Source organism: Streptomyces sp. NPDC048521 (genome assembly GCF_043199855.1).
Taxonomy (GTDB): domain Bacteria; phylum Actinomycetota; class Actinomycetes; order Streptomycetales; family Streptomycetaceae; genus Streptomyces.
Genome location: NZ_JBICWR010000003.1, coordinates 601,780 through 657,333 on the forward strand (window position 1 = coordinate 601,780; position 55,554 = coordinate 657,333).

Below are 55,554 nucleotides of genomic sequence, written 5' to 3' on the forward strand. Positions count from 1 at the left end.
CGCGTACCGTCAGAGCGACGGCGATTACCGGAGCAACCCAAAAATAATCCGGCCGAAACATTGTGCGGCGTACCGCAGAGCGTTCCCCTTGTGAATTCTCTGTCGCCGGCCGGAGAACAACGGCAGTCCCCATGCGGAATCCCCCACCCCCACTTGTGGCCCGACTCACCCCAGGGACCTCCCCCTCGAACCCCCTGGAAATCGGGCAGGCCGCAGCATCATGGCACAGGTCGACCCCGCACATGTACGGAACATAAGATTCCGCTCGTGCGCGGAGGCGACATTGCCGGGGAAATGGAAAACCTGCTAGCTTCGCTGGAAAGCTCGCTGCGATCGTTTTTCGATCACGTGGGGAAATCCCCGGGAAGCCCGGGGGAAGTACCGTCCGAAGCGGCCCGGGGGGAGATGGGCCGGAACGATCGCTTCCCGATACGCGAGCACCAGGAAGACCAGGGAACCGAGGGGGGAATTCGTGGTCTCCGCTGTCCTGTTCATCGATTCGATCGTCCTCATGGTCGCCGCCGGCGTCACGCTGTGGTGGATGCTCCATGCCTGGCGCACCCCGGAGACGCTGCAGTCCACGGCGTTCGCCGAGCCCGACGGCAAGCCCGGGCTGTCCTTCTCGCTGCTGGTCCCGGCCCGGCACGAGGAGGCCGTCCTGCGGCACACGGTGGAGCAGATGCTCCGCATCGACCATCCGTCCTACGAGATCCTGGTGATCGTCGGCCACGACGACCCGGGCACCGCCGCCATCGCCCACCAACTGGCCGAGGAGCACCCGGAGAAGGTCCGCACGGTGGTCGACACCCACAAGGTGAAGAACAAGCCGCGCGCCCTCAACACCGCCCTGCCGCACGCCCGCGGCCAGGTGATCGGGGTCTTCGACGCCGAGGACGTCGTCCACCCCGAGCTGCTCAGCCACGTCGACTTCGCCTTCCGGCGCGAGAACGCCGACGTCGTCCAGGGCGGCGTGCAGCTGATCAACTACCAGAGCAGCTGGTACAGCCTGCGCAACTGCCTGGAGTACTTCTTCTGGTTCCGCAGCCGGCTGCACCTGCACGCGCGCAAGGGCTTCATCCCGCTCGGCGGCAACACCGTCTTCGTCCGTTCCGAGCTGCTGCGGCAGACCGGCGGCTGGGACGGCAACTGCCTCGCCGAGGACTGCGACCTGGGCGTACGGCTGTCCAGCGGCGGCGCCAAGGTCGTCGTCGCCTACCACTCCGCGCTCGTCACCCGCGAGGAGACACCCGACTCCCTCAAGGGCCTCTACAAGCAGCGCACCCGCTGGAACCAGGGGTTCCTCCAGGTCCTGCGCAAGGGCGAGTGGCGCCGGCTGCCCGGCGTCGGCCAGCGGCTGCTCGCCCGCTACACGCTGAGCACCCCGTTCGTGCAGGCCGCGACCGGCGTGATGATCCCGCTCGGCCTGCTCGCCGCGGTGATCGGCGGCGTACCGCTGCCCTTCTCCCTGTTCGCCTGGCTGCCCATGATCCCGATGGCCGCCATGGTGGTCTTCGAGGCCGTGGCGCTGCACGACTTCGGCCGCGAGTACGGCTTCCGCATCGGGTTCATGCACTACGTCAAACTCATCGCCGGCGGGCCGGTGTACGCGGTGATCCTCGCGGCCGCCGCGCTGCGTGCCGTGTGGCGCGAGTACACCGGGCGCCACGACTGGGAGCTGACCTCCCACGTCGGCGCCCACCTCCCCGTCCAGCAACCGCAGCCCCAGGAGGCCCGGTGACGGCGTTGCCCGCCCATGTGTCGATCGTCGTCCCCACCTTCGACGAAGCCGACAACATCCACGCGTTGCTCACCCGCATCGCCGCCGCCGTCCCCGACGGCGTCCGGGCCGAGGTCGTCTTCGCCGACGACTCCACCGACCACACCTGCGCGGTGATCGAGGAGGAGGCGGCGCACTGCCCCTTCCCGGTGGTGCTGCACCACCGGCCCGAGCCGGCCGGCGGCCTGGGCGGTGCGGTGGTGGAGGGCATCGCCCGCGCCACGGCCCCCTGGATCGTCGTCATCGACGCCGACCTCCAGCATCCGCCGGAGCTGATCTTCGAGCTGATCGCGCGGGGCGAGTCGACCCGCGCGGAACTGGTGGTGGCCAGCCGCTACGCCACCGGCGGCGACCGCGGCGGCCTGGCCGGCGGCTACCGCAAGCTGGTCTCCAGCTCCTCGACGCTGCTGACGAAATCCCTCTTCCCGCGTGCGCTGAGCGGACTCACCGACCCGATGAGCGGCTTCTTCGCCATCCGCCGCACGGCGGTGGACCGGGCCGCCGCCGAGGACGAGGGCCTGCAACCGCTCGGCTACAAGATCCTGCTGGAGCTGGCGGTACGGTGCCGCCCGCGCGGCATCGCCGAGGTGCCGTACGCGTTCGGCGAGCGGCACGCGGGCGCGTCCAAGTCCACCGCGAAGGAGGGCCTGCGCTTCCTGCGCCATCTGATCACCCTGCGCACCGCGGACCCGCGCGCCCGCGCCGTCGTCTTCGGGCTGATCGGCCTGTCCGGCTTCGTCCCCAACCTCGCCCTGCTGTGGCTGCTGACCGACGCGGCTCCCGGCCTGCCCTACGCCCCGGCCGAGATCATCGCCAACCAGGCGGGGCTGCTGTGGAACTTCGCCCTGATCGACTCCTTCGTCTACCGCAACCAGCGGCGCCATCACCGGCGCGGGGTACGGCTCCTCACCTTCGCGGCGGTCGGCAACGCCGACCTCGTGGCCCGGATCCCGCTCGCCGCGCTGCTCATCGCGGGCGCCGGGATGACGGCGCTCCCCGCGACCGCCCTCAGCATGGCGATCGTCTTCACGGCCCGCTTCCTCGTCGTCGACCGCTGGCTCTACCGACGCCTGCGCGCCCACCCGGCCCCCACCACCGTGCACCCCACCCCCACCCCGGCCCCGGACCCGATCCCGGACCCACTCGGCTGACACCCCAGCGGGCGGCTGGGGGCCCCTCGCTCAACCACCACCCTGACCCGCCACTCCGCAGCGGTCAGGCGTGGGGGCGGGCAGGGAGTGGGCGGCGGCTTCAGGGGCCGGTCAGCTTCGTCTTCAGGGCTGCTGGGTCGGTCAGCGGCAGGTCGCAGACGAAGCCGCGGCACACGTATGCGGTCGGTGCGCCGCCGGTGAGGGTGCGGTCGGCGAGGAGCGGGAACTCGTCGCTGCCCGGAGTGCCGTAGGCGACGACGGCACCCGGGGCCGTACCCAGGAGTGCCGTGCGGTGCAGGTCGGCGGCCCTCTCGTCGTCCAGGGCCGGCCCGACGACCGCCACCTCCCGCGGCCCGTCGAGCAGCGCCTCCGCGACGGCCAGCCCCCAGCCGATGAACCGCGGCACGCGCGGCCCGAGCGTCCTGACGACGCCCACCGCCCGCTCGGCGGCGGTCCGGTGCGGCTCGGAGCCGGTGTGCGCGGCGTAGCTCAGCAGGGCACCGGCCGCGGCGGTCCAGCCGGAGGGCGTCGCGTTGTCGGTGGGGTCCTGAGGCCGGCGGATGAGCCGTTCGGCGTCGGAGGCGGTGTCGTACAGGGCGCCGGTCTCCGGGTCGGTGAACCGGGCCAGCACATGGTCGAGGAGCAGTCCGGCGAAGTCCAGCCAGACGCCCTCCCCGGTCACGGCGGCGAGCGCGAGGAAGCCTTCGGCGACGTCGGCGTAGTCCTCCAGGACGCCCGCGTTGGCCCCGGCGCGGCCGTCCTTGCTGGTCCGGCCGAGACGGGCGTGTTCGTCCAGGTGCACGCGGACGAGGAGGTCGGCGGCACCGAGGGCGGCCTCGATCAGGTCGGGCCGGTCGAAGTAGGCGCCGGTCTCGGCGAGCGCGGCGATCGCGAGGCCGTTCCACGCGGCGACGACCTTGTCGTCCCGGCCGGGCGCGGGACGCCCGGTCCGCTCGCGCAGCAGCCGGCTCTTGACGGACGCGACCTTCTCGGCATCGAACACGCCTTCGGTCTGCGGCAGTTGGAGGACGGACTGCCCGTGCTCGAAGGTGCCCTCGTCGGTCACCCCGAAGTACTGGGCGGCGAGCCGGCCGTCGTCCTCGCCGAGGACGCCGACGAGCTGCTCGGGCCTCCACACGTAGTACGCGCCCTCGACGTGCCTGCCCGAGCCGTCGTCGCTGTCGGCGTCGAGCGCCGAGGCGAACCCGCCCTCTTCCGTGCGCAGTTCACGCACCAGGAAGTCGGCCGTCTCCAGCGCGACCCGCCGCGCGAGATCCGAACCGGTGGCCCGCCACAGGTGCGCGTAGACGCGGCACAGCAGCGCGTTGTCGTAGAGCATCTTCTCGAAATGGGGCACGGTCCAGTCCCGGTCGACGGAGTAGCGGGCGAAGCCGCCGCCGAGCTGGTCGTAGATGCCGCCCCGGGCCATGCGCTCGCAGGTGTCCTGGGCCATCTGCAGGGCGCCCTCGGCGCCGGTGCGGGCGTGGTGGCGCAGCAGGAACTCCAGGACCATGGACGGCGGGAACTTCGGCGCGCCGCCGAATCCGCCACGCTGCGGGTCGTACTCGCGGGTGAGCCCGAGCAGGGCCTGGGCGAGTTCCTGCTCACCGGGCGGCCGGCCTCCCTGGTGGCTGATCTCCCGCTGGGCGAGATCGCGCACGATCTTCCCGGCGACCTCGCTGACCTCGTCGTGCCGCGTGCTCCAGGCCTGCTGGACGCCCTCCAGCACCTGGCGGAAGGAGGGCATGCCGTGCCGGGGCGCGGGCGGGAAGTAGGTGCCGAAGTAGAACGGCTCGGCGTCCGGGGTGAGGAACACGGTCATCGGCCAGCCGCCGTGCCCGGTCGCCGCCTGTACGGCCTCCATGTAGACGGCGTCGACGTCGGGGCGCTCCTCGCGGTCGACCTTGACGCTGACGAAGTGCTCGTTGAGGTAGTCGGCGGTGGCCTGGTCCTCGAAGGACTCGTGGGCCATGACGTGACACCAGTGGCAGCTGCTGTACCCGACGCTCAGCAGCACGGGTTTGTGGGTCCTGCGGGCCTCTTCGAAGGCCTCGGCCGACCAGGGCCACCAGTCGACGGGGTTGTCGGCGTGCTGGAGCAGATACGGGGACGTCTCATGGGCCAGTCGGTTCACCGTTCCACTCTCCCACGGGCTCCGGCACGGCGTAGAAACGCATCAGCACCGGGCGCGCCTCCTGCGGCGCCTCCTCGCGCGGGTGGCCGTAGCGCTCCAGCAGTGCGTGGTAGTCCCGCATGAAGGCGAGCAGTTCCTCCCTGGTCATCCAGGTGCCGTGGCGCTGGACCTGGGCCCAGCCCTCGGGGCCGCGGTACTCCAGGTGGGCGCGGCGGTACAGGGCGGTGTCGAACTCGATCTTGAGGTGGGCGAGCTGGGCCGCGGCCGCGTACTCCTCGGGGGTCATCGTGGCGGGGTCGGGCGTGGTGTGCCGGAACGGCAGCGCCCGCCACCAGCGCTCGCGGCCGCCGGACTTCTCCGGGACCTCCTCGATGAGCCGCTGCTCGGCGAGTCTGCGCAGGTGGTAGCTGGTGGTGCCGGAGCTTTCGCCGAGTTCGCGGGCGAGGACGGTGGAGTTCGCCTCGCCGTGCCGGCCGAGGTAGTCGAGGATCCGGCGGCGCAGGGGGTTGCCCAGGGACTTGTAGAGAGCGGTGCGCTCAAGGCTGGTCATCTCGGGCAGGCCGTCGGTCATGCCGCCACGGTAACCCTGAGAACCCCTGAGACATCCCTGACGATCGCCGAGATTTCTTTGCAGAATTTTCTCTGCGGTCTACGGTGGAGGAACGGAGCGAGGGAGAGGGGGCGACGATGAGGACATGGACCCTGCGCGCGCTGGGGGCGGCTGCGGTCCTGCTGGTGCCGTGGATGGTGGTCCTGGCGGTCACGCTGCCGGACAGCACCCGGGTGGACAACTGGCGGCTGGCCTGGCTCGGTCTGGACGCCCTCACGGCGGCGGGCTGCGCCACCACGGCCCTGCTGGGCATGCGCGACGACCCCCGGGCCCGCCTCACGGCCTCCGCGACGGCGTCGGTCGCCGTACTGGACGCCTGGTTCGACATAACGACCGCCCAGGCGGGCAGCGCCCTGGTCCAGGCCCTGCTGTGCGCGGTGGCGGAGGGAGCGCTGGCGGTGGCGTGCGTGGCCCTGGCACTGTCCGGTCAACTCGCCCGACCGACTGGCCTCCTGCCCTGCGCACGCACCGAAAGACCCACCCACGCGCAGGAGTTGTCGCCCCCCTTGGCCCACCCTGTTCACCACCTCCCGATCACCGCCCCTCGCGCTCGCGGCCTGCCCGAAGGACACTCGTAGGCAATGGAGTTGCCGCCGGAGGGGGACGGGACATGCGGGACGACCATCGGGCGGAGGCCGAGCGGCTGGTGGCACGGGCCGTCGAGGAGGAGGTACGGCGCTCGGGCGGCCGGATCGACGGACAGCTGCTGCTGTCGCGGGCGCGCGGCGCACTGGACGCGATGGCACATTCGGCCGGCGAGGAGTACGAGGCCTACACACGCGCGCTGGACGAGGCCGAGGCCGGCCGGCTGACCTTCGGCCAGCGCTACGCCCGCGCAGGCGCCGGAACCGCCTTGCTGACGGCGGCCGTCGCCGCGCTCGCCGCCGCCGTGGCCGACCTGTCCCTGGGGACCGGTACCGGCACGGCCGTCGGCGCCGGTGCCGTCGCGGGCGCGGTGGGCGCCGCGGCCACCGTGGTGAAGGTGGCCGGGTCGCATCTGCCGGCCGCTCATCACCACGCGGGCCGGGCCGGCCAGCCCGGCGGGCCGGAGCAGCTGCGGCTGCAATGGCTGACCGCTCTGGAGGTGCGGGGCATTCGCCCGTTCCTCGACCAGCAGCGCATGCTCAGCGCCTCGACCGGCCCGAAGAAGACGGGCGGCCCGGCACTGCGCGGTGCGGACAAGAGCGCGGCCGCCCGCAGGCGCACGGTGCTGGAGCAGTCGTTCGGTCACCTGCCCCAGCCCGACGGTCAGTTCGCCGGGCGGCGGCAGGAGCTGGGGCGGATCAGGCAGTGGGCGCAGGCGGCCCGGGCGGCCACCGAGACCCGGCCGACGGTGGTCGTCCTGCACGGCGAACCCGGCTCGGGCCGCACGACGCTCGCGGTCCGCGCGGCGCACGATCTGCGGGACCACTTCCGGGGCGCGGTGGTCGTGGATCTGCGCGGCGGCAGCCGGGAGGAGGCTCCGCTGACCACCCGGGACGCCCTGCTGCACCTGCTCAACCGGCTGGGCGCGCCCCGCGAGCAGTTGCTGTTCCGGGAGCGCTCCTCCCCCGACCAGCAGGTCAAGCGGCTCGGCGAGCTGTATCACCAGCATCTGACGGGCCTGCCGGTGACGATCGTGCTGGACGACGCCTCGGACCCGGAGCAGGTGCGGGCACTGGTGCCGGAGCGTTCCGACAGCCTGGTCCTGGTCACCGCCCGTGCGGCCCTGGACCTGCCGGCTGACCTCCCGGCCTGGGTGCACCACCTGCCGGTGGAGCCGCTGGACGCGGCCGGCGCCGAGGAGCTGCTGGGCGCGGCCGCCGAGGACGCGTCAGGCCCTTACGACGCCGAATCCGCCGACCGGGTCCGCGCGCTGTGCGGGGGTCTGCCGCTGGCGCTGCGGATCGCGGGCTCCGCGCTCGGACCCCGTTCGCCACGGCAGCTGGCCACGGACCTGGGCGCGTACGGCCCGGTGGAACCGGTGGAGCGCGCGCTGTGGCTGCGCTACACCGATCAGCCGGAGCCCGCCCGCCGACTGCTCAGAAGGCTCGCCCTCGCGGGCCGTGCCTCGCTCGGCGCGGCGGCGGCCGCCGCCCTGCTCGCCACGGACGAGTCCGAGGCCACCCGGCACCTGGTGGCGCTCGCCCGGGCCGGACTGATCGACCACGTGCGCGGCAACCGGTACCGGCTGCACGACCTGGTGCGCGCCTTCGCCCAGGCCCGGCTGGCGGACGAGGAGGACCCGGCTGAGCGCGCGGCGGCGCAGGAACGGCTGATCACGAACTACGCCGAGCTGGCCGACTCGGTGCTGCGCCTGGTGGACGGCAACATGTCGACCCGCTCGCACAAGTTCGGCTCGCACGGCTTCACCTCCCTGGACGAGGCGCTGCGCTGGCTGGACGACGAGTCCAGCTTCATCACGGCGGCCCTGCGCCACGCCGAGGGCGTGAACCAGGCGGCCGTGCTGAACCTGCTCGGCGCGCTGTGCGACTACTGCCTGCTGCGCGGCGACCTGTACCGGCTCGGCGAGATCAGGGAGCTGGCGCAGGCCGTGGACGAGGGGCTGCTGGTGCGCTCGGTGCAGTGGCGCACCGGTATCGCGGCCCGGCAGCTGGGCGAGCTGGACAAGGCGCGCACCACGCTGGCCTCGGTCGTGGACCTGTACCGGGAGGCCCACCACGACGCGGGTGCCGCCCGCGCCCTGACCTCCCTGGGGATCACGCTCCACCACCAGGGCAACCTCACCGAGGCGGCTGCCAAGCTCCAGGAGGCGCTGGAGCTGCAGGCGGCGCCGGAGCTGGCGACGGACCGGGCCTGGACGATGCACGCTCTGGCGGCCGTCCAGCGCGACCGGGCCCTGCTGCCGGAGGCCCTGGACCTGCTCACCCGCTCCCTGGTCCTGCACCACGAGGGCGGCTCGGTGCACGGCGAGGCATGGGCCCACTTCCAGCTCGGTCAGCTGGCCCTGCGCATGGGTGATGTGCCGCGCGCCGAGACGGAGCTGCGGGCCGCCCTGGAGCGGTACGGCCGTACGCACGACGCCCGCGGGGAGGCCTGGGCGCTGACCCAGCTGGCCCGGGCCCGCCTCGTGGACGGTGACGCCTCAGCCGCCGTGGAGGCCCTCAGGCAGGCCGCCGCCCGGCACCGGGAGAACGAGGACGCGCGCGGCGAGGCATGGACGCTGTACTACCTGGGGCAGGCGCTGGAGGAGACCGGAGACCTGGATCAGGCGGTGCGCGACCTGGAGCGGTCCCGCACGATGTTCTCCCGGATGCGGGACGTCTACGGCCTGGCCTGCGCCCGTCACCACTCGGCCCGGGTCACCCGGGACCAGCGGGCCGCGCAGACCGGCTCGCTGCGCAACTCCGGCTTCGCCCGCCAGCTGCTCGTCGACGCCCGCGCCGACTTCCAGCGCATCGGCGTCGCCCACGGCGAGGCGTGGACCTGTCTGGAACTGGCGGTGGTCGACGCGGGCAACGCCCGTACGCAGCAGGCGCTGGCCCTGTGCGACGAGGCGCTCGCGCTGTTCACGTCCTACGGCGACCGGCGCGGCGAGGACTGGGCCCGTTTCCTGCGCTGCACCCTGCTGCCGTTCGCGGCGCCGGGCGGGGTGGAGGTGGGCACGGCGGTCGCCCAGGAGGAACTGGCCGAGCTGTCCCGCGCCACGCATCCGCTGCGCGACGAGAAACTGGCCGACTGTGCCCCGGCGTACGCCCTGCTGCTGGAGCGGGGCGTCCAGCTGGAGGCGGGCTGGCAGGCGTGGCGCCTGCGCATGACTCCCGGCCGCCACGCCCGCGAGGTGATGGGCGTGGTGGTACCGGCGACACAGTGAGCGAAGGGGCGGCGCAACGGCTACTCCCGCCGCAGGGAGCGGGAGTAGCAGGGATTGGCTCAGCGCGAGTCGGCTGCACAACTGGCGGGTCCGGCCGCCGCCGGCCTGCTGGTTGGCTTCGTCTCGGCCGGCGGCGTGTTCGCCGCGCACGCCGCGACCTACCGGTGGGCGCGAGTGGCACAGCGCCGCCGGGCGAGTCCGTGGACGCCCGCCGGGCCAGTCCCGCAGACACCGCCAGGCAGCCGTGCGGACGCCGCCGTGCATCTGCTCGGTGTGGACGCCGCCGGGCCAGTCCCGCAGACACCACCGGGCCGTGCGGACGCCGCCAGGCAGCCGTGCAGACGCCGCCGGGCAGTCGTGCGGACGCCGTTCCGCAAGCCCGCGGACGGCGTTCATGGCGAACCGCCGCAACGGCGACTGACCGCGACGTGCCGGCCCGGCGGTGCCGGACCGGCCGCTCGTGGCGCCTCAGCCCCGCTGCGGCTTCGCCCCGCCGACGGCGCCGGCCTTGCCGCCCTTCCCGGTCTCCTCGTCAGAGGCGTCCGTCTCCTTGAAGTCGACCTTCTGCATGTGCTTGCTCATCGACTTCATCAGGCCCCACACCGCCAGGGCCATCACCGCGAACACGATGAAACCGAGGACGCCGGGGGTGACCTTGTTCTCGTCGACCTCCTTGGCGAGGGGGACGAGGTGCGTCACTGCCACGCTCACGCTTGCGCTCATGTCAGGCATTGTCCCGGATGCCCGCGAAGAGGTCGTCCTCGGGGAGGGAGGTGTCGACGAGGGACTTCGCCAGCTCGTACTCCTCCGTCGGCCAGACCTCCTTCTGGAGCTCCATCGGGACCTTGAACCAGCCGCCGTCGGGGTCGATCTGCGTGGCGTGGGCGATCAGCGCCTTGTCACGGATCTCGAAGAAGTCCGCGCACGGGACGTGCGTGGTCAGGGTCCGCTCCTTGCGCTCGAACTCCTTCCAGCGCTTGAGCCACTCCCCGTACGGCGACTCCAGGCCGCGGTCGAGCATCGCCTGGTGCAGGGCCTCGGTGCGGGGGCGGTTGAAGCCCTGGTTGTAGTAGAGCTTCAGCGGCTGGTAGGCGGCCCCGTACTCGCTCTCGGGGTACTTCTCGGTGTCCGCCGCGCCCTCGAACGCCACCATGGAGATCTTGTGGGTCATGATGTGGTCGGGGTGCGGGTAGCCGCCGTTCTCGTCGTAGGTGGTGATCACCTGCGGACGGAAGGAGCGGATCTTCTTCACCAGTTCACCGGCCGCCTTGTCGACGTCCTCGAGGGCGAAGCAGCCCTCGGGCAGCGGCGGCAGCGGGTCGCCCTCGGGCAGGCCGGAGTCGACGAAGCCGAGCCACTCCTGCTTGACGCCCAGGATCTCCCGGGCCTCGTCCATCTCCTTCTTGCGTACCTCGTGGATGTGCTCCTCGATGTACTCGTCGCCCTGGAGCTTGGGATTGAGGATGGAACCGCGCTCTCCGCCGGTGCAGGTCACCACCAGCACGTCCACCCCCTCGGACACGTACTTCGCCATGGTGGCCGCGCCCTTGCTCGACTCGTCGTCGGGGTGCGCGTGAACGGCCATCAGTCGCAGCTGGTCAGTCAAGACTCAATCCTCGGTCAGTCGGCGCCCCGTGTCTTCGGCGCGATCGGCGGCTTCTATAGTGACGGAATCGGGGGGCGAATAATTCCGCGGAGAGGACGATCATGAGCACGGCGAGCACGCGGCTGCCCGAGGGTCGCTACGGCCGCTCCTCGGACGAGCGCGCCGACCGCAAGCTCAAGGTCGCCGGCGCGGTGCTGGGCGCGGTCCTGCTGGCCCTCGTCGGTTACTTCGCCTACCACTACGTGGCGCAGAACGAGATCAGCGCCCAGGTGATCACTTTCCAGACCTCGGACGACGCGGTCAAGGTGCATCTGGAGGTCCACAAGGACTCCGGCGCCGAGGGCTACTGCACCCTGCGGTCCCAGGCGGAGGACGGCGCCGAGGTGGGCCGGGCGGACTTCCGCTTCACCGGGTCGGCCACGCGCATCGACAAGGTCGTCACGCTCCGTACGACGGCCAAGGGGACGACGGCCGAGCTGCTCGGCTGCCACGCGGACTGACGTCTTGGCGCGCACCCCGCCGGACACTCCCCGTCTTCACCCGGAATGCGTAGGCGCTGACCTGCGTTGATGTGATTCTGATGGCTTATGTCCTCCCTCTTACGCCATTGAATTGTTAGGCTCGTGGTTTCGCCCATCCATGAGGGAACATTCTTCTGGGTAGGGCGATGCTTTGTATTCCCAGTACCGACGAGGAGCACCCTGTGACCCAGACCAGCGAGAACGTCACCTGGCTGACCCAGGAGGCGTACAACAAGCTCAAGGACGAGCTTGAGTACCTTACTGGTCCTGCGCGCACGGAGATCGCCGCCAAGATCGCGGCCGCGCGCGAGGAGGGCGACCTGCGCGAGAACGGCGGGTACCACGCGGCCAAGGAGGAGCAGGGCAAGCAGGAGCTCCGAGTGCGCCAGCTGACCCAGCTCCTCGAGAACGCCAAGGTCGGCGAGGCCCCGGCGTCCGCGGACGGCGCGGTCGCGCCCGGCATGGTCGTCACGATCGCCTTCGACGGTGACGAGGACGACACCCTGACGTTCCTGCTCGCTTCCCGCGAGTATGCGAGCGCCGACATCGAGACGTACTCCCCGCAGTCCCCGCTCGGCTCGGGCGTCATCGGCCACAAGGTCGGCGAGGACGCGGAGTACGAGCTGCCGAACGGCAAGAAGGCCTCGGTGAAGATCCTGAAGGCCGAGCCGTACTCCGGCTGATCCGGTTCCCCAGACATCGAGCCCCCGGCGTCCGCATGACGCCGGGGGCTCCGTCATGCCGTCACGCGGTGGCCGAGCGGTACTTGCGGACCGCGAGGGTGCGGAATATCGCGATGATCAGGACGGAGTAGACCAGCGAGGCCCAGACCGGATGCTGCATGGGCCAGGCCTGGGAGGTGGACTGGCCCGGGTTGGCGAAGAGCACGCGGCAGGCCTGCGCGGTGGCGCTGAAGGGGTTCCACTCCGCGATGTGACGCAGCCACGGGGTCATGTGACTGGGGTCCACGAAGGCGTTGGAGATGAACGTGACCGGGAACAGCCAGATCAGCCCGCTGGACGTGGCCGCCTCGGGGGTGCGGACCGACATGCCGATCAGGGCGCCGATCCAGGTGAACGCGTAGCCGAGCAGGAGCAGCAGGCCGAAGGCGGCGAGAACCTTGCCGGCGTTCGTTTCGCCGTCGGACCCGACGCGCCAGCCGACCAGCAGCGCGACCACGGCGAGCACGACCAGGGTCACCGCCGTCTGCACGAGGTCGGCGAGCGTGCGCCCGGTCAGCACCGCGCCACGCGCCATCGGCAGCGAGCGGAAGCGGTCGATGAGCCCCTTGTGCATGTCGTCGGCGATGCCTGCACCGGAGCTGGCGGTCGCGAACGTGACGGTCTGCGCGAAGATGCCCGCCATGAGGAAGTTCTTGTAGTCGATGGCGCTGGTGCTGCCGCCGATCTGCATGGAACCGCCGAAGACGTACGTGAACAGCACCACGAACATGATCGGCTGGATCAGCCCGTAGATGATCATCTCCGGGATCCTGGACATGCGGATCAGGTTCCGTTTCGCGACGACCATCGAGTCGCGGACGGACCGGCCGACGGGATTGCCCGGCGGTGCCACCCGCACGGCTTCGGTGACGGCACTCACTTCACGGCCTCCTTGCGGCTGTCCTTGCGGCCCTGCTCACGGTTCTCCGCGTCCTTGACCTCGGCCACGTGCCCCGTCAGGGACAGGAAGACATCGTCGAGGGTGGGGCGGCGCAGGCCGATGTCGTCTATCTCGATCCCACGGGTGTCCAGCTCCCGGATGACCTCGGCGAGCAGCTTGGCGCCACCGGTGACGGGGACCGTGAGTTTGCGGGTGTGCTCCTCGACCGTGGTGTCGCCCTTGCCGAAGCCGCGCAGTACCTCCGCGGCGCTCGCGATGTGGTCCCGCTCGTGCACCACGACCTCGACGCGCTCGCCGCCGGTGCGAGCCTTGAGCTGGTCGGAGGTGCCCTTGGCGATGACCCGGCCTTGGTCGACCACCGCGATGTCGTGCGCGAGGTGGTCGGCCTCCTCCAGGTACTGCGTGGTCAGCAGCAGCGTCGTACCGCCGGAGACGAGCTGCTTGATGACCTCCCACAGCTGCTGGCGGTTGCGCGGGTCGAGACCGGTCGTCGGCTCGTCCATGAACATCACCGGCGGCGAGACCACGAGGGCCGCGGCGAGGTCGAGGCGGCGGCGCATACCGCCGGAGTAGGTCTTGGCGGGGCGGTCGGCGGCGTCGGCGAGGTGGAACTGCTCCAGCAGCTCCGCCGCGCGGGCCTTGGCCGCCTTCGCTCTCATCTGGTAGAGCTGCCCGACCATCTGCAGGTTCTCCCGGCCGGTCAGGTATTCGTCGACCGCAGCGAACTGGCCGGACAGGCCTATCGAGCGGCGCACGGTGTCGGGATGCTTCAGCACGTCCACGCCCGCGACGACGGCCTTGCCGCTGTCGGGGCGCAGCAGTGTCGTCAGGCAGCGGACGGTGGTCGTCTTGCCGGCGCCGTTCGGCCCGAGCAGACCGAGGACCGTGCCCTCGGGCACGTCGAGGTCGACGCCGTCCAGTGCCTTTACGTCACCGAAGGTCTTCACCAGGCCTTCGGCATAGATGGCGCCAGGCATGTATGTCTCACGTCGTCGGGGATTCTCCGGGAAAGGCTAGGTTTGCACGCCCGATTCCGCCTGCCTTTTTCCGTGCGAGCAGGCGATCCGGCGGCCACACGAGATACCGTAACGCGATGTATCGCGTCTCTCAAGAGGGTTCGGCCCACATGACTCGAACGGGTGACGCCCCGTGCGCCGGACCCGGCCCGGCCTCAGTCGATGACCGTGTGACCGGCGTCCCGCAGGGCCTGACCGACCTCGACGCAGTGCGCCGGGCCCTTCGTCTCGAGGTGCAGCTCCACCTCCGCCTCCGCGAGACCGAGCCGGGGGTCGGTTCGTACGTGGCTCACGTCGAGGACGTTGGCGTCCACCGCCGACAACACCCCGAGGAGCGTGGCGAGGGCACCCGGACGGTCCGTCAGCCGCAGCCGAACGGCCAGGTAGCGGCCCTGCGCGGCCATGCCGTGCCGCAGCACGCGCTGCATCAGGACCGGGTCGACGTTGCCGCCGGAGAGCACCGCGACGACCGGGCCCTCGAAGGCGTCCGGCGCCGACAGCAGCGCCGCGACCGGGCTCGCCCCGGCCGGCTCCACGACCAGCTTGGCCCGCTCCAGGCACAGCAGCAGCGCGGCCGACAGCTGGTCCTCGCTGACCGTGCGCACCTCGTCGACCATCTCGCCGATGATCCCGAACGGCACCACGCCCGGCCGCCCCACCTTGATGCCGTCGGCCATCGTCGCCGGGTTCTCCAGCGACACCGGACGGCCGGCGGCGAGCGAGGGCGGGTAGCAGGCGGCCCCCTCCGCCTGGACGCCGACGATCCTGACGTCCGGCCGGAGCGCCTTCACCGCCACCGCGATGCCGGCCGCGAGCCCGCCGCCGCCGATGCCGACGACGATCGTGCGCACCTCCGGGCACTGCTCCAGGATCTCCAGGCCGACCGTGCCCTGCCCGGCGATGATGTCGGGGTGGTCGAAAGGGTGGATGAAGACCGCACCCGTCTCGGCCGCGTACTCCTCGGCGGCCGCCAGCGTCTCGTCGACGACGTGGCCGTGCAGACGCACCTCGGCGCCGTAGTCGCCGGTCGCGCTGATCTTCGGCAGCGGGGCGCCCTTCGGCATGAACACCGTGGAGTGCACGCCCAGCAGCGAGGAGGCCAGTGCCACGCCCTGCGCGTGGTTCCCGGCGCTCGCCGCCACCACACCGGCCGCCCGCTGCTCGGGCAGCAGCCCGGCGATGCGCACATAGGCGCCGCGCAGCTTGAACGAGCCGGTCCGCTGGAGGTTCTCGCACTTGAGGTGCACCGGCGCGCCGACCATCTGGGACAGATGCCGGCTGCCCTCCATCGCCGTCGCCCGTGCAACGCCCGAGAGCATCTTCTGCGCTCCGCGCACATCGTCGAGGGTGACGCAACGCAAGGGGTCAGCCGTGCCGTAGCTCATGACTCCAGCATCGCAGTTCACAGTCGGGCACGACGGGTGTGACCAAGCTCCGAGACCGGTTTGCGCAGCGCCGGTACGGCCCGGCGCCGGGCCGCGTACCCTGTCCCCCAACCCAGCAGCCTTCATGAAGCGAGCCTCCGGCCATGCCCACAACACCTGAAATGTCGATGGACATGACGACCGTCGGTGACACCGGTCTCCTCGACACCCTCCAGCACGAGGTGGCGGTGTTCGCCCGCCGTGCCGAACAGACCCGGCTCGGCGGCGTCGGACAGGTGCGCAACTCCATGGACCGCGCCGCGTATCTGCTGCTCAACCGCCTGGACAGGGAAGGGCCGATGGGCGTCAAGGCGCTCGCCGCGAGCATGGGCATCGACTCCTCCACGGTCACCCGGCAGGTGGCCCCGCTGGTCGACACCGGGCTCGTCAAGCGCACCTCGCACCCGGAGGACGGACGTGCGGTGGTGCTCCAGCTGTCCCCGCGCGGGGCCGCCCGGCTGGAGGAGGTGCGCTCGTCCAGACGGCAGCTCATGGCCGAGCTGACGCACGACTGGGCGCCGGAGGAGCGCGAGGAGTTCTGCACGCTCCTGACCCGCTTCAACCGCGCGCTGTCCGCGCGGATGACGGTGCAGGGAGTCCCGCCGGCGGAGCAGCCGCCGACCTCCTGAGGCCGCCCACCGCCGCCGGTACCGATGGGTTCCGGACTCTTGACCCCGGGCCGCCGCCGGCCTCATATGAGACCGGGTCCTGCGTCGTACGCGGTTCGCCTGTCCCGTACCAGACAGGGCCCCCTTCAGGGGGGAGGCGCGGGTGCGTGATCGGCAGGTGTCCCGCGGTGCCCGCCGGGCCCGCGAGTTCGAGGCGTTCGTCGCAGGGGCGGCAGGGCGCCTGCTCCACACGGCCACACTGCTCACCGCGGAGGCGCCGGACGCCAACCCGCGCGCGCGGCGCCTGCTGACCCTGACGCTCGCGCACACCTACGCCCGCTGGGACCGGCTGCTCGGCGAGGACCCGTACGACTGCGCGCGCCAGTACCTCGCCACGCGCTTCGCGCGCACGACCTGGCACCGGTACGGCGTCTTCGGCCGCGCCCGGCGGCCGGACCCGCGCAACCCGCTCGCCGCCCTCACGCCGCAGGAGCGGCTGATCCTCGTACTGCGGCTCTACGAGGGTGTCGCCGAGGAACAGACGGCCGCCCTGCTCGGCCTGCCCACGGAACGCGTGCGGACCATCTGCGACCGCGCGACGGCCGACCTGCTGCATCCGGCACGTCCGCCCGCCCCGCGCGCGGTGAGCGCGAAGGCGGTGTCGTCATGAGGCAGCCGGTCGACTCGGGGCGGCGGGTCGTCATGGGGCGGCAGGACGCCGTCGGCGGTCCGTGGCATCAGGGAGTCCGGCAGCCCGTGCAGGAGGCGGACCGGCGGGATGGGCCGCGGTGAACCGGGCCGAGCGGGAGGCCGCCGTGCGGCGGATCATGGAGCGGGTTCCCGCGCCGGTGCCGCCGGACCTGCACACGGAGGCGGTGCGCCGCGGCGAGCGCCTGCTGCGGCGCAGGCGGCTGGCCCACCGTGTGCTGTGGCTGCTGGCGTGCGCCGCCGCCGTCACGTTCGCCGTATGGGCGGCGCACGCGCACCCGTGGGTGGAGCCGCCCTCGCAGACGACTCCACCGATCACCGGCTGGTGACGCGGGCCGTCTGCTAGCCGAGGGCCTGCTGCAGGTCCTCGAGCAGGTCGTCGACGTTCTCGATGCCCACGGACAGGCGCACCAGGTCGGCGGGGACCTCGAGGGCGGAACCGGCCGCGGAGGCGTGCGTCATCCGGCCGGGGTGCTCGATGAGGGACTCGACACCGCCGAGCGACTCGCCGAGGGTGAAGACCTTGGCGCGGTTGCACAGTTCGACGGCGGCCTCCTCGCCGCCCTCGACCCGGAAGGACACCATGCCGCCGAACGCCTTCATCTGCTTGGCGGCGACCTCGTGGCCGGGGTGCTCGGGCAGGCCCGGGTACAGCACGCTCGTCACGCGCGCGTGCCGGGTCAGCATGTCGGCGATCTTCGTGGCGTTCTCGCTGTGCCGGTCCATGCGCACCGCGAGGGTCTTGGTGCCGCGCAGGACGAGCCAGGAGTCGAAGGGTCCGGCGACCGCGCCCATCGCGTTCTGGTGGTAGGCCAGTTCCTCGCCCAGCGCCTGGTCGGAGGTGACCAGCGCACCGCCGACCACGTCCGAGTGGCCGCCCATGTACTTGGTCAGGGAGTGCACGACGACGTCCGCCCCGAGCGACAGCGGCTGCTGGAGGTAGGGCGTGGCGAAGGTGTTGTCGACGACGAGCTTCGCGCCCGCGGCGTGGGCGACCTGAGCGACGGCGGCGATGTCGGTGATGCCGAGCAGCGGGTTGGACGGGGTCTCCACCCAGACGATCTTGGTCTTCGGGGTGATCGCGGACCGGACGGCGGCCGGGTCGCTGGTGTCGGCGACCGACCACTCCACGCCCCAGCGGGTGGCGACCTTGGCGAAGAGGCGGAAGGTGCCGCCGTAGGCGTCGTTCGGGATCACCACGTGGTCGCCGGGCGTGAGCAGCGTGCGCAGCAGGGTGTCCTCGGCCGCCAGGCCGGATGCGAAGGCGAGGCCGCGGCGGCCGCCCTCCAGCGCGGCGAGGTTCTCCTCCAGGGCGGTCCGGGTCGGGTTGGCACTGCGGCTGTACTCGTAGCCACCCCGCAGCCCGCCCACGCCGTCCTGCTTGTAGGTCGAGACCTGGTAGATCGGCGGGACGACCGCGCCGGTGAGGGGATCCGCGGTGTTGCCCGCGTGGATCGCGAGGGTCTCGAAGTGCTGACTGATGTGCCTGTCGCTCATGTCCACCGAGCGTAGTGCGCTCGGCCGGATGCTGACGCCCGCCGGGCTGGGACAGCACCGGCCGAAGGGTTTTCCCTAGGCGTACGACGACGGCGCGGGACCGAGCCGGCCCCCTCCTGCAGCGCGGCCGACGGCACTGGACCCCACCGGCCGCACCTCCCTCAGCACAGCCGACAGCACTGGACCCCACCGGCCGCACCTCCCTCAGCACAGCCGACAGCACTGGACCCCACCGGCCGCACCTCCCTCAGCACAGCCGACGGCACCCCGCCCCGCTTCCTGCGGTCGGCCGGCACCCGCTCCCCACAGCCGCATCCAGCTCCCGACAGCCGACCGCACCCCACCTCGCTCAGCCGCCGGCTGATCGCCCACTGGCGGCCACCCGGGGCGGGGCCGTCGCCCCGGACGCCGGGCACGGGCGACGGCCTCCGACCACCGGCCCCATGCCTGTCATGACCCGGCCCGGAGTTGTCCACAGGTCAGTGGCGGGGTTGGCCAATTGTCGGCGGCGTCTGGTTCGCTTGGGTCATGGCGATTCTCTGGCTGCTGACGGCCCTGGTCCTGATGAGCTTCGTCCTGCTCGCGGTGATGCGGCGCAGGCGCGGGCCGGTCGGGCAGGTGCCCCCGGGACACCCGGACGCCGCCGACCCGGCGGACTACGGCTTCGTGCGCGAGGAGGAGCTCGACGTGCGCATGCCCGGCCCCGACCAGGACCTGATGGACGTCCTGGAGCTGGTGCAGCGCACCCACGACTACCGGGCCGCCGCCCAGTTGCTGGCCGGCACCGAGGCGGGGGACGAGCACCGCTGGCAGAGGGTGCAGGCCTTCGCGGGCGCCGCCGCGCTCGAGCTGCAGCAGCGACCCGGCGGGGTGCACGAGACGCCGGGCGGCCAGTGGCTCCGGGTGTGGCGGGCCGAGCAGCCCAAGGACGCGGGTGGCGCCGCCGTGCACGCGGAGTTCCTGGTGCAGCAGGCCTGGCGTACGTCGACGCCGGGCACGGACGACTTCCGGATCATCATGGAGGAGGCCCGGGAAACCTGCGCACAGGCGGCCCTGCTGGCCCCCGGCGACCCGGTGCCGTACATCATCGAGCTCTCCATCGCCCGTGGACTCGCCTATCCACAGGCCGAGTTCGAGCAGTTGTGGCTGAAGGTCCTCGACCGCGCCCCGCACCACATGGGCGCGCACCTGGCCGCGCTGCACTACTGGTGCGAGAAGTGGCACGGCTCGCGCGAGCAGGCGTACTCCTTCGCCGAGGCCGCGGCGGCCCGCGCCCCGCAGGGCTCGCTGCTCGCCGCGCTGCCGCTTTTCGCGGTCTTCGAGCATCTTCCTGAGGTGAACCTGGTCTCGGGCTTCTACCGCAGCGCGGTGGTCACCAAGGCGATGCACGGCGCCCTGCACGCGGTGCACGCGGCCCGGCCCGACGACCCGACGGTCGCGCACGTCCGCCACCTGCTGATCTTCTTCCTGGTCCGTGCCGAGCGCTGGGCGGAGGCCATGGACCAGCTGATACACGTCGACGGTCACGTGGGCGCGCTGCCCTGGACGCTCTCCGCCGACCCGGCCGCCCAGTTCGCCGTCTACCGCGCGCTTGCCGTGGCCGGCTACGAGGCCAACGGCGGCAGCCCGGCAAGCCTGCCCGGCTGACCGGCCGCCCAGCCGACCGCCCCAGCGGGCCACGCAGGCCTAGCAGCAGGCCCAGATGCCCCCGCCTGCCCGAGGGCTTGACGGTCCGCCCCCACCGGCCAGCACGCAACCGCACCACCGGCACGCACCACACCATCCGCAGGCAGCCGCACCACCCGAACACAGCCCCCACCGCACGCACCCCCACCACCCGCACGCACCCCCACCCCTCAACGGTCCCCCACCCGCCCCTCAACGGTCCGCAGCGACCCCCTGCAGCCTCCACATTGCCCTTCTGACCTGCGGTAGGGCATACTCCGGCATCCCCCCCACGCCGCACCACACGCACCGGCCGGCCACCGGCCCCGTGCTCCGTCCTGTCCTACCTCTTGTCCCGTTTCATGTGCTGTTCCCGAGGTCCTGTGGGGGGATCTGCCCGATGGGCGCAACTCTGCGCGCGCTGCGTGCTCTCGTGCTGCTGCTCGGCTTCTATCTGCTGAGCCTCGTCCTGCTCGCGGCGCTGATCGGTCTCGACGTCGCCATGTTCTCCTCGGGGCACGGCCCGATCGCAGCGAAGGTCACGTTCGTCTCGGTGCTGCTGGCCGTCCCGGTCGTGCGCGGAATGTTCATGCTCCGCACGCCGAAGGACGAGGACGGCCCCGGAGTGACCGTCACCGAGGCCGACGAGCCCCGGCTCTGGGCCCTGGTCCGGGAACTGGCGGCGGCGGCCGGCACCCGCGCCCCCGACCGGATCCTGCTCACCGGCGAGGTCAACGCGGCCGTCAGCGAGGAGCCGCGGCTGCTCGGCCTGCTTCCCGGCCCGCGCCGCCTCTACCTCGGCGTCCCCCTGCTGACCGGCCTGACGGAGGCCCAGCTGAGAGCCGTACTCGCCCACGAGTACGGGCACTTCACCGGTGGCGACACCCGGTTGTCCGCGCTCGTCGTACGCGGGCGCGTACAGATCGGCCGGGTCATCGGGCAGTTCCACGCCAAGGCGAACGACAAGGTGACCGCCGACCGGGCCCGCCAGGAGCAGGCCGCGGCCAAGCGGGTCGCCAAGGGCAAGAAGGCGAAGGAGGTCGACACGTCCGGAGTCGGAGCTACGTACCGGATGATGGCGGCGATCTACACCGCGTACGGCAAGCTGTATCTGCGCGCCTCGCTCTCCACGGCGCGCGGCCAGGAGTACGCCGCCGACCTGACCGCCGCCCGGATCGCCGGACGGGACGCGACCGCCTCCGCACTGCGCGAGATCCCGGTACTGGCCACCTCCCACGACTTCTACCTCGACTCCTACGCCACCCTGGGCCTGTCCGCCCGGTTGCTGCCGCCGCGCGGCCAGTTCTTCGGCGGCTTCGGCCGACTGCTGACGGCCCGTGAACCGGAGCTGGTGAAGCTCCGTGCTGAGTTGCCGGAGGAGCCGGCCTCGCCGTACGACTCGCACCCGCCGATGGCCGAGCGCGTGCGCCGGATCGAGGCGCTGCCCGCCGACGGGCGCACCGATGAGGCCAAGGGCTCGGCGCTGTCCCTGCTCACCGCCCCCGAGCGGACGCTGGACGCGCTGGAGGACGCCGTCCTGGCCGACGAGGTACGGGCCTTCCCCCGCGCCACCGGGTGGGAGGAGCTGCTGGACGCCTCGATGGCCACGCACCTGTCCGCCGCGCACACCCCGCTGCACCGCGCGCTGGCCGCCTACACCGGGCAGCCGCCGACGCTGTCCGCGCTGCTGGACGTCATCGACGACGGCCGGCTGTGGCGGCTGGCGGAGCGGTTGCCCCTGTCGGAGGAGGCGGCGGCCGCGAAGGGCAGGGCCTTCCGCGAGTTCGTACGGCCGGTGCTGCGCAGGTCGCTGCGGACGATGGTGCTGGCCGAGTTCAGCTCCCGTTCACTGCTGCACTGGGAGTTCTCCTGGTCCCGCCCGGCCGCCGTGCGGCTGCCCGGCTGGGGCTCGGAGACCACACCGGACGACGGCCCCGAAGCCGCCCTTGACGCGGCGCTGGACGCGGCGCTCGCCGACCACCCGGACACCGCGTCCCTGAGGGCCCAGTTGCCCCCGGCGACCCAGCACGCCTGACCGACGGCCGACCAGTCCCCTCCCCCGACGAACGGACCGACCCCCGATGACCGTCCTCCTCTGGATCCTGGCCGTCCTGGCAGTCCCCACGCTGATCTTCGTGCTGTGGCTGGCCGGGGTGTTCCTCAAGGAGTTCTTCCGCCCGAGCCCCGACGACGACACGGTGGCGGCCGAGGCCGCCGAGAAGCTCGGCCTGCTGCCCGCCGAGCGCCAGAACACCGACTACGCGGCACCCCTGCCGGCGGACTGGGCCGCCGCGCGCACCGCCGTGCGGGGCGGCGACTGGGAGCCCGCCGCAGCGCTGCTCGGGGCCATCGGCCGGGACTGGGAGCGCCGGTCGGCGGTGGCCTACCTGCTGGCCGAGTGCGCGGCGGAGGAGGACGCGTGGCTGCTGGCCTGGGAGGCGGCACGGCCCGGCGATCCGGACGCGGCCGTGGTCCGGGCGCGCAGCACGGTGATCCTGGCCTGGGAGTTGAGGGGTGCTCAGCAGGCCAAGCACACGACACGGGAGCAGTTCGAGGGCTTCCACCGCACGCTGGCCGCGGCACGAGAGGAGATAGCGCGGGCGGCGGCGCTGAACCCCGACGACCCGACCCCGTACATCGCGGAGACCTGGGTGGCGCTCGGTCTCGGCTACCCGAACGCCGAGATGGACAAGCTGTGGGCGGAGATCACCAACCGGGCCCCGCACCACTACGAGGCGCACTTCTCGGCGCTGCAGTACTGGTGCGCGAAGTGGCGGGGCTCCGAACGGCTGGCGTTCGAGTTCGCCGAGCGGGCGGCGGCCGAGGCACCGCTGGGCAGCCTGCTGACGGCGCTGCCGCTCATCGCGCACTTCGAGCACGACGACTCCGAGGACACGGCGGCCGACAACACACCGGAGATGCTGGCCCGGGTCGAGGCGGCCCTGGCGGACGCGGCGGCGGCCGACCCGGCACACCCGCGTCTGCCGGAACTGCGCCATCTGCTGGCGTTCTACCTCCATCTGCAGGGCCGGGACGAGGCCGCCCTGGAGCAGTTCAAGCTCGTCGACGGCCATGTGGACGCACTGCCGTGGCGCTACCGGGGCAACGGAATGGCCGCGTACTACTGCCAGGTCCGCAACACGGTGGCGCAGACGGTGACGGCGCAGGCCTGACCGGATTGGGCCCGACCCACCCGGACTCCGCGGACACGCAGACCCAACCGGAATGGGCCCATCCACCCGGACGTCAGCGACGCGCAGGCCCGCCGGAATTGGCCCACCCACCCGGACGTTGTCGACGGTGCCGGCCCCGTGGGGCCGGAATCCGCGCCCAGACCGACAGGGAGACCCCATGCTCTTCGGCCGCACCCCCCAGCTGCCCACGCCCGAGCAGGCGCTCAAGGGCCGCGACGTGCCCGCCTTCCAGGTCCCCGAGCGCCACACCGTCCTGGGCACCCCCCTCCTCGGCCCGTACCCCGAGGGCCTGGAGGTCGCCGACGTCGGCCTCGGCTGCTTCTGGGGCGCGGAGCGCACGTTCTGGCGACTGCCGGCGGGCGTGTACACGACCCTGGTCGGCTACCAGGGCGGCTACACGGAGAACCCGATGTACGAGGAGGTCTGCTCGGGCCTGACGGGCCACACGGAGACCGTCCGGGTGGTCTACGACCCGAAGGTGATCTCCTACGACCGCCTCCTGAAGACCTTCTGGGAGTCCCATGACCCGACCCAGGGTTTCCGCCAGGGCAACGACGTGGGCACCCAGTACCGCTCGGCGATCTACACCCACACGCCCGAGCAGGCGGCCACGGCCGAGGCCTCCCGGGCGGCGTACCAGAAGGTCCTGACCTACTCGGGCCACCGCACGATCACCACGGAGATCCTCCCGGCCGACGGCCGCCCCTTCTACCCGGCCGAGGCCTACCACCAGCAGTACCTCGACAAGAACCCGGCGGGCTACTGCGGCCTGGGTGGCACCGGGGTCTCCTGCCCGATCGGCGTCGCGCCGGCAGAGGGCTGACGGCTCCGGGTGGGCTCCTGAACCTTCGCGCGCAGGGTGTGCGACGAGCAGGTGTCACTCACCCGACGGCTACGCCGCGGAGGCTTCCCCCGACCATGGAGCACCGGCAGCAGCGGGAGAAGGCCGAGAGCCCTGCTGACCGTTTCCGAGGGTCAGCAGGGCTCCGCGCGTCCGGAGAGCCGGGGTCAGGAGAGCCAGTCGGTGTAGCGGGTGGGCGCGAGGTGAGCGTCCTTGTCGGTGAGGACGTCACCCTTGACGGCGGCGAACATGCCGGCGGTGGGGTCGGTGACGACGGTGCGGTTGTCGCCCTTGCGGGACAGGGTGATCCGGCCGAGTTCGTCGAGGGTGAAGACCTCGGGGCCGCCGATGTTGCGGATGCCGTTCAGCGGGGCGCCCGCGGCGACGTCTGCCACCGCGCGGGCCACGTCCTTGGCGGCGATCGGCTGGATCGGCGTGGCGGGCAGCCGGACGGTGTCGGCGTCGGCGGTCCAGGACATGACGGCGTCCATGAACTCCATGAACTGCGTGGCCCGGACGATGGAGTAGGGGATCTGCCCGGCCTTGAGGATGTCCTCCTGCAGGACCTTGGCCCGGTAGTAGTCCAGCTCCGGCACGTGGTCCGCGCCGACGATCGAGAGGATGACGACGTGGCCGACGCCGCCCTTCCGGGCCGCGGCCAGCAGGTTGTCCATCGAGGTCTGGAAGAAGGCCGGGGACGCTTCGTCGAAGGTCGGGGAGTTCGTCAGGTTGACGACGACGTCGGCTCCCGCCACCGCCTCCTCCAGTCCCTGGCCGCTGATCACGTCGACTCCGGTGGACTGCGAGTGCGGTACCGCCTCGTGTCCGGCGGCGTTCAGGTCCTTGACGACCTGCGACCCGATCAGCCCGGTACCGCCGATGACTGCGATCTTCATGGCATACCTTTCGCTCATTTTGTGCGCAATATGACATACGACCAGCTGGGCGGCCGGGGAAAGAAACGGCCTCGATCGACTGAGGGCGGGGGGCGTCAGCTGCCGTCGACGAACGCGGCCGTCTCCTCGAGCGGCGCCCGGCCCGTACGGGCGTGATCCACCGTGGCGTCCTCGAACCCGATCGACATGCCGCAGAAGAGGATGAGCTCGTCCGGGGGTGACAGGACCTCCGCGACGGTCTTGTGGAACTTCGCCCATGCCATCTGCGGACAGCTGTGCAGCCCTTCGGCGCGCAGCAGCAGCATGACAGTCTGCAGATACATGCCGACGTCGGCCCATTGCGCGGGGCCCATGTCGCGGTCGATGTAGCAGAACAGGGCGGCGGGCGCGCCGAAGCAGTCCCAGTTCGCGGAGGCGGCCCTCTGGCGCGCCTCCAGGTCCTCGCGCGGGATACCGAGTGCGCCGTAGCGCTGCTCGCCGAAGGCGGACCGGCGCTCTCGGTAAGGGGACTTCAGTGCCGGCGGGTACATCGCGTACTCCGGCTCGTCCCAGGGATCACCTGCGGCCAGGCGCTCGCCGGCGCGCTTCTTGATCCGGGCCAGCGGCCCGCCGGTCAGCACATAGGCGTGCCATGGCTGGAGGTTCGATCCGGACGGTGCCCAGGCCGCGGCGGACAGTACGCGCTCCAGGGTCTCCCTCGGGACATCCCGGTCGGTGAATCCGCGAACCGCCCGTCGGCTCGCGACCGCCTCATAGACGTCCATGTTCGCCCGCCTCTCAGCCGCTCGACACCAGGACTTCGTTACACTCGAGATAGTATCATTCGAGACCGTCTCGTGCTTAACTATCGCCGAGCGTGAACCCCAGCCCCTGGTCCCCCCGCCTCGGGCGCCGCACCTTGGAGAAAGCCCATGGCCACACTGCTGCACATCGACTCGTCCGTGTTTCCCGGCGAGGCGTCCTCGTCCCGTTCGGTCACGGCCGCGTTCCGCAAGGCCTGGGAGGAGCAGCACCCGGAGGGCACGGTGATCTACCGCGACCTCGCCGCCAACCCCGTCCCGCACATCACCGCGGACGCCTGGTCCGCCGGTTACGCCGCCCCGTCCGAGCGCACCCCGGAGCAGTCCGCCGCGTTCGACGCGCGCGTGAAACTCATCGAGGAACTGGAACAGGCGGACGCCGTCCTGATCGGCGCCCCGATGTACAACTACTCGGTCCCGTCGACCCTCAAGGCATGGCTGGACAGCGTGCTCCTGCTCGGCCGCACCGCGGGCGAGACCCCCTCGGCCCAGGGCACCCCGGCCGTCGTCGTCGCCAGTCGCGGCGGCTCCTACGCGGCGGGCACCCCGCGCGAGGGCTATGAGTTCGTACAGAACTACCTGGAGGCCGTCCTCAAGGGAACTCTCGGCCTGGACCTCGACTTCATCGTCCCGGAACTCACCATGGCCCCCCGCAACCCGGCCATGTCGGAACTGGTCCCCCTCTACGAGGCCTCCCGCAAGCGCGCCTTCGAGGACGCGGCCACCAAGGCCAAGGAACTCGCGGAGCGCGTCGCCGCCTAACGCCCGGACCACGGACGCCGCCCAACCCCCGGACCCCGGCCGCGGCCCGACACCCGATTACTGGACGCCGCCTGACAACCAGGCCCTGGACGCCGTTTGACGCCTCGCCCCGGGACGTCACACGGCGTCCTCATCGGGTCCGCGCTCCGCGGCAGGCAACCGGTACGCGGGCGCGCTTACACCTCGTCGCCTACTTACACCTCGTCGTCTGCGGGATAGGCGATCCGGGTCAGCAGACGCGTCAGCTGCTCGGGCTCGCCCGGCCCGAGTTCGGCAACCATGTGCTCCGCCAGCGACTCCGCCGCCACATGGGCCGCTTCGAAAAGCTCGAGTCCCTCAGGCGTGATCTCCACCGCCCGCGCCCGCCGGTCCCCCGGAACGGCCTTGCGTACGGCCAGCCCCTTACGCTCCAGGTCGTCCACGACCCGCATGATCCCCGCCTTGTCCGACCCCGTCGCCGCCGCCAGGTCCCGCTGCACCGTGGACCCGCGGTTGACCAGTACGATCAGCACCGCGAAATGCCGCAGCTCGATGCCGAGCGGCCGAAGCGCCTCCCCCATCAGCGCGGCCGCGCGCCAGTGCGCCCGGCGCAGCAGCAAGCCGAGAGCGAAAGGTGAGTCGTCCCCGGGGCGGTCGGTCGCGCGCGAGGCGGTGGATCGGCGAGGAACGTCGGCGGTCATGAGGCCACATTACCGCCATCCATACATTCGATACGGTATCGCTCGAAACTAAATACGGCTGCACAGCGCCCGGCTCCGTGCACGGCCGGGCCGGACGAGGGAGCGCGGGACGGGCCGGGAGGACCCGGGACAGGCCGGAGGACCCCCGAGTCCGTCGCCGAGGTCTGCGGCAGCACCTCGTCGACGTCGTACGTGTACGTCGCCGACCGCGTCGCCACCTCCATGTCGTCCCCCGGCCGCAGCGGAGGCAGGTACCGGAAGGGCTCGCCGTGCGTGTTCCGGTGCCCCGCGAGCGCGAAGCCCTCGGCCCGCCCCGGCTGCTGGGTGACGCGGTAGTGCCCCACGTACCCCCTACCGCACTCCCCTCAACTAGCCGGCGCACAAGGGCACAGAGGTGCCGGCCGCTTCTTCAATCGGTTTTAGAAAGGGCTGTCGCAACCCTCGACAACCCCATCCGCCACCCCCGATGCTTCCTGCTGTCGACATGCCCGGGGGGACGAGCAGGCACCGCTCCAGGGACGCGGTGCCGGAACCGCACGGAGAGGCAGAGAAGCCATGATCCGACGCAGAACACTGCTCGCCGCCGCGGGCGGCGGCCTTCTCGGCAGCGCCCTGGCCACGGGCACGGCCCGGGCCGACGCGACGGCGACCGTCACCCCGACGACCACTTACGGAACCTGGGAGGGCTGGGGTACGTCCCTGGCCTGGTGGGCGAACGTCTTCGGCGGCCGGGAGGACTTCGCCGACATCTTCTTCACCACGAAGACGACGGCGTACAGCGGGATCCAACTACCCGGCCTCGGCCTGAACATCGCCCGCTACAACCTGGGCGCGTGCAGCTGGAACAGCGTGAACGGCGAGTCGATGGCCGCCTCTCCCGAGATTCCGGCCTACAAGCAGATCGAGGGCTACTGGCAGGACTGGATGAACGAGGACCCGGCCTCCTCGTCCTGGACATGGACGGCGGACGCGACCCAGCGCGCGATGCTCCTGAAGGCGGTCCGGCGCGGCGCGACCACGGAACTGTTCGCCAACTCCCCGATGTGGTGGATGTGCGTGAACCACAACCCGTCCGGCGCTGCCGACGGCGGCAACAACCTCCAGCCCTGGAACTACCGCCAGCACGCCTACCACCTCGCCTCGGTCGCCCTGTACGCCAAGCAGAACTGGGGCGTGGACTTCGCGACGGTGGAGGCCTTCAACGAACCTTCCTCGTCCTGGTGGACGGCGACGGGCACCCAGGAGGGCTGCCACATCGACGCGAGCGTCCAGTCGGCCGTACTCCCGTACTTACGCGCCGAGTTGGACAAGCGCGGCCTGACCGGCACCAGGATCTCGGCCTCGGACGAAACGAGCTACGACCTGGCCCGCACGACGTGGAACTCCTTCTCCTCGACGACGAAGGGCTACGTGGACCGCGTCAACGTCCACGGCTACCAGGGCGCCGGCGGCCGCCGCGACCTCCTCCACACGGACGTGGTGACGACGTCCGGCAAGGCCCTGTGGAACTCGGAGACCGGCGACGGCGACGCCACGGGCCTGACCCTGGCGAACAACCTCCTCTACGACTTCCGCTGGCTGCATCCCACGGCCTGGATCTACTGGCAGGTGATGGACCCGAGCCCGGGCTGGGCGACGATCGCGTACGACCCCGCCACCCTCCAACCGGGAGCGATACAGACCAAGTACTACGTACTGGCACAATTCACCCGCCACATCCGTCCCGGCATGACGATCCTGGACACCGGCGTGAGCTATGCGGCGGCAACGCTGGACAGAACGGCGAAACGCCTGGTGCTGGTGGCCGCGAACACGTCCGCCTCGCCCCAGACCCTGACGTTCGACCTCTCCCGCTTCTCCGCCGTGACCGGCGGCCCTGGCGGCCTGGTCCCCCGCTGGAACACGGTCACGACAGGCGGCTCGGACCGCTACACCCCCCACACGGACACGTACCTCTCCGGAAAATCCCTGTCGGTCCCCTTCGCGGCGAAGTCGGTCCAGACGCTGCAGGTGGACGGCGTGACGCTGTAGACGATCTCGGGGGGCAGCCGATGACGAGCACATACTCCCTCCTGTCGGTGCTCGGCAGTACGGTGTCCCCCATGCGCCCCGACACGCCTGCCGAGAACGTCGACCACACCGCCGAAGCGGCACGCCTGGAGCGGACCGCCGGACTGTACCCCGAGGACGCCGAGGCCCTGCTCCTGCGCGCAGCGGCCCACCTGGAACTATCCGGCGACCGCCCGGCGGCCACCGCGCTCTACGACCGCCTGCTGTCGTCCGCCGAGCGGCTGGACAACCCTCCCCTGATCCGCGCCCTGAAGGCGTCGAACCTGTGGGAGTACGGCCACGAGGCGGAGGCAAGGGCGATCATCGAGGGCATCCGCACGTCCGCCCCGCGGGACCCGGCCCCCTGGGTGATCGTGGCCGAGGCGCTGGAGTCCCACGACGAGCTGGAGGCGGCGGCGGAGACGTTCACGGAGGGAGCGCGTCTCCTGCTGCGGGACGAGACGGCACCCCCACCCGCCACCCACCCCCTCCTCTACGGCCGCCACCGCGTGCGCCGTATGCAGGGCCTCCCGCACGACGGCTGGGACACCCTGGCGGACACCCTCCACGCCTCCCCGATCTCCCTGGACGAACTCCACGACCCGAAACGCGTGTGGTCCCTGGGCTCGGAGAACCCCGCGGAACTCGCGGCGGAGATCTCCCGCCTCCGCGCGGAACTGGGCGCATACCGGGAGGCCCTGTCCCGCCCGTTCCCCGTGGCCCTGCTGCACTGGCCGGCCCCCGAACTGACGGAACTCCTGTCGGCCTACCCCGCCCTGTCCTCGGAGTACCCGTCCCACGAGGAACACCTGACGACCATAGAGTCCTCCCTCCGCGAACTGGCCTCCTCAGGCACCCCGAACCTCGGCATCGTCACGGGCACGGTCCCGTCGTACGAGGCGTTCGCGGCATCAGAGGGTTCATCCCCGGAGGACCCGACCCTGCTGCCCCAGTACGCGACGACCTTGGCAGCACGGGGACGGGCCGTGGCTTGGCCGCCGCAGCGGGGGGTGGGGTGCTGGTGTGGCTCAGCCGTGGAGTACCACGGCTGCCACGGAGCATAGGGAGCCACTTCTCCCGGCGCCACAACCGCGGCAGCTGCCACGTCACGCGATGCCCCACACCGCTGACGCGTCCCTCCTCGCCGGCCACTCTCCAAGCCCGCCGAGCCCCTGCCCACCCGGGGCGAGGCGGCCGCGGAAGCCCCACAATGCCGAGAAACTGGCAGCCCTACGGCCGCTGCCTAGCCCAACCCCCAGGTCGCGTTTCGGTACCCACCCATCACTTGTCAGCGGCTGCTGTTACAACTGATCGATATCGGGGTGCAAGGCCATACACGAGCACCAAGAGGGGTCGGGGGGAGCAGCCGTGTCAGAGTCAATGGGCCTTTCTGAGCCGATTGCGGGCGTCTACGAGAGGCTGATCACGAGTGACGTACGCGACGAGCTGGACCGGTTCGAGGCAGCCGGTTGGAGAGCCGTCGACGCCGAGGTCAGCTCGGAGTCCGCTCCCCATGTCCTGGCACGCTACATCGGTGAAGCTGTCGGTCGCAGGTTGGCCCAACTACCCTCTGAAGAACGGGTCAAGGTCGCGAACCGCATCCTCGAGGCACTGGCCGCTACAGGCGCTCCCCAATCGAGCGATGTCGAGGCCGTCAGCCCCATCATCGAGGGTCCGCGACAGCTCCTGACTCTGGCGAAGCAGGAAGCTCCGGGTGTCTACGCCTTGCGCCCCCTGACGCCACTGTCCGAGACGTCCCTGATCACCAACTCCCCAGAAGATCTAAGCCTCGGCGCGGAACTCAGGGCAGAGCTCGCCACGGCAGACCGTATCGACCTGCTCTGCGCGTTCGTGAAGTGGTACGGCATTCGCGTCCTGGAAGACTCACTTCGCGCCGCACGGGAAAGAGGCGTGCCGATTCGTGTCATCACGACTACCTACATCGGTGCCACTGACCGCCACGCGCTCGATCGTCTGGCCCGGGACTTCGGTGCCACCGTCAAGGTGAATTACGAGACCCGCTCCACTCGACTGCACGCCAAGGCTTGGCTGTTCAGACGCAGAACCGGCTTCGACACCGCGTACGTCGGCAGCTCCAACCTTTCGAAGGCGGCGCTTCTCGATGGCTTGGAGTGGAACGTACGTCTGTCGTCCGTCGCGACCCCTGCCGTACTGAACAAGTTCGAGGCCACCTTCGATGCTTACTGGAACGACTCTGCCTTCGAGACGTACGACCCCGACCTCCACGGTGAGCGCCTCGATGAAGCACTGGCGCAAGCGAGTGGCAGCAACCCCAGCACTGATCTGAGGATCAGCCTTTCCGGTCTGGAGGTACGCCCCTTCCCCCACCAGCGGGACATGCTGGAGCGGCTCACTGTCGAGCGGGAGCTCCGCGGGCGGCATCGGAACCTTCTGGTCGCAGCAACAGGAACCGGGAAGACGGTGATGGCTGCCCTGGACTACCGCAGCCTGCGCGGCAAGTCGGACGGCAGCCGACCGAGACTGCTGTTCGTGGCGCACCGCAAGGAGATCCTGAAGCAGTCTCTGCGTACCTATCGGGAGGTGCTGGACGATGCCTCCTTCGGAGAGCTGCTTCATGGGGGGCAGGATCCACGCGAGTGGAACCAGGTCTTCGCTAGCGTGCAATCACTCAATGTTCAGCGCCTCGAGCAGCTTCCCCCCAGCCACTTCGACATCATCGTCATAGACGAGTTCCACCACGCGACGGCGGCCACTTATCGGCGGGTCATCGACCACTTCACGCCAAAGGAACTGTTGGGTTTGACCGCCACTCCCGAACGGATGGACGGGCTCAACGTCCAGGACGAGTTCTTCGAGGGCCGCATCGCTGCAGAAATGCGGCTCTGGGAGGCCTTGGAAAACGACCTGCTCTGCCCCTTCCACTATTTCGGAATCCCCGACGGTACGGATCTGACGAACCTGGGTTGGCAGAAAGGTTCGTACGCTGACCAGGAACTCGACAACCTCTACACAGGCAACCACGCGCGCGCACGGATCGTAGTGAAGCAGATCCGCGACAAGGTCTCCAATCCAGGCGCCATGCGTGCGCTGGGCTTTTGCGTGACCAAGGCACACGCCCACTTCATGGCGAAATTCTTCCGTGAGGCCGGTTTCCAGGCCGTGGCACTCGACAGTGACTCACCCTCTGCCGTACGCGCCCAGGCGTTGTCCGACCTTCGTGACGGAAAGCTCCAGGTGATTTTTTCTGTCGACCTGTTCAACGAGGGACTCGACATCCCTGACGTCGACACACTGCTCCTCCTCCGGCCCACCAACAGCGCAACCGTCTTCCTCCAACAGTTGGGCCGGGGACTGAGGCGAACCGAAAGGAAGCCCGTACTCACCGTCCTCGACTTCATCGGTCAGCATCGGGCTGAGTTCCGCTTCGAGGAACAGTTCCGGGCTCTGACCAATCTGTCGCGGAACCGACTCCTCGATCACATTGAACGCGACTTCCCTCAACTGCCGTCGGGCAGCCAGATCATCTTGGAGGGCAAGTCGAAGGACCTCGTCATCGCCAACATTCGCACCCAGTTGGGTGCCACGGTGAAGACGCTGGTGAAGGAGGTCAGGGCCTACGGCACACCGCGCCTCGCCGATTACCTCGGGGAGAGCCGTAGGGAGATCAAGGAGCTGTACAAGAGCGGAAACTCCTGGACGACAGTACTACGACGGGCCGGCTTCATCGCCGACCCCGCGCCCTCCGGGGAAGCTGCACTGCTCAAGAGGGTCCACGCTTTCCTCCACGTAGACGACCCGGAGCGCGCGGAGGCCTACCTCCGACTCCTCCAGGACGGCGCTCCACGGTACGAGGAAATGAGCCTTATCGATCAGTCCTACGCACGCATGCTGTTCTTCAACCTCTGGGACAACGCAGGTGGCTTCACCAGCTACCAGGAGGGCCTGGACTCGCTGCGTCCCCAGCGGGCATTCCGTGAGGAGCTACGGCAGGTGATTTCGCACGTCGTGGAGCAGGCCGACCACTTCCCCATCTCCCTATCCGGCCGCCTCAGCGAGGTCCCGCTGAAGGTTCACAGCGCCTACAACCGCTCAGAAATCCTCGCCGCCCTCGGCGTGGCTCGCTTCGGTGGGCAGATGCCCCGCTCCTTCGCGCAAGGCGTGCAGTGGGTAGAGGAACTCAAAACGGATGCCCTTCTCATCACGTTGGACAAGAACGAGAAGGACTTCTCACCCACCATCCGGTACAAGGATTACGCGTTGAGCCCGACGCTCTTCCACTGGGAGTCCCAGAACGCAACGGCCGCCGACTCCCCCACCGGCCTGCGCTACCAGCAACACAAGGGGCGCGGCAGCCAGGTCCTGCTGTTCATGCGGCGCTACAAGAACACCGACATAGGCAAGTCCCAGCCGTGGATGCTCCTCGGCCCGGCCACATACGAGGACCACACCGGCAGCAAGCCGATGGCCATCCGCTGGCGCTTGAAGCAAGCCCTACCGGCCGACGTGTGGACGTACGCAGCCATCAACGCGGGCTAGTTGTATCAGGCCAGCACGTTGATGACACCCTCGCGCAGCCGAGTAGGCGGCGACTGACCCGCTGCTCCGTTGTGGGGCCGGTGACAGTTGGTCCAGGTCAGCGGGCCTTATGTCGGGTGCGGGGTGGGCGTTAGGGTCGGGGTGATCTGGGGTGGGATGAGCGGAATGGGGCAGGCATGGGTGCGACGGTCGCGGCGGTCAGTAGTAATGGGGCGTACTCCTTCAGCAAGCCCAAGCGGCAGAGCATCAGGTTGCTCGCCGGGCTGGGGGTGGAGGGGGACGTGCATGCCGGGGTGACCGTCAAGCATCGGTTCCGGGTGAGGCAGGATCCGACTCAGCCGAATCTGCGGCAGGTGCACCTCATGCATGAGGAGCTGTTCGAGGAGGTCGCGGGCGCCGGGTTCCGGGTGGGGCCCGGAGAGCTCGGCGAGAACATCACCACCCGGGGGATCGATCTGCTCGGGCTGCCCACCGGGGCGCTGCTGCGGATCGGGGACGAGGCCGTCGTCGAGGTGACCGGGCTGCGAAATCCCTGCTCGCAGATAGACGACTTCCAGCGCGGGCTGCTGAAGGAAGTAGTGGGGCGGGGTGCGGACGGGCGTGTCCGCTACAAGGCCGGTGTCATGGGGGTCGTGAACGTGGGGGGACTCGTGCGGCCCGGGGACGGGATCACCGTGGAGCTTCCTGCAGGGCCGCATCAGCCGCTTGAGCGGGTCTGACGAGCACCCCCGGTTGCCGACGTCAGCGGGCCTGACGAGCACCCCCGGTTGCCGACGTCAGCGGGCCTGACGAGCACCCCCGGTTGCCGACTTCAGCGCGTCCGACAAGGACCCCCGGCTGTCGACTTCAGCGCGTCCGACAAGCGCCCCGGTTGCCGCGGAGCGCTGACCCGCGCGTGCCTCGGGGTGCGGTGTGGGTCCCGTCGCCCGCTCGGCACGGGAGCCGTGGAGCCCTTGGCGTTCTTGCGGAGCCGTCCCGGCTGTTACTCACTTTCGGGTGAGTGCCGCCGTGCCGGCGGGAGTCGCCCGGTGCGCCACCTCGCGTCTTGTCTCCGTGTCCGCACGCCACTTGGGTCCGACAGAACGCCTCAATTGCCCTATTTAGGTAATAGGTGGGCCTTGCAGGCGAGAGTTGCGAATATGTCCACAGACGGTAACAAGCGTCGCGTGTCGTCCATCGTCTCCCGGAGCCGGGACGCAGGGTGTGGCTGTGCGGCCGACCGGCCGCCACCCGTACACCGCACCCCTGGTCGTGGCCCCGAGCCGTGGCCGTCGGGGTGTGCACGACCCTGCAAAGGGGGACCTTGTGTCCGTTTCTGTTTCTGTGACCGCGCGTCGTGTCGCTGCCGCCGCAGCCGCGGCGGCCGCCGTCGTGGGCGCGGTGGCGCTGCCGGCGTCGGCCGCCGACCACGGCCACGGCCACGGCCGCTCGCGCAGCGCGTACGTGGTCATCAGTGACGTGCAGTACCACTCCCCGGGCCGCCAGGACCGCTCCAACTTCGCCCTGAACAAGGAGTGGGTGGAGGTCACGAACCAGGACCGCCGGGACGTGAACCTGGACGGCTGGACGCTGTCGAACGAGGACGGCCGGACCTACACCTTCCGTCACTACCGCCTGGAGGGCCGCTCGACCGTCCGCATCCACACCGGCTTCGGCCGGGACACCGAAAGGGACCTCTACCAGGATCGCCGCCAGGACGTGTGGGGCGACTACCGCGACACCGCTACCTTGCGCAACGACCACGGACGGGTCATCGACTCCGTCTCCTGGGGTCGCGACGACCGTGGCCACCGCGACGACCGCTGGGGTCATGACGACCGTGACCGCCGGGGCGGCGAACGCTGGAACGCGGACCACGACGGCCGTCGGCACGGCCAGCACCGCTGACCCCTGCCTTCACGGGTGTCGGTGACCACTGACCCGGCACCCGGTTTCCCCTCGTACGACGGCGCGCCGGTCATCCCGACCGGCGCGCCGTCGGCCTGTCGGCCCCGGGTCTGCAGGAGGAAGCGCCGCCGACTGTGGGTGCGGCGCACGGGCTCCCGAAGCTACGCCGTCGCCGCCAGGTCCGCACGGCCGAACAGGAGGGCGTAGCCCGGCGGGAGCTGGGCCAGGACGCGGCTCGTCAGGGGCTCGCCGAGCTGCTCCGACAGCACGCTCAGGACCGAGCTGACGTCCCAGCGGGCCGTCGCGGGGGTCGAGCCCTCGATGCGGGTCGCCACCGACTCGACGAACTCGCGAGCCGTCAGGGGGTGGGTCGCCGGGATCTGGGACGCGATCACCCGGCCCGCCTCTCGGGGGAGGGCCTGGGCGAGGGCCACGCGTTCGTCGCCGGTCACATGGCCACCCAGGGCCGAGAGGACGATGCGGGTGACGCGCTCCGCCTCCGCTCTCGTCGTGTACTGGCCCGCCTCGCGTACCGCGTCCGTCAGCTCCAGCCAGCCGGCGTCCACGGCCATGTCCGGGGCGGTGGGGCGCAGGGACGGGGACGCGGTTGGGGACAGGGACGGGGACGAGGACGGCGCGGGGATGGTCGTTCTCGGCTGCGGGGTCGTCACGGTCATCGTGCTGGCTCCTCCTCCGGACACGTCGGGACACCGGAAGCCCGGTACCCCGTAATGCAGCGGACATGAGCGGGAGTTCGGCCAATGTGCGGCATGTGCGTCATGAGGTGTGTGGGGTCATGTGAGGTGTGGGTCATGCGGGGGGTGGGTCATGCGGCCGGGTCTGGTCACGCGCCAGGTCGGGGCATGTGGCCGAGTGGCGGGTCTCGTCGCGGTGTCGCGCAGCCACCGCCGCGCGGCCGAACCGTCCTGGCGCAGCCGAACCGTCTGGCGTCGCAGAACCGCTTGGTGGGGCCGAACCGTCGTAGCGCCGCGGGCAGGCGGCCGCGTCCCGGGCCCCGCTCGGGCCACGGGACGCGTGGCTGGGATCAGCGGTCGGCTGGGCCTCCCGTCAGCCGCTGATCTGCTTGCGGTCGCCGCTCCCGCCGCTGATCTGGATACGGCGAGGCTTGGCCTGTTCGGCCACCGGGATGCGCAGGGTCAGGACGCCCGCCTCGTACGACGCGTCGATGCGGTCCGTGTCGAGGGTCTCGCCGAGGAAGAGCTGGCGGGTGAAGACGCCCGTGGGCCGCTCGGCGACGAGCATCTCCGCATCCTCGGGGGCGGGGCCGCGGCGCTCGGCGCGGACGTTGAGGACGTTGCGCTCGACGTCCAGCTCGATCGTCTCCGGGTCGATGCCGGGAAGGTCGAAGTGGACGAGGAAGTCGTCCCCGGACCGGTAGGCGTCCATCGGCATCACGGACGGGCGGGCGTTGGCGCCGAGGACCTGCTGCGCGAGTCGGTCGAGTTCGCGGAAGGGGTCGGTACGCATGAGCATCACAGGTCACTCCTCTCTTCCGGGACCGGGATGCGATGCCCTACGCCTTTTTATATAACTCTCCGCCGGAAACTTGACAAGCCTCGACTCAGGTTGGCTCGGCCCGCCTGTCTGCGCTTAGCCTCGGGGCTGGTACGGGACACACAGGAGGCACTTATGGCCAGGGTTCCCAGCGCGGTCGTCGCCGCGAGCGGACTCGTCGGCGGTTACGGCGTCGCCCGCTGGACGAAGAAGCGGCAGCTCGGCGGGGCCGTCCTGGCCGTCGCGGGCGCCGCCGCGGCCCAGCAGTGGCGCCGGCGGGCGGGCGGGAAGGCCGCGGGCGCGCTGACTGCCGCGTACATCGCCGGGTTCGCCGGGTCCCACCCGCTGGCGAAGAAGGTCGGCGCCTGGCCGTCCGTCCTCGGCGTCGCCGGCGCCGTCGCCCTGGCCTCCTGGGCCGTCGCCGACCGCAAGGCCTGACCCGATCCGGCCCGGCCGTACGACCACGGGAACCCCAGGCCCCCTAGAACGCGTACGAGCGCTCACGGCCCCCTACGCCCCCACCTTCTCCCCCGCCCGGAACGCCCTCCGGTACGCCTGGGGACTCGTTCCGACCACCCGTCGGAAGCGCTCCCGGAACGCCGTCGGGGAGCCGAAGCCCGCCTGTGCGGCGATCCGCTCCACCGGGTACGGCGTCGTCTCCAGCAGGTACTGGGCCCGCCGTACCCGCGCCCGGTGCAGCCACTGCAGCGGTGTCGTACCGGTCTGCTCACGGAAGCGGCGGTTGAGGGTGCGGGTGCTCATGCCCGCCTGCGCCGCGATCTCGTCCAGCGTCAGATCGCGGTCGCAGTGGTCCTCCAGCCAGGTCAGCAACGGCTCCAGGGTCGCGCCGGCCGGGGCCGGCGGCAGGTCGTGGACGATGAACTGGGCCTGTCCGCCCTCCCGTTCCAGCGGCATCACCGACATCCGGGCCGCGTGGGCGGCGACCGCCGAGCCGAAGTCCTTGCGGATCATGTGCAGGCACATGTCCATCGCCGCGGCCGCGCCCGCCGAGGTGAGGAACTGGCCGTTGTCGACGTACAGGACGTTCGGGTCGACGGTCACCTCCGGGTGGCGCTCGGCCAGGTCCGGGGCCGCGACCCAGTGGGTCGTCGCGCGCAGGCCGTCCAGCAGGCCGGTCGCCGCGAAGAGGAACGCGCCGACGCAGATCGAGGCGATGCGCGTGCCGTTCGCCGCGGCCGCGCGGACGGCCTCCGCGACGCCGGGCGGCAGCACCCGGGGCGGTTCCGCGACGCCGGGCAGAATGATCGTGTCGGCCTCGGCGAGCGCGTCGAGACCATAGGGCGCCCGCACCGTGAAGGCGCCCGCGCTCACCTCCTCCCGCACCGAACAGACCCGCACCCGGTACGGCACCCGGCCGTCGGGCAGGCGCGCCCAGCCGAAGGTGTCGATGGGGGCGGACAGATCGAACGGGACGACCCCGTCCAGCGCCAGTACGGCCACGGTGTGCATGGCGGGATCGTAGGCCTACGACGGATTGCCGCCAACGTCCCCCCGCAGGTGAGGAACCTCCCCCTTGGGGAGGCAGCAGCTCACACCGCCCGGCCTACGGCTGGCGAGAATCCGTCGGACGCTGGCATTTACGCCACTTCTGCAAGATCCTCCCGCGCTCTACCGTCACCGCCGTGACCAAGTTCCTCCTCGCCGTCCACGTCCTCGCCGCGATCGTCGCCGTCGGCCCCGTCACCGTCGCCGCCAGCATGTTCCCGCCCGTCGCGCGCCGGGCCCTCGCCGCACCCGACGACCCTGGCGCCACCGGGACACTCCAGCTGCTGCACCGGATCTGCCGGGTGTACGCCGTCGTCGGCGTCGTCGTCCCGGTCTTCGGGTTCGCCACCGCGAGCGAGATGGGCGTGCTCGGCAGCGCCTGGCTGATCGTGTCCGTCGCGCTGACGGCTCTCGCCGCCCTGGTCCTCGCCGCGCTGGTGCTGCCGGGCCAGACCGCGTTCGTGGAGGGCGGCGGTACGGTCCGGCAGACCGCGCGGCTCGCGATGTTCACCGGGATGTTCAACCTGCTCTGGGCCACCGTGACGATCCTGATGATCGTCCGGCCGGGCTCCACGACAGGCGCCTGACGGTGACGGCCGGATCGGCCGACGCCCACCGGCAACGGTCCACTCGGCACACGACCGAAGGTGACGACCGGATCGGCAGGCGCCCACCGACCACGACCCGCACAACCCCGCCGACGGCCACCACCCGCACGACAGACGCCCGGCAGTCACCACCCCGCGCGATAAGCCCCTGACAGTCACCACCCGCGCAACTAACCCCTGACAGTCACAGCACGCGCGGCAGACACCCGGCAGTCACGGCACAAACGACAGACGCCCGGCGGTCACGGCCTGCTCGCCGCCGGCGGTACCGGCGGGGGACCCTGGCGGCCCTTGGCCGACCCCGTGCCCGTGCCCGGCGTCCGGCCGGAGGGCCGGGCGCTCTTCGTCGCCGCCTTGGCCCGGCTCGCCGCCGCCGTCAGCGGGCGGGCGATGTCCTCCAGGGAACGGCGCTCGGCCCGTACCGCGAGCGCCGCCGCGACCAGGCCCGCCGCGCACATCAGAGCCGCGCCGATCGAGAAGGCGAGGACCGTGTCCCCGACCTTGCCCGTGCTCGTGAGGTCGGCGAACAGCAGCGGGCCGCTGATGCCGCCGGCCGCGGTGCCGAGGGCGTAGAAGAAGGCGATGGACATCGCCCGCGTCTCCATCGGGAAGATCTCCGACACCGTCAGATAGGCGCTGGAGGCGCCCGCCGAGGCGAAGAACAGCACCGCGCACCAGCAGGCGGTCAGCGTGCCCGCGCTGAGCGAACCGCGGTCGAACAGCCAGGCCGTGCCGAACAGCAACAGGCCGGAGAGCAGGTACGTCGACGAGATCATCACCCGGCGGCCGACCGTGTCGAACAGCTTGCCCAGCAGCAGCGGACCGCAGAAGTTGCCGATCGCGATCACCGCGAAGTAGTAGCCGGTGCGGTCGGACGGCACGTCGAAGAACTTGGTCAGGATCGCGCCGAAACCGAAGGTGATCGCGTTGTACAGGAACGCCTGGCCGATGAAGAGGGAGAAACCGAGCACAGCGCGCTTGCGGTACTGGCCGAAGACCGTGCGGGCGATCTCCATGAAGGTCACGCTCTTGCGCTGGTGGATCTCCAGCTCCCCCTTTGGATCGGGCAGCGGTGCGCCCTTCTCCGCCTCGATCTGCCGCTCGATACCGGAGACGATCTCCTCGGCCTCCCCGTCCCTGCCGTGGATCAGCAGCCAGCGCGGGCTTTCCGGGACGTGCCGTCGTACGAGGAGGATGACCAGGGCGAGGACGGCACCCAGGGCGAAGGTCAGGCGCCAGCCGACGTTCGCGGCCAGCAGATCGGTGTCGAGCGCGACGATCGACAGCAGCGAACCGCCGACCGCGCCCAGCCAGAAACTGCCGTTGATGATCAGGTCCACCCGGCCGCGGTAGTCCGCCGGGATCAGCTCGTCGATCGCGGAGTTGATCGCCGCGTACTCGCCGCCGATACCGAAGCCCGTCAGGAAGCGGAACAGGAAGAACCACCAGGCTTCCCAGGACACGGCCGTCAGAGCCGTCGCCGCCAGATACACCGCCAGGGTGATCATGAAAAGCTTCTTGCGGCCGAAGCGGTCCGTCAGACGGCCCCAGAACAGGGCGCCCACACAGGCACCCGCCACGTACAGCGCGGCCGCCACACCGGTGATCTGCCCGGAGGTGATCGACAGACCGCTGCCCGGCTCGGCCAGCCGGCTCGCGATGTTGCCGACGACGGTGACCTCCAGACCGTCCAGGATCCACACCGTGCCCAGGCCGATCACGATCGTCCAGTGCCAGCGGGACCAGGGCAGACGGTCGAGTCGGGCGGGGATGGTGGTCGTGATCGTCCGGCCGTTCTGCGGCGACGGCGCTTCGGCTGCTGTGCTCATCGGCACCCTCCTCCTCGAAGGACGGGTACCGGGTGCCCTGGCCTCGTCGGAACACTCCGGTCAGGCGCCCAGCCCTCGCGACACCACGTAGATCAGCAGCCCCGCCAAGGACCCCACCACCGTGCCGTTGATCCGGATGAACTGCAGGTCGCGGCCGATGTGCGCCTCGATCTTGCGGGTCGTGTGCTCGGCGTCCCAGCCCGCCACCGTGTCGGTGATCAAGGATGTGATCTCCTTGCGGTACGTCGTCACGACGTGCACCGCCGCGCCCTCCACCCAGCTGTCGACCTTCTCCTGCACCTTCGGCTCGGTCGCCATCCGCTCGCCCAGGGACAGCAGCGCGGCCCGCACCCGCTGCCGCAGCTCGCTCCGCTCGTCATCCGCAGCCGCCACGATCATGGACCGTACGGCCGTCCACGCGGACGCGATCAGGTCCTGCACCTCCCCCCGGCCCAGCACCTCGCCCTTGAGCCGCTCCACCCGCGCCCGCGTGTCCGTGTCGGACTGCAGGTCGGAGGCGAAGTCGGTGAGGAACCGGTCCAGCGCCCCGCGCGCCGGATGGGAGGGCATGTCCCGCATCTCGGTGACGAACCGCAGCAGTTCCTTGTAGACCCGCTCACCGACCTTCTTGTCGACGAACCGCGGGGTCCAGCCGGGCGCGCCCCCCTCCACCGCGACCATCACGTCACCGCGGTGCAGCACCAGCCAGTCGTGCGCGCGGACCACCACCAGGTCCACCACCCGCTTGTGCCCGCCGTCGGCGACGACCTTCTCCAGCATCTTGCCGATGCCCGGCGCGATCTCCTGTGCGTTGGCGCGCCGCGTGATCGCCTCGCCGACGACCGCCTGTACGTCGGAGTCCCGCAGGACCGTCAGCGCGCCGCGCAACGCGGTCGCCAGCTCCGCCGTCACCCGGTCCGCGTGCTCCGGCTCGGCCAGCCAGGCGCCGAGCCGGCTGCCGATGCCGACCGCCCGCAGCCGCTGCCGTACGACGTCCTCGGACAGGAAGTTCTCCCCGACGAACTCGCCCAGCGAGACGCCCAGCGCGTCCTTCTTGGTGGGGATGATCGCCGTGTGCGGGATGGGCAGCCCCAGCGGATGCCGGAAGAGCGCCGTGACCGCGAACCAGTCCGCGAGCGCGCCCACCATTCCCGCCTCGGCGGCCGCGGCCACGTAGCCCGCCCACGCCCCGGCGCCCTGATGGGCGGCCAGCTCGGTCAGGACGTAGACCACCGCCACGAACAGCAGCATCCCGGTCGCCGTGAGCTTCATGCGCCGCACACCGGCCCGGCGCTCCTCGTCCGCCGGGGTGAAGGCGGTCATGGTCCGGTACGACGTCGCCCGCGCCGGTGCCGCCGTCCGGGGCGCTGCCGTCCCCGGCGCTGCCGTCCCCGGTGTTCCCGTCTCGGTAGGTTCCATCAGCTCCACCCGTTCGGTGATCCCGCACACAATTGTCCCTTCCTGACCGACTCCCGGAACAGAACAGGAGTTCCCGGCGTCTGTCTGGAAGGGGGTTTTGGGCAGGGCCCTGTCAGGCCTCCCCAGCCCATGACGCATCATGGGCTCATCGGATCGGAGCCTCGGGCTCCCATCTCCCGAGGAGAACAACACCAGCGTGACCAAGCGTCATGGTTATGCGGTGCTGGGCGCGCTCGTCGCCCTCGTCATCGCGCTGTCCGCCGGCATCTACGTCACCGTGGCGGCCGACGACGGCACCCCCCGCAGCACCCTCGCCGACAACCGCCCCCACCACGACTCCTCCGCCGCCCCCGCCTCCACCGGCACCTGGGTCGGCTCCTGGGCCACCGCCCCCGTCGGCGGCGAACCGGGCACCGAGACCCACGGCATGGTGGGCCGCTCGGTCCGCAACGTCGTCCACGCCGGCACCGGTGGTACGAGTGCCCGGATCACGCTGTCCAATCTCTACGGCCAGTCACCGCTGGCCCTCACCCACGCCTCCCTCGCCCTCTCGGCGGGCGACGGGACCGCCGCCGCCGACGCCACGACGATGCGGCGCCTCACCTTCGACGGCAGCACCGGCGTCGTCATCCCCGCCGGCGGACAGGTCGTCAGTGACGCCGTCACCGTGGTCATTCCGCGCGGCAGCGACGTGCTGGTCACCACCTACTCCCCCACCCCGTCCGGCCCGGTCACCTACCACCCGCGCGCACGGCAGGTCTCCTACGTCGCCGCCGGCGACCGCACCGAGGACTCCACCGGCGCCCCGTACACCCAACAGACCCTGTACTGGCGCTATCTCACCGCCCTCGACGTGCTCAGCAACGAGGCCGACGGCACCGTCGTCGCCTTCGGCGACTCCCTCACCGACGGCGTCACCTCCACCATCGGCGCCAACCGCCGCTGGCCGGACCTCTTCGCCGGCCGGCTGCGCAGCGCGCTCGAGAGCGGACGGCAGCTGCCGCGCTACAGCGTCGTGAACGAAGGCATCAGCGGCAACCAGGTCCTCGCCGACGGCCTCGGACGGCCCGCCGAGAACGAGAGCGGCCTCGGCCGCTTCGGCCGTGACGCGCTCTCCCGCACCAACGTCAGGGTCGTCGTCATCGACCTCGGCATCAACGACATCCTGCGCAACCGCGAGCTCGCCGACCCCGACCGCATCACCGGAGGCCTGCGCAGCCTCGTGAACCAGGCCCACGCCCGCGGCCTGAAGGTCATCGGCGCCACCCTGATGCCCTTCGAGGGCCACCGCGGCTGGACCCCGGCCCGGGAGGCGGTACGCCGACAGGTCAACGCCCAGATCCGGGCCGGCCGCGTGTACGACGCGGTCGTCGACTTCGACAAGGCCCTGCGCGACCCCTACGACCCCCGCCGCCTGCGCCCCGAGTACGACTCCGGCGACCATCTGCACCCCAGCGACCTGGGCTTCGCCAAGATGGCCGAGACCCTCGACCTGAACAGCCTCAAGGGCGCGGGCCAGGTACAGCTGTAGCGGAGGCGGACGCCCGGGAGGCTCCCGGACGGCGCGGCGGGATCCGTAGCAACCGGGCGGCCGGGGACCGTCGGGCCACGGTGGCCAGGAATACTGGCCGCATGACCCGCTTGATCCTCGCCACCCGCAACGCCGGAAAGATCACCGAACTGAGGGCGATCCTCGCCGAAGCAGGCCTGCCGCACGAGCTGATCGGCGCCGACGCCTACCCGGACATCCCCGACGTCAAGGAAACCGGCGTCACCTTCGCCGAGAACGCCCTCCTCAAGGCCCACGCGCTCGCCCGGGCGACGGGCCTCCCGGCGGTCGCCGACGACTCCGGGCTCTGCGTCGACGTCCTGAACGGCGCCCCCGGCATCTTCTCCGCCCGCTGGGCCGGCCGCCACGGCGACGACAAGGCCAACCTCGACCTGCTCCTCGCCCAGCTCTCCGACATCGCGGAGGAACACCGCGGCGCCCACTTCGCCTGCGCGGCGGCACTGGCGTTGCCGGACGGCACGGAGAGGGTGGTCGAGGGGCAGCTGCGCGGTGTGCTGCGGCACGCGCCCGTCGGCACGAACGGCTTCGGCTACGACCCGATCCTGCAGCCGGAGGGCGAGACCCGCACGTGCGCCGAGCTGAGCCCGCAGGAGAAGAACGCGATCAGCCACCGGGGGAAGGCGTTCCGGGCCCTGGTGCCGGTGGTGCGGGAACTGCTGGGCTGAGCCAAGTGAAACGCCCCGCACCTTTGTTACGAAGGTGCGGGGCGGGATGCGGCCGGAGGGACTCGAACCCTCAAGGGATTTCTCCCACAACATCCTAAGTGTTGCGCGTAGGCCAATTCCGCCACGGCCGCGTGCACGGCCATGGTACCGGTCGTACCGCGCGTGCTCGGAAGGGTTATCGGCGTCCTCCTCGGCACCAGGTTCTCGTGATGGCGTGGCAGTTCGGGCACGGAACGGGACACGGCCCGCAACCGGAAGGAACCGGTGCGGGCCGTCGAACAAGTGGAGGCGGGGGTCAGATGCCCAGGTCCTTGATGATCTTGGCCACGTGGCCCGTCGCGCGGACGTTGTACAGGGCCCGTTCGACCTTGCCCTCCTCGTCCACGATGATCGTGGAGCGGATGACGCCCAGGTAGGTCTTGCCGTAGTTCTTCTTCTCGCCGTACGCGCCGTACGCCTCGGTGACCTTCTTGTCGGGGTCGGCGAGGAGGGTGACCTTGAGGGACTCCTTCTCGCGGAACTTCGCCAGCTTCTCCGGGCTGTCCGGAGAGATGCCGATGACGTCGTAGCCGGCGCCGGCCAGGACCTCCAGGTTGTCGGTGAAGTCGCAGGCCTGCTTGGTGCAGCCTGGGGTGAGGGCGGCGGGGTAGAAGTAGACGATGACCTTGCGGCCCTTGTGGTCCGACAGGGAGACCTCGTTGCCGTCGGCGTCGGGGAGGGTGAAGGCGGGGGCCACGTCCCCCGGCTGGAGTCGCTCGCTCATCGGGCCAGCGTAACCGGGGGGCCTTGCGGTGCGGCGGGGCGATGAGCTGACAGACTGTTCGGAACAGCATCAGAGACTTCGGAGGCCGTACGGTGGCGGACACGTCGGACACCAGAACCCCGGCGCAGATCGAGGCGGACATCAAGCGCCGCCGTGAAGTGCTGGCGGAGACGCTCGACGAGATCGGGGTGCGGGTGCATCCCAAGACGATCGTCGGGGACGCGAAGGCCAAGGTGGTCGCGAACATCGATCACACCGTCGGGCGGGCGTATGTGCAGGTCAACCGGGCGGTGACCGAAGTGCGGGCGCGTTTCGTGGACGAGGAGGGGGCGCCCCGGCTGGAGCGGGTGGTGCCGGTCGCGCTCGTCGTCGTGGGGGTCGTGGGCCTGCTCGCGCTCGGTTCCCGGCGGCGCAGGGACTGAGCCGCGGCCACCCGGGCACGTACAGGCGGGCTGAAGGCAGGTAGGTTCAAGGTGTGAGCGCCAACAGAAACGAGCACAGCACCCCCCATCACGACAAGCTGCCCATCCGGATGCTGCACGACCGTGTTCTGGTCAAGCAGGAGACCGGCGAGGGTGAGCGGCGGTCGGGTGGGGGCATCCTGATTCCCGCCACCGCGGCGGTCGGGCGGCGGCTGGCGTGGGCCGAGGTCGTCGCGGTCGGTCAGAACGTACGGACGGTGGAGCCGGGCGACCGTGTCCTGTTCGATCCGGAGGACCGGGCCGAGGTCGAGGTGCGGGGCGTGGCGTACGTGCTCATGCGTGAGCGTGATCTGCACGCGGTCGCCGCGGACCGATTCGAGGGGTCGGAGGATTCCACGGGGCTGTATCTCTGACCTCGCTCCGACCTCGTCCTCTGTTCTGTGACCTCTCTCTGATCCACCTTTGATTTCGACGTCGAAGAGGGCCGGTGACCACCGTCACCGGCCCTCTTCGGCGTTGTTTTGCTATGTTCGAAAGGAGCCCGACGAGACGCGCCGTACCGGGTCGAAGGCAAAGACGACGCACCGGAGAAGAGTCGCCGTTCGTCTCGGAGGTGCCTGTCATGGCCTGGGTCCTGCTCGTCGTCGCCGGTCTGCTCGAAGTCGGCTGGTCGATCGGGATGAAGTACAGCGAGGGTTTCACCCGGCTGGTCCCGAGCCTGTTCACCGGTGCCGGCATCGTCGCGAGCATGGTGCTGCTGTCGTACGCCGCGAAGTCCCTGCCCATTGGCACCGCCTATGGCGTCTGGGTGGGCATCGGGGCGGCCGGTGCGGCGGTGCTCGGCATGGTGGTGCTGGGTGAACCGGTCACCGCCGCCCGGGTGTTCTTCGTATGTCTGCTGCTGGTCGCCGTGGTGGGGCTGAAGGCGACCAGCGGTCACTGACGTCTGACGGGCGCTAGGGGAGGCCGCTGCCTCCGTCGGCCGTCGTGTCGCCGCCGGTGTCGGTGCCTCCGCCGGGCGTCCCGCCGCCGGTGTCGGTGCCTCCGCCGGGCGTCCCGCCGCCCGTCGTCCCGCCTCCGGTGGTCGTGTCCCCGCCGGTGGTGGTGCCGCCGCCCGTGGTCGTGCCGCCGTCGGCGGTGGGTCCGCCGCCGGTGGTGGCGCCGCCGTCGGTCGTCGGACCGCCGGTGGTGGGGCCGCCGTCGGTGGTGGGTCCGCCGGTGGTGGGGGTGGCGCTCGCCCCGCCGTCGTCCTGGCCGCCGTCGGTGGTGCCGCCGTCGTCCTGGCCGCCCCTGCTGGGCTGAGCCGTGCCGGTGGCGGGAGGCTCCTGGATCTGGTCGGCGCCCTCTTCGAGCTGGAGGTCGAAGTCGGCGACCGGCTTGCCCTTCAGCGCCGCGCGCGTGTACTGGGCCCAGATCTGGGTGGGCGGGCCGCCGCCGTTCATCCGGGGCTGGCCGAGCGCCCAGTACAGCGGCTTGTGCTGGGCGGTCACCGGGTCCTGTCCCATGACGGAGACCACCGTGGCCAGGTCGGGGGTGTAGCCGGCGAACCAGGCGGCCTTGTCGTCCTCGGCGGTGCCGGTCTTGCCGGCGGCCGGGCGGCCCGCGGCCTGCGCGGCCGTGGCGGTGCCGTTGTCGACGACGCTCTGCAGGACGGACGTGGTGGTGTCGGCGGCCTCACGGCTGACGGTCTGCTTGACCGACTGCTCGGGCAGCTCGATCTCGTCGGTGCCGTCCTTGGTGATCTTCTCGATCATCGTGTACGTGCCGTGCTTGCCGTGGTTGGCGAGGGTCGCGTACGCCTCCGTCATGTCCAGGACACTGGCGTTGGCGGTGCCGAGGGCGATGGACGGGTACGGCTGGAGGTCCGGGGTGTTGGCGGGGATGCCGAGGTCGACCGCGGTCTGCTTGACCTTGGCGGGGCCGACGTCGACGGCCATCTGCGCGTACACGGCGTTCACCGACAGGTCGGTGGCCTTGCGGACGGTGATCTCGCCGTACGACTTCTGGTCCTCGTTCTCCGGGGCGTAGGAGCCGCCGGTCCAGCCCTGGACGGGTCGCTGGTTGGTGCCGTCGTAGACGGTGTTCGGGGTGATGGTGCGGCCGTCCTGCGTGGTCGAGCCGTTCTGCACCGCGGAGGTGAACACGAACGGCTTGAAGGTCGACCCGACCTGGAAGTCACCGCGGGTCGCGCCGTTGGTGTACTGCTTCACGTAGTCGATGCCGCCGTACATGGCGACGACCTTGCCGGTCCTGGGGTCGATGGAGGTGCCGCCGGCCCGGACGTAGTTGTCGGCCTTGCGGTTCTTCTTGTCCAGCTTCGAGATCAGCTGGTCGTTCACCGCCTTGACCAAGGCGTCCTGCTTGTTCTTCTGGATGGTGGTCGTGATGCGGTAGCCGCCTGCCGCGAGCTGGTCGGCGTCGATGATGTGGTGCGTGGTCAGGTAGTGCTTGACCGCCTCGACGAGGTAGCCGCGCTGGCCGGACAGGCCGGTGGAGACCGTCTGCTCCTTGGGCATGGGGAACTTCAGGCCGGCGCGCTCGGACTGGCTGAGCCAGCCCTTGGAGACCATGCCGTCCAGGACGTAGTTCCAGCGGGCGACGGCCGTCTTCTTGTTCTCGGGGTGGGCGACGACGTCGTACTCGCTGGGCGCGTTGACGAGCGCGGCGAGGTAGGCGGCGTGGGCCGGGTCGAGGTCGGTGGCGTCGACGCCGTAGTAGGCCTGAGCGGCGGCCTGGATGCCGTAGGCGTTGCGGCCGAAGAAGCTGGTGTTGAGGTAGCCCTCGAGGATCTCGTCCTTGGACTTCTGCCGGTCCAGCTTGACCGAGATGAAGAACTCCTTGGCCTTGCGGGTGACCGTCTGTTCCTGGGCCAGGTAGTAGTTCTTCACGTACTGCTGGGTGATCGTGGAGCCGGACTGCTTGCCCTTGCCGGTCGCGGTGTTCCAGGCGGCGCGGAGCATCGCCTTGGGGTCGACGGCGGACTCGGTGTAGAAGTCGCGGTCCTCGGCGGCCAGTACGGCGTGCTGGGCGTCCTTGGAGATCTGGGCGAGGCCGACGTTCTCGCGGTTGATCTCGCCGTCGCGGGCCAGCTGGGAGCCGTCGGCGTAGAGGTAGACGTTGCTCTGCTTGATGGCGAGGGCGTTGGCCGGGGGGATCTTGACCATCGAGTAGCCGACGAAGAACAGGCCGATGATCAGGAGTATGCCGAGCACGAAGGTGCCGAGCACCATGCGCCAGGTGGGGAAGATCCGCCGCCAGCCGGTCCGCTTGGGCCGCTTGGGCTTCTTGCCGTTTCCGCCGGGGGCCGAGCCGTCGGAGGCGGAGACGAGCGGGGCGTCCTGCTGGGGGGCCGACTCGGAGGTGCGCAGGGCGTCCGCCCGGGCTCCGGACCCGGCACGACCACCCGCGCCTGGACGTCCGGCCCCTGCGGAGCCCATCCGAGCGGCGCCGGAACCAGCGCCGACCGCCCGACCGGCACCGCCGGCACCGGCAGCTCCGGCGGCTCCAGTGGCCCCAGCAGCGCGGGAAGCAGCGGTTGCACCGGAGGCGCCGGCAGCTCCAGCCGTAGCGGAGGCCCCACCGGCGCCGGCAGCTGCGGCGGCGCCGGCTCCCGCGGCACCGGCAGCACCAGCGGCTCCGGCCGCCCGGGCGGCGCGGTTCGGGCCGCCGGGCCGGGGAACGGACGTCCGGGGCGTACGGCCGGCGGGGTCCGATCCCGCGGCCGGGGACGCCGTGGCTGCCTTGCCGGGACCGCCCGGCTCGCCCGCGCGGGGCGCGCTGACACGCCGGAGGACCTGCGTGGTCTCGGGCGCGCCCGGCTCACCGGCGCCCTTCGCCGGCCCGCCCGCCTTGCCGGGCTCGGTCTGCCGACCGGGCGCACCGGACTGCGCCGACCGCGCGGAGGCCTGGGCCTTCTGCGGGCCCCGCGGCGGCGTGATGCGCCGGAGCACCTGCGTACTCTCGGCCGACGGAGGCTGCTCGGCGTCGTCCGACGTCCCCGGAACCTGCGACGTGTCCGCACCGGAGCGCTTGCCGGCACCACCGGCACCCTGACCGCCCCGGTCCCCGCCGACCTCCGAAGCACCACGGGACGCCGGAGCGGCACCGGGGTCCGGAGACCCACCGGACGCCGCGCGATCACCCGAGGACGCTGCGCGACCGGCCGCCGAAGACCCGCCGGCCAGGGAAGCCCTGCCGGAAGCCGAAGATCCACCGGAGACCGAAGCATCACCGGAACCCGAAGAACCTCCGGAGCCCCGCGAACCTCCGTAAGCCGAAGCCCTCCCGGAAGCCGAAGCCCCACCGGAGGCACCCCCGGAACCCGAGTCCGTACCCGAGGCCTTGCCCGAAGCGCCCGCGGAACCCGAGCCGTCGCCGGAGCCCTTACTCGAAGCCCCCCCGGAAACCGAGCCGCTGCCCGGGCCCCTGCCGGAAGGGCCCCGGGAAACCGAGGCATCCCCCGGAATCGAGGCGCCGCTGGGAGCCGCACCCCCGTCCGCAGTCGTGGCAGAAGCGCCGCCGGGGACCGCGCCCGCGCCCGCGGAGTTGTCCGAAGCCGCTCCTCCGCCTCGAGTCGTGCCGGGAGCCGTCGTTCGGTCCGTGCGGGCTTCTCGCGCTGCCTGGCGGGCCCGGGCGATGGAGGTCGTCCGGTCCTGGGCCGGGCGGTTCTGTGGCCGGGGACCGTTGTCCGGTCGGGTGCTTTCGGTGTCGCCCCCGCGGGTGTCCGCGTCGTCCGCGCCTCCCTGGGGCCCCGCCCCTGCCCGCGGCTCGCGCCCCTGGGCGGCCCCCTCGGTCCTCCTCTTCCTCTTCCCCTCGTCCCTCTCGGCGGCCGTCTCCTCGCGGCCCCCCGGGTTCCCGGGCCCTTCAGCCGGCAGCGGCTTTTCCGGCGCCACGCCTTCGTTCGGCTGCTGCGGCTGCGGCTCGTCGCTCATCTCGTGCACGGACTCCTGTTTCGCGTCGTACGTTCCCGTACGTCTCGTACGCCTTCTGCGCCCCCTGAATGAAGACTCTCGCACCTGGCGTTCCGTTCCCGGATTCCGGCACGCTTCCGGCACGGAAATGCGTGGCCGGCCACCGGGCCTCCGGACTAGGCTCCTGCGCTTCGGTGTCGAGCGGTCCGAGGAGGTCGACTGACGTGGGCGCGGGACGGTTGTACGTCGCCGTCGCGGTAGGGGGATTCAGACGGTACGCGACGTATCGGGCCGCGACCGCGGCAGGGGTGTTCACGAACACCGTCTTCGGGCTGATTCTCGTATACACGTATCGGGCGCTGTGGGACGAGAAGCCGCACCTGGGCGGATGGGATCAGGCGCAGGTCGTGACCTATGTGTGGCTGGGCCAGGCGTTGCTGTCGACGCTCGCGATCGGCGGCGGGGGCGTCGAGGGCGAGTTGATGGAACGCATCCGTACGGGGGACGTGGCGGTCGACCTGTACCGGCCTGCCGATCTGCAGCTGTGGTGGCTGGCGGCGGACCTGGGGCGGGCGTTCTTCCAGTTGCTGGGACGGGGGCTGGTTCCGTTCGTGTTCGGTGCCCTGTGCTTCCCGGTGTACCTGCCCACGGACGTCGGCACCTGGGTCGCCTTCTTCGTCGCCGTGCTGCTGGCGATGCTCGTCGGGTTCGGGATCCGGTTCCTGCTGGCGCTGAGCGCGTTCTGGTTGCTGGACGGCATGGGTGTGTCGCAGATCTCGTGGCTCGCCGGGTACTTCTGCTCGGGCATGCTGCTTCCGCTGAACGTCTTCCCGGGGGTGCTGGGCGAGGTCGTCCGGGCCCTGCCGTGGTCCTCGCTGCTGCAGGCGCCGGCCGAGATCCTGCTGGGGCACGCGGACCCGCTCGGCACGTATCTCTTCCAGGGAATGTGGGCGGTGGTGCTGCTGGGTGCCGGGCGGCTGCTGCAGTCGGCGGCGACGCGGCGGGTGGTGGTCCAGGGTGGGTGAGCCCGGCCGGCCGGCGGAGGGCGTGCGCGCGTACCGGATGATCGCCGGGATGTGGATCCGGTCCACGATGGCCTACCGCGCCTCGTTCGCGATGACCACGTTCGGGAACTTCGCGGCGACCTTCTTCGACTTCGTCGCGATCATGCTGATGTTCTCCCGGGTGGACGCCCTCGGCGGCTGGTCGCTGCCCGAGGTGGCCTTCCTGTACGGCCTGTCCGGTACGGCGTTCGGGCTGGCGGACCTGGTGATCGGCTCGATGGAGCGGCTGGGGCGGCGGGTGCGGGACGGGACGCTGGACACGTTGCTGGTGCGGCCGGCGCCGGTACTGGCGCAGGTGGCGGCCGACCAGTTCGCGCTGCGGCGGCTGGGGCGGGTGACGCAGGGCGCGCTGGTGCTGGGCTGGGCGGTGGCCCGGCTGGACGTCGACTGGACGCCGCTGAAGCTGCTGCTGATGCCGGTGACGGTGGTGAGCGGCTGCGGGATCTTCTGCGCGGTGTTCGTGGCGGGTGCGGCCTTCCAGTTCCTGGCGCAGGACGCCTCGGAGGTGCAGAACGCCTTCACCTACGGCGGTACGACGCTGCTGCAGTATCCGCCGTCGGTGTTCGCGACGGAGCTGGTGCGCGGGGTGACGTTCGTGCTGCCGCTGGCCTTCGTCAACTGGCTGCCGGCGAGCTATGTGCTGGGGCGTCCGTATCCGCTGGGGCTGCCGCAGTGGGTGGCGTTCATGCCCCCGTTGGTGGCGGTGGGGTGCTGTGCGCTGGCGGGGCTGGCCTGGCGGGCGGGACTTCGTTCGTATCGGAGCACAGGGAGCTAGCAATGGCGGACGGTGTGTTGATCGGGCCCGGGGACGGCTTCATCGCGCTGGAGAGCGTCGAGAAGGTCTTCGAGGTGCGCAAGAAGGCCGGGTTCCTCAAGCGGGAGCGGCGTGAGGTGCGGGCGGTGGACTCGATCTCGTTCACGGTGGCGCGCGGCGAGATGGTCGGCTACATCGGGCCGAACGGTGCCGGGAAGTCGACGACGATCAAGATGCTGACCGGCATCCTGACGCCGAGCGCGGGCCGGCTGCGGGTGGCGGGCATCGATCCGTCGCGGGAGCGGAGGCGGCTGGCGCACCGGATCGGGGTGGTGTTCGGGCAGCGGACCACGCTGTGGTGGGACCTTCCGCTGATCGACTCGTACCGGCTGGCGCACCGCATGTACCGCATCCCGGACGCCCGTTACCGGGAGAACCTGGACCGGCTGGTGGAACTGCTGGAGCTGGGTGCCCTGTTGGACGTGCCGGTGCGGCAGCTGTCGCTGGGGCAGCGGATGCGCGGGGACATCGCGGCGGCGCTGCTGCACGATCCGGAGGTGCTGTACCTGGACGAGCCGACGATCGGCCTGGATGTCGTGTCGAAGGCCAAGGTGCGGGGGTTCCTGCGGGAGTTGAACGCCGAGCGGGGCACGACCGTGCTGCTGACCACGCACGATCTGCAGGACATCGAGCAGTTGTGCTCGCGGGTGATGGTGATCGACCACGGGCGGCTGGTGTACGACGGTCCGCTCGCGGGGCTGCACGAGGCCGGGGAGAGCGAACGGACGCTGGTGGTGGACCTGGAGCGGGAACTGCCGCCGGTCGAGGTGCCGTCGGCGCGGGTGGTCCGGGTGGAGGGGCCGCGACAGTGGCTGGCGTTCCCGGCGGGGCAGTCGGCGGCGCCGTTGGTCGCGGATCTGGCGGCCCGGTATCCGCTGGTGGACCTGTCGGTGCGGGAGCCGGACATCGAGGCCGTCATCGCCAGGATGTACGCGGAGAAGGCGGTCTCGTAGGCTGCCGGCATGACCGACGACGCAGTCCCGGACCTCCGGGCGTCCGACGCCGACCGTGAACGGGTGGCCGAGGTCCTGCGGGACGCACTGGCCGAGGGCCGCCTGGACATGGAGGAGTTCGAGGAGCGGCTGGAGGCGGCGTACAAGGCGCGTACGTACGGTGAGCTGACCCCGCTCACCCGCGATCTGCCGGCCGGCGGCGCCGTGGCGCCGGTCCCTGCCGTCTCCTTCGCCAAGGACCCGGTGGGCAACGGCGGTTGGGCGGGCCGGATCGTCGGGGGCGAGGGGTCCTCGACCGGCGGGGTCGCGATCCTGTCGGGGTTCGAGCGCAAGGGCCGCTGGACGATGCCGAAGCGGTTCACCTGCTTCGTCTTCATGGGCGGTGGCGAGATCGACCTGCGGGAGGCGAACTTCGCGGACCGCGAGGTCGTGGTCAACTGTGTCGCGATCATGGGCGGGGTGCAGGTGGTCGTGCCGCCCGGGGTCGAGGTCGTGGTACGCGGTATCGGTGTGATGGGCGCCTTCGAGCACCCGCGGGACGACGGCCCGCCCGAGCCGGGCGCCCCCCGGGTGGTCATCGACGGTTTCGCGTTCTGGGGCGGGGTCGGCGTGGAGCGCAGGGTGACCCGCGCCGAGCGGCAGCGGCTGAAGGAGCAGCGCCACCAGGAGAGGCTGGAGCGCAGGGAGTCACGGCACGAACTGCACCGGGCGCGGCGCGAGGAGCGGCGGCGGGGGCACTGAGGTCCGGGGGTGTCCTGCGGGCCGGCCGTGACCGGTCGCGCCCACGCGGCGGAAGGCCGCCTGTGGACACCCGCGCCCCTTCCGGGGCGCGGCCGCTTCGGCGTCCTACGAGGTGCAGACCTTGGTGAGTTCGCCGGCCGCGTCCGTGACCGGGCTGACGTCCGGGGTCTCGTCGCCGTCCTTGATCGCCGTACGGACGTTGTCGACGGCCTTGCGGAGGTCGTCGACCGCCTTGTTGACGTCGGCGTCGTCGGTCTTGTCGCCGATCTTCTCGAGGTTCTTCTCGATGGAGTTCAGGGAGGCGTCGGCCTGGGTGGGGTCGTTCGCCGCGTTCGCGACGGCCTGCTGGAGGTCGGTGACGCTGTCGGCGATGGAGTCGGCGGTCTGGACGCAGTCCAGGGCCTTGTTCACGGCGTCGCAGCCGGTGGTGAGGCCGGTGGCGAGTGCGACGGCGGCCGCGGCGGCGGCGATGGTGAGGACGCCGCGGCGTCGGCGTCGGCTGGCGGCCATGATGGTGGGTCCCTCCCCTGATACGGCTGACGGGGCGCACGGTGCTGAGCCGTGCGCCCGTACCCGTAGGACGCCAGGGAGGGTGCGCGGGTTGCCCGCGCCTGCCGGATGTCTTGGCCGTCCCTTTGCTTCCCGTTACTTCCCGAGCGTGGCTTCCAGGGCCGCGCGCTGGAAGGCGGCCAGCTCGGTGCAGCCGGTGACGGCGAGGTCGAGGAGGGCGTTCAGCTCCTCGCGGGCGAAGGGCTGGGCCTCGGCGGTGCCCTGGACCTCGACGAAGCGGCCGTCGCCGGTGCAGACGACGTTCATGTCGGTCTCGGCGCGCACGTCCTCCTCGTAGCAGAGGTCGAGCAGGGGCACGCCGCCGACGATGCCGACCGAGACGGCGCTCACGGTTCCGGTCAGCGGCTGCCGGCCGGCCTTGATCAGCTTCTTGCCCTGGGCCCAGGCGACCGCGTCGGCGAGGGCGACGTAGGCGCCGGTGATG

The 55,554-nt window shown here is 71.0% G+C and carries 51 protein-coding genes, 1 tRNA gene, 1 pseudogene and 1 riboswitch (2 of these 54 cut by a window edge); of the genes and pseudogenes, 30 read left to right on the forward strand and 23 right to left on the reverse strand.

Annotated features, from left to right (window positions below; all coding sequences use genetic code 11):
• A protein-coding gene (locus ACGFRF_RS10285) for an ArnT family glycosyltransferase (protein WP_393738162.1) crosses the window boundary here: on the reverse strand, positions 1 to 61 show its 5' end (the start). The gene continues 1,421 nt to the left of window position 1, outside the view; only the first 61 of its 1,482 coding nucleotides appear in the window; it begins with the start codon at positions 59 to 61; its stop codon lies beyond the left edge, outside the window.
• Between the two features lie 450 nt (positions 62 to 511).
• Between ACGFRF_RS10285 and ACGFRF_RS10290 the strand changes: the two genes are divergently transcribed.
• Both ACGFRF_RS10290 and ACGFRF_RS10295 read left to right on the forward strand, forming a co-directional pair.
• Positions 512 to 1,738 carry a glycosyltransferase gene (locus ACGFRF_RS10290; RefSeq protein ID WP_393738336.1) on the forward strand — a complete coding sequence of 409 codons (1,227 nt, stop codon included), beginning with the start codon at positions 512 to 514 and terminating at the stop codon, positions 1,736 to 1,738.
• Positions 1,735 to 2,928 carry a glycosyltransferase gene (locus ACGFRF_RS10295; RefSeq protein ID WP_393738163.1) on the forward strand — a complete coding sequence of 398 codons (1,194 nt, stop codon included), beginning with the start codon at positions 1,735 to 1,737 and terminating at the stop codon, positions 2,926 to 2,928. Before ACGFRF_RS10290 ends, ACGFRF_RS10295 begins: the two co-directional genes overlap by 4 nt.
• A 100-nt stretch (positions 2,929 to 3,028) precedes the next feature.
• Here the strand turns inward: ACGFRF_RS10295 and ACGFRF_RS10300 are convergent, their stop codons facing one another.
• Positions 3,029 to 5,062, reverse strand: a complete 2,034-nt coding sequence (locus ACGFRF_RS10300; protein ID WP_393738164.1) for a thioredoxin domain-containing protein — start codon at positions 5,060 to 5,062, stop codon at positions 3,029 to 3,031.
• Positions 5,043 to 5,633, reverse strand: a complete 591-nt coding sequence (locus ACGFRF_RS10305; RefSeq protein WP_393738165.1) for an ArsR/SmtB family transcription factor — start codon at positions 5,631 to 5,633, stop codon at positions 5,043 to 5,045. The genes ACGFRF_RS10300 and ACGFRF_RS10305 overlap by 20 nt, the downstream gene beginning before the upstream one ends.
• Positions 5,634 to 5,749: 116 nt before the next feature.
• On the opposite strand from ACGFRF_RS10305, the gene ACGFRF_RS10310 reads away from it, so the two are divergent.
• Both ACGFRF_RS10310 and ACGFRF_RS10315 read left to right on the forward strand, forming a co-directional pair.
• Positions 5,750 to 6,250 carry a hypothetical protein gene (locus tag ACGFRF_RS10310; RefSeq protein ID WP_393738166.1) on the forward strand — a complete coding sequence of 167 codons (501 nt, stop codon included), beginning with the start codon at positions 5,750 to 5,752 and terminating at the stop codon, positions 6,248 to 6,250.
• Positions 6,251 to 6,282: 32 nt separating this feature from the next.
• Positions 6,283 to 9,486: a tetratricopeptide repeat protein gene (locus ACGFRF_RS10315; protein WP_393738167.1), complete on the forward strand. Its 3,204-nt coding sequence runs from the start codon at positions 6,283 to 6,285 to the stop codon at positions 9,484 to 9,486.
• Positions 9,487 to 9,954: 468 nt separating this feature from the next.
• On the opposite strand, the gene ACGFRF_RS10320 is transcribed toward ACGFRF_RS10315, so the two are convergent.
• Both ACGFRF_RS10320 and mca read right to left on the reverse strand, forming a co-directional pair.
• On the reverse strand, positions 9,955 to 10,218 hold the full coding sequence (locus tag ACGFRF_RS10320; protein WP_393738168.1) for a hypothetical protein: 264 nt from the start codon (positions 10,216 to 10,218) through the stop codon (positions 9,955 to 9,957).
• Entirely contained in the window at positions 10,211 to 11,092 is an 882-nt protein-coding gene (mca, locus tag ACGFRF_RS10325; RefSeq protein WP_393738169.1) for a mycothiol conjugate amidase Mca, read from the reverse strand. Before mca ends, ACGFRF_RS10320 begins: the two co-directional genes overlap by 8 nt.
• 101 nt (positions 11,093 to 11,193) lie before the next feature.
• Here mca and ACGFRF_RS10330 point away from each other — a divergent pair, with 101 nt between their 5' ends.
• On the forward strand, positions 11,194 to 11,592 hold the full coding sequence (locus ACGFRF_RS10330; RefSeq protein ID WP_393738170.1) for a DUF4307 domain-containing protein: 399 nt from the start codon (positions 11,194 to 11,196) through the stop codon (positions 11,590 to 11,592).
• 203 nt (positions 11,593 to 11,795) lie between these two features.
• Positions 11,796 to 12,296 carry a transcription elongation factor GreA gene (gene greA / locus ACGFRF_RS10335; RefSeq protein ID WP_393738171.1) on the forward strand — a complete coding sequence of 167 codons (501 nt, stop codon included), beginning with the start codon at positions 11,796 to 11,798 and terminating at the stop codon, positions 12,294 to 12,296.
• Positions 12,297 to 12,357: 61 nt separating this feature from the next.
• Here the strand turns inward: greA and ACGFRF_RS10340 are convergent, their stop codons facing one another.
• From ACGFRF_RS10340 to ilvA, 3 genes are all read right to left on the reverse strand, one after another.
• A complete protein-coding gene (locus ACGFRF_RS10340) occupies positions 12,358 to 13,215 on the reverse strand; it encodes an ABC transporter permease (RefSeq protein WP_393738172.1) in 858 nt (285 codons plus the stop codon).
• Entirely contained in the window at positions 13,212 to 14,213 is a 1,002-nt protein-coding gene (locus ACGFRF_RS10345; RefSeq protein ID WP_393738173.1) for an ATP-binding cassette domain-containing protein, read from the reverse strand. Before ACGFRF_RS10345 ends, ACGFRF_RS10340 begins: the two co-directional genes overlap by 4 nt.
• 194 nt (positions 14,214 to 14,407) lie before the next feature.
• The gene (ilvA, locus tag ACGFRF_RS10350; protein WP_393738174.1) at positions 14,408 to 15,637 is read right to left on the reverse strand and encodes a threonine ammonia-lyase; all 1,230 of its coding nucleotides are present in this window, start codon (positions 15,635 to 15,637) and stop codon (positions 14,408 to 14,410) included.
• A 161-nt stretch (positions 15,638 to 15,798) separates the two neighbouring features.
• On the opposite strand from ilvA, the gene ACGFRF_RS10355 reads away from it, so the two are divergent.
• From ACGFRF_RS10355 to ACGFRF_RS10365, 3 genes are all read left to right on the forward strand, one after another.
• Positions 15,799 to 16,305, forward strand: coding sequence for a MarR family winged helix-turn-helix transcriptional regulator (locus ACGFRF_RS10355; RefSeq protein WP_393738338.1), 507 nt, complete (start codon positions 15,799 to 15,801; stop codon positions 16,303 to 16,305).
• A 142-nt stretch (positions 16,306 to 16,447) separates the two neighbouring features.
• Complete coding sequence (locus tag ACGFRF_RS10360) at positions 16,448 to 16,954, forward strand: sigma factor-like helix-turn-helix DNA-binding protein (protein ID WP_393738175.1); 507 nt, start codon at positions 16,448 to 16,450, stop codon at positions 16,952 to 16,954.
• A gap of 118 nt (positions 16,955 to 17,072) precedes the next feature.
• Positions 17,073 to 17,321, forward strand: a complete 249-nt coding sequence (locus tag ACGFRF_RS10365) for a hypothetical protein (protein WP_393738176.1) — start codon at positions 17,073 to 17,075, stop codon at positions 17,319 to 17,321.
• 13 nt (positions 17,322 to 17,334) lie between these two features.
• Here the strand turns inward: ACGFRF_RS10365 and ACGFRF_RS10370 are convergent, their stop codons facing one another.
• Positions 17,335 to 18,489, reverse strand: a complete 1,155-nt coding sequence (locus tag ACGFRF_RS10370) for a cystathionine gamma-synthase (RefSeq protein ID WP_393738177.1) — start codon at positions 18,487 to 18,489, stop codon at positions 17,335 to 17,337.
• A gap of 528 nt (positions 18,490 to 19,017) precedes the next feature.
• Here ACGFRF_RS10370 and ACGFRF_RS10375 point away from each other — a divergent pair.
• From ACGFRF_RS10375 to msrA, 4 genes are all read left to right on the forward strand, one after another.
• Complete coding sequence (locus ACGFRF_RS10375) at positions 19,018 to 20,136, forward strand: hypothetical protein (protein WP_393738178.1); 1,119 nt, start codon at positions 19,018 to 19,020, stop codon at positions 20,134 to 20,136.
• 418 nt (positions 20,137 to 20,554) lie between these two features.
• Positions 20,555 to 22,189, forward strand: a complete 1,635-nt coding sequence (locus ACGFRF_RS10380; protein WP_393738179.1) for a M48 family metalloprotease — start codon at positions 20,555 to 20,557, stop codon at positions 22,187 to 22,189.
• Between the two features lie 46 nt (positions 22,190 to 22,235).
• Positions 22,236 to 23,327, forward strand: coding sequence for a hypothetical protein (locus ACGFRF_RS10385; protein ID WP_393738180.1), 1,092 nt, complete (start codon positions 22,236 to 22,238; stop codon positions 23,325 to 23,327).
• A gap of 178 nt (positions 23,328 to 23,505) precedes the next feature.
• Positions 23,506 to 24,171, forward strand: coding sequence for a peptide-methionine (S)-S-oxide reductase MsrA (gene msrA / locus ACGFRF_RS10390; protein ID WP_393738181.1), 666 nt, complete (start codon positions 23,506 to 23,508; stop codon positions 24,169 to 24,171).
• Between the two features lie 185 nt (positions 24,172 to 24,356).
• Here the strand turns inward: msrA and ACGFRF_RS10395 are convergent, their stop codons facing one another.
• Both ACGFRF_RS10395 and ACGFRF_RS10400 read right to left on the reverse strand, forming a co-directional pair.
• The gene (locus tag ACGFRF_RS10395; RefSeq protein ID WP_393738182.1) at positions 24,357 to 25,085 is read right to left on the reverse strand and encodes an SDR family oxidoreductase; all 729 of its coding nucleotides are present in this window, start codon (positions 25,083 to 25,085) and stop codon (positions 24,357 to 24,359) included.
• 95 nt (positions 25,086 to 25,180) lie between these two features.
• Entirely contained in the window at positions 25,181 to 25,849 is a 669-nt protein-coding gene (locus ACGFRF_RS10400) for a nitroreductase (protein WP_393738183.1), read from the reverse strand.
• A gap of 147 nt (positions 25,850 to 25,996) precedes the next feature.
• Between ACGFRF_RS10400 and ACGFRF_RS10405 the strand changes: the two genes are divergently transcribed.
• Positions 25,997 to 26,647: an FMN-dependent NADH-azoreductase gene (locus ACGFRF_RS10405; protein ID WP_393738184.1), complete on the forward strand. Its 651-nt coding sequence runs from the start codon at positions 25,997 to 25,999 to the stop codon at positions 26,645 to 26,647.
• Between the two features lie 194 nt (positions 26,648 to 26,841).
• On the opposite strand, the gene ACGFRF_RS10410 is transcribed toward ACGFRF_RS10405, so the two are convergent.
• Complete coding sequence (locus tag ACGFRF_RS10410) at positions 26,842 to 27,327, reverse strand: MarR family winged helix-turn-helix transcriptional regulator (RefSeq protein WP_393738185.1); 486 nt, start codon at positions 27,325 to 27,327, stop codon at positions 26,842 to 26,844.
• Between the two features lie 125 nt (positions 27,328 to 27,452).
• Positions 27,453 to 27,680: pseudogene (locus tag ACGFRF_RS10415) on the reverse strand (sortase domain-bontaining protein); the annotation flags it as partial.
• Between the two features lie 202 nt (positions 27,681 to 27,882).
• Here ACGFRF_RS10415 and ACGFRF_RS10420 point away from each other — a divergent pair.
• From ACGFRF_RS10420 to ACGFRF_RS10440, 5 genes are all read left to right on the forward strand, one after another.
• Positions 27,883 to 29,358, forward strand: coding sequence for a beta-1,6-galactanase (locus ACGFRF_RS10420; RefSeq protein ID WP_393738186.1), 1,476 nt, complete (start codon positions 27,883 to 27,885; stop codon positions 29,356 to 29,358).
• 71 nt (positions 29,359 to 29,429) lie between these two features.
• Positions 29,430 to 30,440 (forward strand): hypothetical protein, encoded by a 1,011-nt coding sequence (locus ACGFRF_RS10425; protein WP_393738340.1) that lies wholly within the window; start codon positions 29,430 to 29,432, stop codon positions 30,438 to 30,440.
• A 316-nt stretch (positions 30,441 to 30,756) separates the two neighbouring features.
• The gene (locus tag ACGFRF_RS10430; RefSeq protein ID WP_393738342.1) at positions 30,757 to 33,894 is read left to right on the forward strand and encodes a DUF3427 domain-containing protein; all 3,138 of its coding nucleotides are present in this window, start codon (positions 30,757 to 30,759) and stop codon (positions 33,892 to 33,894) included.
• Positions 33,895 to 34,070: 176 nt separating this feature from the next.
• Positions 34,071 to 34,613, forward strand: coding sequence for an MOSC domain-containing protein (locus tag ACGFRF_RS10435; protein WP_393738187.1), 543 nt, complete (start codon positions 34,071 to 34,073; stop codon positions 34,611 to 34,613).
• 604 nt (positions 34,614 to 35,217) lie between these two features.
• A complete protein-coding gene (locus tag ACGFRF_RS10440; RefSeq protein ID WP_393738188.1) occupies positions 35,218 to 35,781 on the forward strand; it encodes a lamin tail domain-containing protein in 564 nt (187 codons plus the stop codon).
• A gap of 161 nt (positions 35,782 to 35,942) precedes the next feature.
• Here the strand turns inward: ACGFRF_RS10440 and ACGFRF_RS10445 are convergent, their stop codons facing one another.
• Positions 35,943 to 36,458, reverse strand: a complete 516-nt coding sequence (locus ACGFRF_RS10445; protein WP_393738189.1) for a DUF2267 domain-containing protein — start codon at positions 36,456 to 36,458, stop codon at positions 35,943 to 35,945.
• 391 nt (positions 36,459 to 36,849) lie between these two features.
• Positions 36,850 to 37,275, reverse strand: a complete 426-nt coding sequence (locus ACGFRF_RS10450; RefSeq protein WP_393738190.1) for an Hsp20/alpha crystallin family protein — start codon at positions 37,273 to 37,275, stop codon at positions 36,850 to 36,852.
• 156 nt (positions 37,276 to 37,431) lie between these two features.
• Between ACGFRF_RS10450 and ACGFRF_RS10455 the strand changes: the two genes are divergently transcribed.
• Complete coding sequence (locus tag ACGFRF_RS10455; RefSeq protein WP_393738191.1) at positions 37,432 to 37,734, forward strand: hypothetical protein; 303 nt, start codon at positions 37,432 to 37,434, stop codon at positions 37,732 to 37,734.
• A gap of 72 nt (positions 37,735 to 37,806) precedes the next feature.
• On the opposite strand, the gene ACGFRF_RS10460 is transcribed toward ACGFRF_RS10455, so the two are convergent.
• Positions 37,807 to 38,766 carry a GlxA family transcriptional regulator gene (locus ACGFRF_RS10460; RefSeq protein ID WP_393738192.1) on the reverse strand — a complete coding sequence of 320 codons (960 nt, stop codon included), beginning with the start codon at positions 38,764 to 38,766 and terminating at the stop codon, positions 37,807 to 37,809.
• Between the two features lie 173 nt (positions 38,767 to 38,939).
• Between ACGFRF_RS10460 and ACGFRF_RS10465 the strand changes: the two genes are divergently transcribed.
• The gene (locus ACGFRF_RS10465) at positions 38,940 to 39,389 is read left to right on the forward strand and encodes a hypothetical protein (RefSeq protein ID WP_393738193.1); all 450 of its coding nucleotides are present in this window, start codon (positions 38,940 to 38,942) and stop codon (positions 39,387 to 39,389) included.
• A 263-nt stretch (positions 39,390 to 39,652) separates the two neighbouring features.
• On the opposite strand, the gene ACGFRF_RS10470 is transcribed toward ACGFRF_RS10465, so the two are convergent.
• Both ACGFRF_RS10470 and ACGFRF_RS10475 read right to left on the reverse strand, forming a co-directional pair.
• Positions 39,653 to 41,239, reverse strand: a complete 1,587-nt coding sequence (locus ACGFRF_RS10470; protein WP_393738194.1) for an MFS transporter — start codon at positions 41,237 to 41,239, stop codon at positions 39,653 to 39,655.
• 60 nt (positions 41,240 to 41,299) lie between these two features.
• On the reverse strand, positions 41,300 to 42,658 hold the full coding sequence (locus ACGFRF_RS10475; protein WP_393738195.1) for a DUF445 domain-containing protein: 1,359 nt from the start codon (positions 42,656 to 42,658) through the stop codon (positions 41,300 to 41,302).
• A 196-nt stretch (positions 42,659 to 42,854) separates the two neighbouring features.
• Here ACGFRF_RS10475 and ACGFRF_RS10480 point away from each other — a divergent pair, with 196 nt between their 5' ends.
• Complete coding sequence (locus ACGFRF_RS10480) at positions 42,855 to 44,189, forward strand: SGNH/GDSL hydrolase family protein (protein ID WP_393738196.1); 1,335 nt, start codon at positions 42,855 to 42,857, stop codon at positions 44,187 to 44,189.
• A 101-nt stretch (positions 44,190 to 44,290) separates the two neighbouring features.
• A complete protein-coding gene (gene rdgB, locus ACGFRF_RS10485) occupies positions 44,291 to 44,893 on the forward strand; it encodes an RdgB/HAM1 family non-canonical purine NTP pyrophosphatase (RefSeq protein WP_393738197.1) in 603 nt (200 codons plus the stop codon).
• Positions 44,894 to 44,940: 47 nt separating this feature from the next.
• Here the strand turns inward: rdgB and ACGFRF_RS10490 are convergent.
• Positions 44,941 to 45,024 (reverse strand) — tRNA-Leu (locus ACGFRF_RS10490).
• Positions 45,025 to 45,188: 164 nt separating this feature from the next.
• Positions 45,189 to 45,656, reverse strand: a complete 468-nt coding sequence (gene bcp, locus ACGFRF_RS10495) for a thioredoxin-dependent thiol peroxidase (protein ID WP_393738198.1) — start codon at positions 45,654 to 45,656, stop codon at positions 45,189 to 45,191.
• A gap of 92 nt (positions 45,657 to 45,748) precedes the next feature.
• On the opposite strand from bcp, the gene ACGFRF_RS10500 reads away from it, so the two are divergent.
• The 3 genes from ACGFRF_RS10500 to ACGFRF_RS10510 all read left to right on the forward strand — a co-directional run bounded on the left by ACGFRF_RS10500 (position 45,749) and on the right by ACGFRF_RS10510 (position 47,021).
• Entirely contained in the window at positions 45,749 to 46,078 is a 330-nt protein-coding gene (locus ACGFRF_RS10500) for a DUF3618 domain-containing protein (protein ID WP_393738199.1), read from the forward strand.
• 53 nt (positions 46,079 to 46,131) lie between these two features.
• Complete coding sequence (locus ACGFRF_RS10505; RefSeq protein ID WP_039657929.1) at positions 46,132 to 46,491, forward strand: co-chaperone GroES; 360 nt, start codon at positions 46,132 to 46,134, stop codon at positions 46,489 to 46,491.
• A gap of 105 nt (positions 46,492 to 46,596) precedes the next feature.
• Positions 46,597 to 46,664, forward strand: a riboswitch (guanidine-III (ykkC-III) riboswitch).
• A 36-nt stretch (positions 46,665 to 46,700) separates the two neighbouring features.
• Positions 46,701 to 47,021, forward strand: a complete 321-nt coding sequence (locus ACGFRF_RS10510) for a DMT family transporter (protein ID WP_393738200.1) — start codon at positions 46,701 to 46,703, stop codon at positions 47,019 to 47,021.
• Positions 47,022 to 47,034: 13 nt separating this feature from the next.
• Here ACGFRF_RS10510 and ACGFRF_RS10515 read toward each other — a convergent pair whose 3' ends face one another.
• Entirely contained in the window at positions 47,035 to 49,515 is a 2,481-nt protein-coding gene (locus ACGFRF_RS10515) for a transglycosylase domain-containing protein (RefSeq protein WP_393738201.1), read from the reverse strand.
• A gap of 1,697 nt (positions 49,516 to 51,212) precedes the next feature.
• Here ACGFRF_RS10515 and ACGFRF_RS10520 point away from each other — a divergent pair.
• Genes ACGFRF_RS10520 through ACGFRF_RS10535 form a run of 4 tightly spaced genes read left to right on the forward strand, consistent with a single transcriptional unit; the run spans position 51,213 to position 54,560 of the window.
• Entirely contained in the window at positions 51,213 to 52,013 is an 801-nt protein-coding gene (locus tag ACGFRF_RS10520) for an ABC transporter permease (RefSeq protein WP_393738202.1), read from the forward strand.
• A 37-nt stretch (positions 52,014 to 52,050) separates the two neighbouring features.
• The gene (locus ACGFRF_RS10525) at positions 52,051 to 52,827 is read left to right on the forward strand and encodes an ABC transporter permease (protein ID WP_393738344.1); all 777 of its coding nucleotides are present in this window, start codon (positions 52,051 to 52,053) and stop codon (positions 52,825 to 52,827) included.
• A 2-nt stretch (positions 52,828 to 52,829) separates the two neighbouring features.
• Positions 52,830 to 53,819 (forward strand): ATP-binding cassette domain-containing protein, encoded by a 990-nt coding sequence (locus ACGFRF_RS10530; RefSeq protein WP_393738203.1) that lies wholly within the window; start codon positions 52,830 to 52,832, stop codon positions 53,817 to 53,819.
• A 9-nt stretch (positions 53,820 to 53,828) separates the two neighbouring features.
• Entirely contained in the window at positions 53,829 to 54,560 is a 732-nt protein-coding gene (locus ACGFRF_RS10535) for a DUF1707 domain-containing protein (protein WP_393738204.1), read from the forward strand.
• A gap of 105 nt (positions 54,561 to 54,665) precedes the next feature.
• Here the strand turns inward: ACGFRF_RS10535 and ACGFRF_RS10540 are convergent, their stop codons facing one another.
• Both ACGFRF_RS10540 and rph read right to left on the reverse strand, forming a co-directional pair.
• Positions 54,666 to 55,070, reverse strand: coding sequence for a hypothetical protein (locus ACGFRF_RS10540; protein WP_393738205.1), 405 nt, complete (start codon positions 55,068 to 55,070; stop codon positions 54,666 to 54,668).
• Positions 55,071 to 55,205: 135 nt separating this feature from the next.
• Positions 55,206 to 55,554 carry the 3' end of a ribonuclease PH gene (gene rph, locus ACGFRF_RS10545; protein ID WP_393738206.1) on the reverse strand. It continues 389 nt past the right edge of the window, so the window shows 349 of its 738 coding nt (coding positions 390-738); the start codon falls outside the window, past its right edge; its stop codon occupies positions 55,206 to 55,208.

What these genes read in the sequence shown, in the direction of transcription:
- ACGFRF_RS10290 (WP_393738336.1), top strand. Translation starts at nt 512, where the DNA reads ATGGTCGCCGCCGGCGTCACGCTGTGGTGGATGCTCCATGCCTGGCGC.
- ACGFRF_RS10305 (WP_393738165.1), bottom strand. Translation starts at nt 5,633, where the DNA reads ATGACCGACGGCCTGCCCGAGATGACCAGCCTTGAGCGCACCGCTCTC.
- ACGFRF_RS10310 (WP_393738166.1), top strand. Translation starts at nt 5,750, where the DNA reads ATGAGGACATGGACCCTGCGCGCGCTGGGGGCGGCTGCGGTCCTGCTG.
- ACGFRF_RS10315 (WP_393738167.1), top strand. Translation starts at nt 6,283, where the DNA reads ATGCGGGACGACCATCGGGCGGAGGCCGAGCGGCTGGTGGCACGGGCC.
- ACGFRF_RS10320 (WP_393738168.1), bottom strand. Translation starts at nt 10,218, where the DNA reads ATGCCTGACATGAGCGCAAGCGTGAGCGTGGCAGTGACGCACCTCGTC.
- ACGFRF_RS10330 (WP_393738170.1), top strand. Translation starts at nt 11,194, where the DNA reads ATGAGCACGGCGAGCACGCGGCTGCCCGAGGGTCGCTACGGCCGCTCC.
- ACGFRF_RS10345 (WP_393738173.1), bottom strand. Translation starts at nt 14,213, where the DNA reads ATGCCTGGCGCCATCTATGCCGAAGGCCTGGTGAAGACCTTCGGTGAC.
- ilvA (WP_393738174.1), bottom strand. Translation starts at nt 15,637, where the DNA reads ATGAGCTACGGCACGGCTGACCCCTTGCGTTGCGTCACCCTCGACGAT.
- ACGFRF_RS10355 (WP_393738338.1), top strand. Translation starts at nt 15,799, where the DNA reads ATGTCGATGGACATGACGACCGTCGGTGACACCGGTCTCCTCGACACC.
- ACGFRF_RS10370 (WP_393738177.1), bottom strand. Translation starts at nt 18,489, where the DNA reads ATGAGCGACAGGCACATCAGTCAGCACTTCGAGACCCTCGCGATCCAC.
- ACGFRF_RS10375 (WP_393738178.1), top strand. Translation starts at nt 19,018, where the DNA reads ATGGCGATTCTCTGGCTGCTGACGGCCCTGGTCCTGATGAGCTTCGTC.
- ACGFRF_RS10380 (WP_393738179.1), top strand. Translation starts at nt 20,555, where the DNA reads ATGGGCGCAACTCTGCGCGCGCTGCGTGCTCTCGTGCTGCTGCTCGGC.
- ACGFRF_RS10385 (WP_393738180.1), top strand. Translation starts at nt 22,236, where the DNA reads ATGACCGTCCTCCTCTGGATCCTGGCCGTCCTGGCAGTCCCCACGCTG.
- msrA (WP_393738181.1), top strand. Translation starts at nt 23,506, where the DNA reads ATGCTCTTCGGCCGCACCCCCCAGCTGCCCACGCCCGAGCAGGCGCTC.
- ACGFRF_RS10395 (WP_393738182.1), bottom strand. Translation starts at nt 25,085, where the DNA reads ATGAAGATCGCAGTCATCGGCGGTACCGGGCTGATCGGGTCGCAGGTC.
- ACGFRF_RS10400 (WP_393738183.1), bottom strand. Translation starts at nt 25,849, where the DNA reads ATGGACGTCTATGAGGCGGTCGCGAGCCGACGGGCGGTTCGCGGATTC.
- ACGFRF_RS10405 (WP_393738184.1), top strand. Translation starts at nt 25,997, where the DNA reads ATGGCCACACTGCTGCACATCGACTCGTCCGTGTTTCCCGGCGAGGCG.
- ACGFRF_RS10410 (WP_393738185.1), bottom strand. Translation starts at nt 27,327, where the DNA reads ATGACCGCCGACGTTCCTCGCCGATCCACCGCCTCGCGCGCGACCGAC.
- ACGFRF_RS10420 (WP_393738186.1), top strand. Translation starts at nt 27,883, where the DNA reads ATGATCCGACGCAGAACACTGCTCGCCGCCGCGGGCGGCGGCCTTCTC.
- ACGFRF_RS10425 (WP_393738340.1), top strand. Translation starts at nt 29,430, where the DNA reads ATGCGCCCCGACACGCCTGCCGAGAACGTCGACCACACCGCCGAAGCG.
- ACGFRF_RS10430 (WP_393738342.1), top strand. Translation starts at nt 30,757, where the DNA reads ATGGGCCTTTCTGAGCCGATTGCGGGCGTCTACGAGAGGCTGATCACG.
- ACGFRF_RS10435 (WP_393738187.1), top strand. Translation starts at nt 34,071, where the DNA reads ATGGGTGCGACGGTCGCGGCGGTCAGTAGTAATGGGGCGTACTCCTTC.
- ACGFRF_RS10445 (WP_393738189.1), bottom strand. Translation starts at nt 36,458, where the DNA reads ATGACCGTGACGACCCCGCAGCCGAGAACGACCATCCCCGCGCCGTCC.
- ACGFRF_RS10450 (WP_393738190.1), bottom strand. Translation starts at nt 37,275, where the DNA reads ATGCTCATGCGTACCGACCCCTTCCGCGAACTCGACCGACTCGCGCAG.
- ACGFRF_RS10455 (WP_393738191.1), top strand. Translation starts at nt 37,432, where the DNA reads ATGGCCAGGGTTCCCAGCGCGGTCGTCGCCGCGAGCGGACTCGTCGGC.
- ACGFRF_RS10460 (WP_393738192.1), bottom strand. Translation starts at nt 38,766, where the DNA reads ATGCACACCGTGGCCGTACTGGCGCTGGACGGGGTCGTCCCGTTCGAT.
- ACGFRF_RS10470 (WP_393738194.1), bottom strand. Translation starts at nt 41,239, where the DNA reads ATGAGCACAGCAGCCGAAGCGCCGTCGCCGCAGAACGGCCGGACGATC.
- ACGFRF_RS10475 (WP_393738195.1), bottom strand. Translation starts at nt 42,658, where the DNA reads ATGGAACCTACCGAGACGGGAACACCGGGGACGGCAGCGCCGGGGACG.
- rdgB (WP_393738197.1), top strand. Translation starts at nt 44,291, where the DNA reads ATGACCCGCTTGATCCTCGCCACCCGCAACGCCGGAAAGATCACCGAA.
- bcp (WP_393738198.1), bottom strand. Translation starts at nt 45,656, where the DNA reads ATGAGCGAGCGACTCCAGCCGGGGGACGTGGCCCCCGCCTTCACCCTC.
- ACGFRF_RS10510 (WP_393738200.1), top strand. Translation starts at nt 46,701, where the DNA reads ATGGCCTGGGTCCTGCTCGTCGTCGCCGGTCTGCTCGAAGTCGGCTGG.
- ACGFRF_RS10515 (WP_393738201.1), bottom strand. Translation starts at nt 49,515, where the DNA reads ATGGGCTCCGCAGGGGCCGGACGTCCAGGCGCGGGTGGTCGTGCCGGG.
- ACGFRF_RS10525 (WP_393738344.1), top strand. Translation starts at nt 52,051, where the DNA reads ATGATCGCCGGGATGTGGATCCGGTCCACGATGGCCTACCGCGCCTCG.
- ACGFRF_RS10530 (WP_393738203.1), top strand. Translation starts at nt 52,830, where the DNA reads ATGGCGGACGGTGTGTTGATCGGGCCCGGGGACGGCTTCATCGCGCTG.
- ACGFRF_RS10535 (WP_393738204.1), top strand. Translation starts at nt 53,829, where the DNA reads ATGACCGACGACGCAGTCCCGGACCTCCGGGCGTCCGACGCCGACCGT.
- ACGFRF_RS10540 (WP_393738205.1), bottom strand. Translation starts at nt 55,070, where the DNA reads ATGGCCGCCAGCCGACGCCGACGCCGCGGCGTCCTCACCATCGCCGCC.